This is a genomic window from Novosphingobium sp. PASSN1, assembly GCF_002278815.1.
The window spans coordinates 564,670-605,896 of record NZ_NKIS01000002.1 but is presented as its reverse complement, the minus strand read 5'-3'; the positions used below and the strand labels follow the sequence as shown (position 1 = coordinate 605,896).

Below are 41,227 nucleotides of genomic sequence, written 5' to 3'. Positions count from 1 at the left end.
ATCACTCACGCGGCATTGCTGGATCAGGCTTTCGCCCATTGTCCAATATTCCCCACTGCTGCCTCCCGTAGGAGTCTGGGCCGTGTCTCAGTCCCAGTGTGGCTGATCATCCTCTCAGACCAGCTAAAGATCGTCGCCTTGGTGAGCTTTTACCTCACCAACAAGCTAATCTTACGCGGGCTCATCCTTAGGCGATAAATCTTTGGTCTTTCGACATCATACGGTATTAGCACAAATTTCTCTGAGTTATTCCGTACCTAAGGGCAGATTCCCACGCGTTACGCACCCGTGCGCCACTAGACCCGAAGGTCTCGTTCGACTTGCATGTGTTAAGCATGCCGCCAGCGTTCGTTCTGAGCCAGGATCAAACTCTCAAGTTTGATTCAAAAACCAGACTGGCACGGATAAATCCGCAAACCAGCAAGGCTCGAACTTTCAGGCGTTGTTCCTGCACAAATTACTATACATGGTGTATAGGACATTATGTGCGAACAGCTAATTTTTAACCAAGCACCCGGGGCCTAAAAACCCCCGGACCTGGCGCCGTCGCCCACATGTCCCTTCATCTAAATATCACAATGTCAAAGAGCCGAACCGGTTTTACCCGGTTACCACCGACAAAAAAGCGGACACCTAAGGTTCCCTGATATTTACTACCAGGGGAGTAGGTGACCTATTTGTTGGCGACCGAACCGCGGAAACGCTTGCTTCCCGTCCGGTGAGAGGGCCTCTAAAGCGACTTCGGGATTCGGTCAACAGGCATTTGCAATTTTATTACAAAAAAAATGCACTCCCTGCCCAATACCAAGGATTTGTAAGGTTTTCCGCGTATATGCAGGAGATGGATTTGACTGCTCTGAATAACAACTTGAAACCCGAAGAGTTCCAGACACGCGTGAAATCCGCGGTTTTCTGGCGTTCGGGGACTCAGATTCTCGCGCAGATCATCAGTTGGGCTTCCACGCTCGCAGTAATCCGAATCCTTGAACCAAGCGATTATGGATTGTTTGCCATGACCTCAGTCGTCCTGGTGTTCCTCAATTTCCTCAACGGCTATGGGTTCGTTTCCGCTCTTATACAGTCCGATAAGGTTGAATCGATTAGGATTCGGCAAGCTTTCGGCATGCTGATTCTCTTGAATGCCGGATTGGCAGCGACTCAATTCTTCGTCATCGCGCCGCTGGCAGCCACTTATTATGGCGAGCCCGTCATCAGTGACATGCTGCGTTGGCAGTCGCTTATCTATCTTTCGACGCCGTTTCTGATTCTGCCAGAGGCGATGCTGTCCCGGAATCTCGACTTTAAGAAGCCCGCAATCGTCAATCTCACCTCCGCCTTTATCGGAGCAGTTGTTGCGCTTGGTATGGCGTATGGCGGCTATGGTGTCTGGACATTAGTATCTGCTCCTATCGCTATCTTTTGGACGCGCGCCATCGCGCTGATCGTCGCCACGCGGTTCTGGGTTCGGCCGAGTTTCAATTTCAAAGGCGCTGGCGGGATGTTCGGTTTCGGCACCGCAATGCTGATCGCGCATGGCTTTTGGATCATCCAAAGCCAAGGCGACATATTCATTGCCGGCCGTGCGTTCGATAATCACGATCTCGGTCTATATGCAGAGGCGTTGTTTCTAACGCAGATCTTTGCCGCGAAGTTCGTGCCCCCTCTTAATGAGGTAGCCTTCCCTGCTTATGCGCGGCTGCAAAATGATCGCGTGGCCCTTGCTTCCGGGTTTCTCAAAGCCGTCCGGCTTATCATGCTCGTATCATGCCCGCTCTATTTGGGCATGGCGGTTACGGCGCAGCCTCTGGTTGACGTGGTTATGGGTCCCAAATGGACCGATGCGGCCCCGCTGGTCGCTATATTGGCGCTGGCCATGCCGGTGATGACGTTACACATTCTCTTTGCGCCAGCATTGAGTGCGCTTGGCCTGCCCAACATCGTATTACGTAATGCGATCTTCGGCGCGGTCCTTATGCCGTCCGTCTATCTCTTCGCGGTGCAGTTCGGCGCAGAAGGATTGGCATGGGGCTGGCTGGTCGCGTTTCCCATACTGCTGACCTTCACAATATATCAGGCACGGCCGCACATTGGCTTCACATTGCGCGGGCTGGCCGAATCAATATTGCCCGGGCTCGCAGCAGCCGCTGCCATGGCGGCAGTGGTGTGGTCGATTGACCATATGTTGATCATGCAGCGCTGGCCCGACATGCCATCAGTGCTGCGACTCGCGTTATTGGCGGCCACAGGTGTTTGTTTTTATGTCGCGATGATGTGGCTCCGCGCACGCGCCACATTTATGGAGGTCGTCAATCTGGTCGTCCGGCGCAAACCGCCAGAGCCCGACCAGAACGCGCCCCTTAAGCCTTAAGCAAACCAATCTCGATCAAACGTTCGCGCAAATAATCATCTGCGAGAATCGGGTCGGGATAGCGATTCGGGTTTTCGGCGCTCACGCATTGCGGCAGCGTTGCGATTAGGAAGTCAGACCGCAGATGCAGAAAGAATGGCATCGAATAGCGGCTGAACCGCGAACGATCGCCTGTCGGGTTGACCACACGGTGCGTCGTCGAGGGCAGCATGTGGTTGGTAAGCCGCTGCAACATGTCCCCCACATTGACGGCCAGCCCCCCCTGAGGCGGCGACACGTCCATCCAGCTGCCGTCGGGGCGCAGAATCTGCAGCCCGGCCTCTTCGGCACCCAGCAAAAGCGTTATCAAATTGATATCCTCATGCGCGCCAGCGCGGATGCAGCCTTCGGCGTCCCCCGCTATCGGCGGGTAATGCAATAGCCGCAGGATGGAATTGCCATCATCAATCGTCGGGTCGAACCAGTGCGCAGGCAAATTGAGATAGCGGGCGATCGAGGACAGTATCCGCGCACCGACCTTGTCCATTTCGGCAAAGAGCAACTGGAACGTCTCTTTGAACTCGGGAATATCTGGCCAGATATTCGGCAACATCGAACCCGCCAACGGGCTGTCTGGCGCGACATCGCGTCCGACATGCCAGAATTCCTTCAGATCATGATAGTCAGCGCCCTTGGCGATTTCGGTTTTGAATGGCGTATAGCCGCGCTGACCCGCAATTGCGGTATCGAACCCCTTCATCTTTTCCAGCTCGGACTGTTCGAACAACTGCTTCGTCAGCGCCCAGGCTTTGGCGACCAGATCCGGGTTAAGCCCATGATCTACAACGGTCGCAAAGCCATATGTCCGAAATGAATTGCCAAGCTGTTGGCCAAGTGCGTCGGCATCGCCACCGCTCAATGAAATAACGGGCATATGTGTCATGGACAGCGTGTTACTGCCTGCCTTAAAGGCTTGCCAGCGAAAAGGAGTAGCAAGTGGCAAAACAATTTTGGCTGATGAAGTCCGAACCCGACGTGTATAGTTATGATGATTTGGTGGCGGAAGGCGAAGGCACTTGGGACGGCGTGCGCAATCATAGCGCGGCGATAAACCTGCGGACGATGAAGGTCGGCGACGAAGCCTTTTTCTACCACAGCAATATCGGCCTTGAGATTGTTGCGATTATCACGATCAGCCACGAGCATTTCATCGACCTGACCGATGAAAAGGCGCGCTTTGTTGCGGTCAAGGTCAAGCCGTCACGCAAGCTTGCCCAATCGGTGACGCTGAAGGCTATCAAGGCGAACCCTAAACTGGCCGAAATGGAAATGTTGCGGCAATCGCGCCTGTCGGTAGCGCCGGTGCGTGAATCCGAGTGGAAAGAGATATTAAAAATGGCTGGCGAATGAGCATGCCCAAGATCGCGATCTTAGCCCCTGTCCCAGAATATGAGGAAGACTGGTCGCATATAAAGGCGGATTATGCGCGGCTATTGGGCGACCAAGCGACATTTATCGACTGGACCAAGGCGGACGATTTGAGCGGATTTGATTTGGTCACGCCTTTGTTGGCATGGGGATATCCGCGCGATTGCCCGCGCTGGTTTGCCCTGCTTGACCGATTGGAGGCCGACGGCATCGCCGTTTCCAATCCGGTCAGTATATTGCGGTGGAATAGCGACAAATCTTATCTGGCAGAACTGGATGCGGCAGGTATTCCGTCCGTCCCAACTTTAATGAGTGACGCGCTTGACGCCGATGCGCTTGACCATGCCCGCGCCAATTTTGCTGTCGACACGCTCGTCGTCAAACCACCCATTTCCGGCGGTGCCGACGGGACGTTCCGGCTGACGCTGGGCGAAGGCGTTCCCGATTCGGTCGCCGGGCATCGCATGATGATCCAGCCTTATGTGCCGACGATTGCCGAAGAAGGCGAATATTCGCTCTTCTACTTTGGCGGCGACTTCAGCCACGCCATCATCAAACGTCCAACGGCAGGCGATTTTCGCGTGCAGGAACAATATGGCGGTTATGAAGAGGCGGTGACACCGCCTGCGGCAGCGCAAGATCTGGCACAACGCGCCTTAACCGCCACCGCATCCATCACCGGCACTGGCACGCTGGCTTATGCCCGGGTCGACCTATTGCGCGATGGCGATGGTGTGTTCCGCTTAATGGAGCTGGAATTGATAGAACCATCGCTCTTCCTGCGCTTTGCGTCCGACAATGGCACTGCATTCGCTGAAGCGTTGCTGGCAACAGCCTAACGGGGGCGACGGCCGGAACCAAAAACGCTTGTGTAGATTTTAACTGATGTACTGACCCGCAGTTTCCGCGAGGCCAGATTACGCAGAAAGGATTTGCGCTATGAGCGAATTGACAGACAAGGCCAAAGGCTTAGGCAATGAGATCGCCGGCAACATCAAGCAGGCTGCGGGCAAAATGTCCCATAACCCGCATCTCGAAGCCGAAGGCATTGCCCAAGAACGTAAGGGCGAGGCCCAAAATCTAAAAGGCAAAATCAAGGGTGCTTTAGGCGACAAGGTCTAAGCCAAATTAGACACCCAAGGAAGGTCGCCCCATGCGGGCGGCCTTTTTTATGCCTGACGGTAATCGGCGATTATCTCGCCGCAGGCCTGCAATTCCGCTTCATGGCCAGCCTCGCGCCAGCTTTCGGCCAGTGCAGCTTTCTCCCACGCGCGCATTGCGGAAAGCCCGAGCATATGGTCCACCCATTCTTGCCCGGCATGGCCGACATCAAGGCCATAAGTGCGCACGCGAAACACGACTGGCGCAAAAAATGCGTCGACGGCCGTGAAATGCGGCCCCGCCAGAAACGGGCCGGCAAAACGGTCGAGACCCTGTGCCCAAAGCTCCGATATGCGCGCAACATCGCCTTGCAATGCCGCGGACATTGGCTTGGGCTTCACCCGCACCCCGACATTCATCGTACAATCATTGCGCAGCGCAGAAAAACCACCATGCATTTCGGTGACGGCGCATTGCGCCCATGCCCTTGCGGCAGGATCCTCCGGCCAGACGCCTTCGTGCCGATCAGCCAAATATAAAGTGATACCAAGCGAATCCCAGACAGTCCGTGCGCCATCCAGCAACACAGGCACTTGTCCCGTCGGCGAAAACGCGCGGAAGGCTTCGTAATTGCTATCGGCAGCAAAAGGTTCGATGCGGTCTTCGAACGGGATGCCCAGAATTGTCATCAGCACCCATGGCCGCAGGCTCCAACTGGAGTAATTGCGATTCGCGGTAATCAGCGTGTAGGTCATTGGTAACGGCCTTTCCCGTGAAAATCGGCTATTGGGCGCACCGGCTAGTTGTCCAGTTCCAACCAATGCGAATCTGCGCGCTGATGATAGCTGTCGAAAACGGCAAAAGGAATGCGAAAGGGCGTGCCCCAGTTGCTGTTCCACATGGCAACAACGCCCGTGCGCGTTGCGGGTTCGAAAATCAGCGTTGCGCGATATCCATCAACCGCACCCGAATGGCCGATGAACTGGCGTCCGTCATAGGTGAAGCTGCGCCAGCCAAGGCCGTAATGGGCATCTGAATTCGCCTGCCGCAGCGCACCGCCATATATTGGCGCCGTATTGACGCGCGGAGCCTGCGCCAATCGAAGCGTTGACGCCGGCAACACATCAGGGCGTTCGCCCATAGTCGCCTGCAACCAGCGAGAGAAATCAACGATATTGCTCTCTACCCCAGCCGCAGCTGGCACACGCCAATAGCTTTCCTTTAAGGTGCGGACGTTGCTGCCGCTGTGCGGTCGGGCCCAATCCTTCGCGCCGGTCAGTCCTGCCATGCCGAAATTCGCGCTGGTCATACCCAGTGGCAAAAAGAAACGCTCGCTGACCAAGTCGGGATAGGACCGCTTACCTGCCTTAGCCAATATCTCACTGGCCGCGTCGAACGCCAGGTTCTGATATGTGTGGCAGGTACCGGGCTCGCATTGCAACGGCGCATCCGCCAGACTTGAGCGGATGGCGCGCGGGTCCTGCCCGTCCTCCAGATTTTCATCATATGCGTTTTTGGTGAGACCGGTCTGCTGCGCCAGCAATTGCGCAAAGTTAATTCGTGACTCAGCGCCATCAGGCAAGCGTAACGAACTTTGCCAGCTCGACACCGGCTTTTGCAAATCAAGCGCGCCTTCGCTCGCCATTGATGCGGCCAGCGTGCCGGCAACCGTTTTGGAGACTGAAGCCCATCGGAACACCGTATGTGTAGTCACAGGGGCGTTAGTGGAACGGTCCACAACGCCATAGCCATGGACAAAACGCAGCTCGCCCTCCTCAACTATGGCTACCGCGAGACCAGCCATTTCGGAACGCTGTGTCAGCGCGGCAAATTGCTGGTCGAGTTTGCCATAATCGATTCGACCGCGCCATTCGTCCGGCTGGTCGGGCAAATTCGGGGGTGCCTTTGCAAGTTTGCGCAGCACAACCGCAACTTGGTTCGTCTCCGGCGCCGAGTATAACAAATACCAGCTGGCCAGCCCCAATGCGGAAGCGGCGATCAAGAATATAATGAAGCGCCGCATCGTACCGATTAAATAGCGACCTCATAATGGGCAGTCGTTTTGCCTGCGACTTCATCAACGGTGATCCCCGGTGCAACTTCAATTAGCTTGAACGGGGACGATTTGTCGGGGCGTTGGAACACCGCCAAATCGGTGATGATCATGTCAACGACATTTTTACCCGTCAGCGGCAATGTGCATGCGGGGATGAACTTTGGCGAGCCGTCCTTGGCATTATGCTCCATCACAACGATGATTTTCTTCACACCAGCGACAAGGTCCATTGCCCCGCCCATGCCCTTGATCATTTTGCCGGGGATCATCCAGTTCGCGATGTCGCCATTTTCGGCGACTTCCATTGCACCCAGCACGGTCAGGTCGATATGCCCGCCGCGGATCATGGCGAAGCTGGCGGCGCTATCGAAATACGCGGTCTGCGGCAGTTCGCTGATGGTTTGCTTGCCTGCATTGATAAGGTCGGCATCCTCTTCCCCCGCAAAAGGGAAAGGCCCGATGCCCAACATGCCATTTTCGGACTGAAGCGTTACTTCGACGCCAGCCGGAATATGGTTGGCCACCAGCGTAGGGATGCCAATGCCCAGGTTCACATAATATCCGTCGCGCAATTCCTTTGCAGCGCGGGCTGCCATTTCGTCACGGGTCCAGCTCAATGTATCAATCCATCTTCATCGGTGGTGGGGTGTTCAGTCGGTAAATCGGTTGGGATGGCTCGCTCGGCGTCCACACCCTCCCAAATCCGCGCCAAGGCTTCAGCCTCGGATATTCCAGTGGCGCGGGCCCAGGTTTTGGCGCCGTGGCGAATACAATCGACCAAGGCGATGCCATAGCCCATCGGATCGCCGCCGACGGGAACAGGGTTGATAAAGCAGGTAACTGGCCCGCCCTCCTTCACCCAGACACGCAAAAATTCGCGGCTGTCGCCGAGCATATCGGCATAAGGCACAAGGTCGATGGGCACTGGCTTATCGCTCATGCCGCATCCCTTTCGCGTACGGTACGGAACTCGATCTTTTTGTCATAAGGCGCCCCAACGATCATGCGCTGCACATAGACGCCGGGCAAATGAATGCAGTCGGGGTCAAGGCTGCCAACAGGCACAATTTGCTCTACCTCAACCACGCAGACCTTGCCGCAGGTCGCGGCAGGCAAATTGAAGTTACGCGCGGTCTTGCGGAACACAACGTTCCCGCTTTCGTCTGCCTTCCACGCTTTGATGATCGAGAGATCGGCAAAGATGCCGCGTTCGAGGATATATTCCTCACCCCCAAAATCTTTCACTTCCTTGCCCTCGGCCACCAAAGTGCCGACGCCGGTCTTGGTATAAAAACCGGGAATGCCAGCGCCCCCAGCACGCATCCGTTCGGCCAGCGTCCCTTGCGGGCAGAATTCCACCTCAAGTTCGCCCGCCAGATACTGCCGTTCAAATTCTTTGTTCTCACCCACATAGGACGAGATCATCTTCTTTACCTGCTTGGTGCGCAGAAGCTTGCCGATGCCTTCATTGTCGATACCGGCATTGTTGGACACAAAGGTCAGGCCAGTGACCCCACTGTCGCGAACTGCATCCAGCAACCGTTCGGGCAAGCCGCACAGGCCAAAGCCGCCGCTGGCAATCAATATGTCGTTTTTGAGCAGGCCGTCGAGCGCGGATGCTGCGTCCGGGAACAGTTTTTTCGCCATGAAGTGCTCCAATAGTTGGGAGAGACGGAACGGCTCTCGCCTAGACGTCAACGGGTGTAAAGGTCAACGCCAATAGCGCGCCCAATTCGCGCAATACTTGCGCGCCGCTGGCAACCTTTATCGCAGCCATGCCCATCGCTGCTGCCGGTTTGCAGTTGATGCCAAGGTCATCGAGGTAGATGCATCGCGATGGAGAAACAGCGAGCGCTTCACACATCATATTATAGATGCGCGGGTCAGGTTTGCGGACACCCGCCTTGCTCGATTCAATGATATGGTCGAACCGTTCCATTACCGCCGCCACCGCCGCCGCCTTTGCGTCGCTCACCGCCATGCCTGCGCCTTTGCCCGACGGCACATTGTTTGTGATGCACCCCAGCGCAAAGCCAAGCGATTTGAGTTGATCGAGCGCCGCCACCATGTCTGGGCGGATTTCGCCAGCAAGGCAGGCGATAACCGACGCACCGTCCAATTCATGCCCCAGTGCCTGCGCTTCGGCAGCAAACAGCGCGTCAAATTCGGTTGCGCTACATTCGGCGCGTTCGAATTTGGCCCAGGCATTATTGTCCGGATTCACCGAATTGACCCGGCGCACGAAATCCATGGGCAAGCCGCGCTCCGCCTCCATCCGGTTAAACGCCTCAAACGGCGACGAAGTGATAACCCCACCGAAGTCAAAAATTACCGTATTAAATGTCATGCAATGCCTCAGGCGATTGTTGTGCCGAACAGCGATCCGATCGCTGCAGTTGCCGCCATTGCAATTGCACCCCAAAAGGTCACCCGAAAAATAGCTTTGCCCATCGGCGCCCCGCCCGCTTTCGCACCGACACCGCCCAGAATGGCAAGGAACAAAAGCGCCGCAATCGACACCGTCCAGCTGAGAGCGGCGGCAGGCGACAGGGGCACCATTGCCAGCGGCAGCGCCGCGCCGATTGCGAATGACCCAGCCGAAGCCAAAGCCGCCTGCACCGGGCGCGCCGCTGTATGCGTTGCCATGCCAAGCTCATCGCGCAGATGCGTCGCCAGCGCGTCGTGTGCGGTCAGCTTGTCCGCAACTTGCTCCGCCAGCGCCCGGTCAAGCCCGCGCGCTTCATAAATACCGACCAGTTCCTCGCGTTCCTTTTCAGGGATAGCCGCAAGCTCTTCGGTCTCACGGGCCCGATCGGCATTTTCGGTGTCGGATTGCGAACTGACCGACACATATTCGCCAGCGGCCATAGACATCGCACCCGCCACGAGGCCCGCAATGCCGGTCATCAATATGGTCGCGGGTAACGCTTGCGCCGCCGCCACGCCGACGATCAGGCTGGCGGTCGAAACAATGCCATCGTTCGCGCCAAGGACGGATGCACGCAGCCAGCCGATGCGGTCAATAAGATGCGCTTCCTTGTGCCGTGGCATGTGCGATAATCCGATCTCAATATTGCAGCTTAAGCCCCGGCCGCGCCCAACGGGTTTTAACCAGACGCCCACTGCCCGACAGGCAGATATAAGCATCCATCATATCGTCTCCGCCCCACGCAATGTTGGTGGTGAAGATATCATCGGTCGCGACAAATTCGACCAGCTCGCCCTCCGGAGAAATCACGCTGATCCCGCACTCCCCAATCGTCGCGACGCAGATATTGCCGCTTGCTTCGATGCCAAGGCTGTCGAAGAATTTATACCCGGCTGGACGGTATACGGGGATCCCCGGTCCACCCGGGCCCGCATCCGGCGCAACTTTGCCTGGCGACGTGATGTTGAACTTCATCAACCGGCACGTGTAGGTTTCGGCCGCATATAATATAGTGCCATCGGGCGACAGGCCGACACCATTGGGGTTGTTCGACGGAAAGATGACCTCTTCCAAATGGCTGCCGTCTGCCTTGGCATAAAAGATGCCAACGACATCATGGCTGCGCTTGGCATAATCAATCTTGCCATGGTCGGTGAACCAGAACCCGCCATGCGCATCAAAAACAATGTCGTTCGGGCCACGCAGGCTGCAGCCAAAGTCTCCCGATTTATAAAGTATCTCGACTGCGCCGGTATCGATATCGATACGCTCAATCCGGCCGCCGGAATAATCCTGCGCAATGCCGTGCGGCGCAAGAAAGCCATTGGCTTCCATATATTCAAAGCCGCCATTGTTGCAGCAGTATAATTTGCCGTCGGGACCAAGCGCCAAGCCGTTGGGGCCGCCGCCCGTTTTCGCAACGACGGACTTGCTGCCGTCGGGCCGCACCCGCGTAATCTGCCCCTCGGCAATTTCGACCAAAATGACGCTGCCGTCGGGCATGACGACGGGGCCTTCCGGGAAGCGCAGGCCATCAGCGACCAATTCAAACTCTGCCATAATATTCTCTCCTTCATCTCGGCTCACGCGCTGGCGCGGTCCGGTCTCCTTCTCCAAGCTCGGCCTGCATGTACACGCTATCAAGCCAGCGACCAAATTTCCGACCAACCGATCGCATCCGACCAGCAAAAGTGAATCCCATTTTCGTATGTAGCGCCACCGACGCAGGCTCTCCGCCGCCGATCACGGCAATCATTTGACGGAAACCATATGCGTGCGCTTCATCAAGCAGCCGACGCATCAATGCGACACCGATCCCTTGTCCCACATGTTGCGCGCGAACATAAATCGAGTTTTCGCACGTGAAACCGTACGCGGGACGGTCTCGGAATGCCGTTGCGTAGGCATAGCCCAATATCGCCCCTTCGCGTTCGGCAACAAGGAAAGGCCAGCCATGGGCCAAAATGTCCGCAATCTTCTGTTCGGTTTGATCCAATGTGCGCGGTACGGTGTCGAAACTGGCGGTGCCGTTCACAACATGATGCGCATAAATGTCAGCTATTGCTTTAGCATCGGTGATGCGCGCGTCCCGCACGATCACCTCGTTCTTCGCTTCCCCCGCGTCATCCATCCATCATCGCTGACATAATATAACGGCCTTTGGAAGCATTTTGCGGTGTTTGATATCGATCAAAGACTTTGCGTCGCATCGGCCTACACTCAATCGCATCAATCCGAGTCGGCCTATTCTGGCGTATGAAAAGGAACTGATGATGAAATCTATCATGGTACATGCTGGCGGAGACGCGGCCTTTGAAAGCCGGTTGCAGGCCGGGCTTGATCTTGCACGCCGTTTCAACGGGCATTTGACCTTGGTCTTGCCCCGACCAACGCAGGATTATGTGGCGTTTGACATGTTCGGCGGTGCGCATTTCATTGCCGAAGCCTTTGACGCCGCCGAAACGGAACGCGGAAAGCTGTGTGCACGCACCGACGCGCATCTGAAATCGGAGGATGTGCCTTGGGATTGGCAGATATTTGACGGAACGACATCCGACGCATTGATTAATGCAGCGCGACTGGCGGACATATTGGTCATGTCGCTGGACGAAGCGGGCGCATCCGGCGGCGCGCGCGCGTGGGTCAGCGATGTCGTCACAGCTTCGCGAACGCCCGTACTTGCGGTGCCTGCATCAACAAAGCGCATCGCATGGGACCGCGCGATGGTGGCATATGACGGCGGATTTGAAGCAGCCAACGCCTTGCGCGCAGCATTGCCGTTGCTTCAGGCGGCATTGCATGTGCGGATTGCAGAGGTGGAAACCGTACCCGAAGAATTCCCTGTGACGGACGCTGCGACCTATCTATCGCGCCACGGCGTCAGCGCCGAGATTGCGGTCGCGGCAAAAGGTAATCAAAGCGTCGAGGAACGGTTGCTGACTGAAGTAAATGCGTGGCGACCCGATTTACTCGTCATGGGCGCCTATGGCCATGGGCGGTGGCGCGAAACCTTGTTTGGCGGCGTGACACGGTTCATGCTGGGCGAACTGGGCATCCCTGTGTTGCTGGCGCACTAAACAAAGATTGGCTTTTGACCCTTTTCCGTGCCAGCTAGGCCCCGGAAATAGGGGGAAGTACGTGACGCAGGATACAGCCGAAGCAAGCCGTCCAATGGGTTTTTGGATGGCTCTTGCGCTCGTCATGGGCAGCATGATTGGGTCAGGCGTATTCCTGTTGCCCGCGAGCCTTGCGCCCTTGGGATGGAATTCGGTTATTGGATGGTTGATTACCGTAGCGGGCGCATTGTGCGTGGCGTCGGTGTTTGGCGCGTTAAGCAAGGCCTTGCCAAAGGCCGGCGGACCATATGCTTATACGCGCGCGGCCTTCGGCGACGGCGCGGGCTTCGCGATTGCATGGGCCTATTGGATATCGATGTGGGTCGGAAATGCCGCCATCGCCACCGCTGCGGTAAGTTATTTGAGCCAGTTGTTTCCGGTTGTCGGAACGCATGGCGTATCGTCGGCAGTTACGATTGCGATTATTTGGGCATTTACGCTTGTCAACATTCGCGGCACCAAGCTTGCGGGGCAAGTTCAGATCGTCTGGACGATCGCAAAGCTGCTGCCTCTGGTCGCGGTGATCGGGCTTGCTGCTTATGTCCTTGCGACCCAAGGCACCGCGCTTGTGCGGCCATTTGTTGCGGCTGACATTTCGGCGACCAGCATTTCCACCGCCACCATATTGACCCTATGGGCCATGCTTGGGCTTGAACTGGCGACCGTGCCCGCCGACAAGGTCCAGGACCCCGAACGCACCATCAACCGCGCGACGCTTTTTGGAACCGCCGGCGCTGGCGTCATTTATATCCTCGTCTGCTCCGCCGTGGTCCTAATGCTACCGGTTGCCATCACCAGCGTATCGGCTGCGCCATTTGCCGACTTTGTGAATGTATATGCGGGCACCAATGCCGGCACCGCGATCGCCGCGGTAGGCGCGATCAGCGCGCTTGGCGCGTTGAACGGCTGGATCATGTGTCAGGCCGAGATGCCCGCCGCTTTAGCGCGCGACGGACTGTTCCCGGCATTCCTGGGCAAAGCAGGCGCCAATGGCACGCCGCGCAACGCACATCTGTTTACCTCAACACTTTTGACGCTGGTCATCCTGATGAACAGCAGCCGGTCGATGTCATCGATGTTTGAATTTCTGATCGTGCTGACCACTGCCATTGTTCTGGTGATGTATTTCGGATGCGCCGCCGCTGCGTTCCGTTTGATGACCAAAGGGCAGTTGCCGGTCACAGCGGGTTTCAAAGTCATATTGTTGTTGGCGGCGCTATATTCGTGCTGGACTATCTATGGCGCGGGGGCCGAAGCCTTGATCTGGGGCGTTGTTTTGTTGTTGGCCGGGTTGCCGGTTTTCTGGCTTTTGAAGCTAGCAAGGGGTTCCAAACCCACGAGCTGACGCCTACATGCACAGGACAAGGAATTTGCGGGACATTCGATGAGCTACACTACCGATTTAGGCCTTTATATTGATGGCAGCTGGCGCAAGGGTGAAGGCCGCGATTGTCACACCGTCATCAATCCGGCCACTGGAGAAACGCTCGCTGAGCTGCCTTTGGCGACTGCGGCAGACCTCGATGAAGCGCTTGCTGCTACAGCAACGGGTTTTGCATATTGGCGCGGCGTCGATGTAAATGCCCGCGCCGCAATATTGCATAAGGTTGCCGATCTCATCCGCGAGCGCGCAGAAGGCATCGCCGTTCTGCTCACGACCGAACAAGGCAAACCACTCGCCGAAGCGCGGACCGAGGTTCTGTCCTGCGCCGCGCAGTTTGATTATTTCGCAGAAGAGGCCAAGCGCAGCTATGGCCGCGTCCTTGTGCGGCCAACAGGACAACGCGCGATTGTGCTGAAACAACCCGTCGGACCCGTTGCCGCGTTTTCACCGTGGAATTTCCCGGTCAATTTGATGTGCAAGAAAATGGCTGCGGCGCTGGCTGCGGGCTGCTCGATCATCGCCAAACCACCGGAAGAAACACCAGCAAGCACAAGCGGCATCATGCAGTGCGTCATCGACGGCGGCGTTCCGGGCAATGTTGCGCAGCTGGTCTACGGCGTTCCCGATATGGTGAGCCGCCACCTGATCGCCTCACCGATCATCCGCAAGGTCAGCTTCACGGGGTCTGTTCCCGTGGGCAAACATTTGCTGAAGCTTGCGGCAGACGGCGTTAAGCGCACCACCATGGAATTGGGTGGCCATGCGCCTGTGCTCATTTTCGACGATTGCGACCTTGAAAAGGCGATTACTTTGTCGGCGACCACCAAGTTCCGGAACGCCGGACAAGTGTGCATTTCGCCGACGCGTTTCTATGTGCAGGAAGGCGTCTACGACCGCTTTGTCGCTGGGTTTGCTGCGCATACGAAGAATGTACAGGTCGGCAACGGATTGGATGCTGGCACGGTCATGGGGCCACTGGCCAATGCGCGGCGGCCATCGGCCATCGCCGCCCTCGTTGAAGATGCAACGTCGAAAGGCGCGAAGCTATTGGCGGGTGGCACGCGCGGCGAACAGGGCTATTTCTTTCAGCCGACGGTGCTTGCGGACGTTCCCATGTCGGCAGACGTGATGGACAATGAACCATTTGGCCCCCTTGCATTGATGCGGCCATTCAAGACGTTGGACGAAGCCATTGAACAGGCAAACCGCCTGCCCTTTGGCCTTGCCGCTTATGCCTTCACCGAAAACGCGCGGCAGGCGAACCTTGTCGCTGATGCGTTGGATACTGGCATGGTTGGCCTCAACAGCTTTGTGATTTCCATGCCTGACGCGCCCTTTGGCGGGGTCAAGGAATCCGGCTTTGGCAGCGAAGGCGGCCCCGAAGGTCTCGACAGCTATTATGTGACCAAAGCGGTCCATCAATATTGATAAAGCGGCAGCTCTGGCTGATTGGTGGGCTGTGCGCTCTGGCGCTTGGCACCATTGGTATAGCTCTGCCGTTACTGCCGACCGTACCCTTTATGATATTGGCGGCCTTTTGCTTTGCGCGCAGCAGCCCAGCGCTTGAAGCCCGCTTGATGAACCATCCCGCCTTTGGGCATCATATTGTTGCTTGGCGGGAAAAAGGGGTGGTCAGCAGACGCGGCAAATGGTCGGCAACCGCCGCCTTTGGCATCAGCACAGCCATTGGAATGATCACATTGGCATTGCCGTTGTCGTTGATACCACCGGGCGTTGCGATATTGTGCCTTGGCTGGATTTGGCGACAGCCCGAAGCTTAGGGTCAGGACCAATTAAATCGCCGCGTCGCGGACTATTGCGGTCCCAGCCTCGCGCTGTTTTTTCAGATCCGCCTTCAACTTTGCAGGATCACGCGCAAATACAAAACCAAAGCTGACGCCGCCTTCCTTGCCGATGGTGGCGTGGTGCAATTTATGCGCCTGAACCAGCCGCTTGGCATAACCACTGCGCGGCACATATTTAAAGTAACGTTGATGCACGAGGCCATCATGCACGACGGTGTAGATGATGCCGTAAAATAGCACGCCCAGGCCAATCCACGTCGCAGGCTCCCAAGCTTTCTCGCCGAGCAACAACGGGCTGCCAATCGCAAATAAGGAGATGCTCGTAACCGCGCCGACAATCCCATAAAGATCGTTCTTTTCCAGCGCATTATCATGTGGCTCGTGATGGTCACGGTGCCAGCCCCAGCCCCAGCCGTGCATGATATATTTATGGCTCGACCACGCCACCCATTCCATGACGAAGACGGTGCCGACCACAATGAGGATGATGCTGATAATGCTCATATTGTTCCCATTATACGCAAATGGCGGAATATTGAAGTGCAACGATTGTCACCTCACTTGATTTCGTTGCAATCAGTTCTATGGCATTTTTATTATGTCCACACCGCAAACACTGTACGAAAAAATCTGGAACGCCCATGTCGTCGAACAACGCGACGATGGTACGTGCCTGATCTTCATTGACCGCCACCTTGTGCACGAAGTGACCAGTCCGCAGGCTTTTGAAGGCCTAAGGGCGGCAGGGCGCCGTGTCCGAAGACCCGATTTGACATTGGCTGTGCCTGACCACAACCTGCCCACCACCGCGCGTCTGGATAGCAACGGACAATCAATCCCGATTGCAGACCCGGAAAGCGCCCAGCAATTGGAAGCGCTGGAGCGAAACGCGCCGGAGTTCGGCATCGACTATATAAATGCCTCCGATGCCAAGCAGGGCATCGTCCATGTTGTTGGGCCAGAGCAGGGCTTTTCCCTTCCCGGGACAACGATTGTGTGCGGCGACAGCCACACCGCTTGCCATGGTGGCCTTGGCGCCTTGGCATTCGGCATCGGTACGTCTGAGGTCGAGCATGTTCTGGCTACACAGACGCTTCAACTGACACGTTCAAAGTCCATGGAAGTACGCGTCGAGGGCGAATTGCGCGCAGGCGTGTCCGCCAAGGACGTCGTGCTGCACATCACCGGCGTGCTTGGTGCCGCAGGTGGAAGCGGCCATGTGATCGAATATACCGGATCCGTCATCCGCGCGCTCAGCGTCGAAGGGCGGCTGACCATTTCCAACATGGCCATTGAACATGGCGCGCGCGCGGGCCTTGTGGCACCCGACGATACCACTTTTGCGTATATCAAAGGCCGGCCCATGGCGCCGTCAGGCGCAAATTGGGACGCAGCGGTGGCTTATTGGCGCACGCTCGCGACCGATGCGGGTGCAACATATGACAAGGTCGTGTCGATTGATGCCGCCGATATCGCACCCAGCGTCACATGGGGTACCAGCCCCGAAGATGTGTTGCCGATTACAGGCATCGTGCCCGATCCGTCCAGCTTTGCCGATCCGTCCAAGCAGGAAGCCGCACGCAAATCGTTGGATTATATGGGGCTGACACCCGGCATGCGGATGACCGATATCGAAGTGCAGAATATCTTCATCGGCAGCTGCACCAACAGCCGCATCGAAGATCTGCGCGCCGCCGCTGAAATCTTAAAAGGCCGCAAAAAGGCGGCGAACGTCAAATGGGCGATTGTCGTCCCCGGCAGTGGCCTTGTGAAGCAACAGGCGGAGGACGAGGGTCTAGACCGGATATTTACCGACGCCGGATTCGAATGGCGCGAGCCGGGCTGCTCGGCATGTTTGGGGATGAACCCGGACAAGGTGCCCGCCGGCGAACGTTGCGCATCGACCAGCAACCGGAATTTCGTCGGCCGCCAAGGACCAGGCGCACGCACCCATCTGGTGAGCCCGGCAATGGCGGCAGCAGCAGCTGTTGCTGGCAAGTTAACGGATGTCCGTGCGTTCGCCAATTAAGGGTACCGCATGCGCGGCACCGCTGGCCTATGCGGCGGTGCCATTGAAGCTATTTCCTTTACTTGTCACAAATGCCAAAGCTAAAGCAGTTGGCATCAAGGAACAGGCATATGACCAATAAAAAATCCGATGGCGACGACAAATGGTCGACCACAGCAAAGGTTGGCGCTGCAGTGGGTTCGGCGGCACTTGTCGCAGCACTTTTGTACGCAGGACGCCGCAGCCTGACCCAGAAAAAGGGTAAGCTGGAACCCCTATCGCCAGAGAATGAGGGTGCGCCAATGACGCACAATCAGCCCAAGACAGATACGGACTAAAATTATGAAAGCGATAAGCCGTGTTGAAGGCCGGGCCTATCCCGTCGGTTTGAAAAATATCGACACTGATGTGATCATCCCCGCGGTGTGGCTTAAAACCATTAGCCGCGCTGGACTGGGCAAGGGTGCGTTCGAAAGCTTGCGCGCGGTCCCGGGCAACGTGTTTGACGACCCTGAATATGCCGGTGCGCCGATATTGATCGCTGGCGACAATTTCGGTTGCGGATCGAGCCGCGAACATGCGGCGTGGGCTATGGCCGATTTGGGCATATCCGCGGTGATTGCGCCCAGCTTTTCTGACATATTTTCGGGCAATGCGTTCAAGAACGGCTTGCTCGCCATCGTCCTTCCGCAGGCGGCGATTGACCGTTTGATGGAAGTCGCGCGGACCGATGACATTCACATCGATCTGGAAACGCAAACCGTCACCACGCCGTTTCAGGACCGGTTCGAATTTGAAATCGACCCGTTCCGTAAACATTGCCTGATTAACGGTGTAGACGAAATCGGCCTGACGCTAAAAAGCAGCGACGCGATTTCGGTGTACGAAGCCAAATTATCTGCGGACCGGCCCTGGCTGGCGCCAAACCCCGTTTAGGAGAGAGACATGCGCGCTTTATTATCGACCGCAAGCGGCGGCCCAGAAACACTTGTCATGGGCGAATTGCCTGAACCCCTTGCCGGACCCGGTCAGGTTGTGGTCGCGGTAAAGGCCTGTTCGATTAATTTTCCCGACACCCTGATGATTGTCGACCTCTATCAATTCAAGCCTGAGCGCCCCTTTGCGCCGGGCGGAGAAATTGCGGGCACAGTCGAAGCCATTGGCGAAGGCGTTACCGGTTTTGCCATTGGCGACCGCGTCATTGGCCTGTGCGGCAATGGCGGTCTGACCGAAAAAGTCGCGGTCGCAGCGTTCAATTGCTTCAAAATGCCCGACGCCATGTCCTTTGACGATGGCGCAGCTTTGTTGATGACCTATGGCACGTCCATCCACGCGCTGAAGGATCGCGGCCATATGAAGTCGGGCGACAATGTCCTTGTGCTTGGCGGCGCAGGCGGCATCGGGATTTCGGCCATTGAACTGGCCAAGGCATTTGGCGGCCGTGTCGTCGCCGGTGTCTCCAGCGAGGCAAAGGCAGACATCGCGCGCGAAGCAGGCGCTGACGAAGTTGTCGTGTATCCGCATCAGCCGTTCGACAAGGACCAGTCCAAAGCTGTCGCCGAGCTGTTCAAAACGGCCGCTGGCCGGGACGGATATAATATCATTTATGACACCGTGGGTGGTGACTATAGCGAGCCTGCCGTCCGGTCGATTGCGTGGGAAGGCAAGTTTCTCGTGGTTGGCTTTCCCGCCGGAATCGCGAAATTGCCATTAAACCTCACACTGCTGAAAAGCTGCGACGTATGCGGCGTTTTCTGGGGCGCCTTTGCCGCACGTACGCCGCAGAAAAATCACGCCAACATAGCCGAGCTGTTTGACCTATATGCAGCGGGCAAGATCAAGCCGCGCATTTCGGAAACCTTCGCACTTGCGGACGCGGGAACAGCGATCGCACGCTTGGGGGACCGGGCAGCCGTTGGAAAGCTGGTCGTTCACATTTAACAAGACCAGCCTTGTTGAGTGACCATGCAGGCATTATCTTTAAACAACAGCGAATGGGAACGGCATCATGACGACTTTTGACAACCGCGAAAACGCCTTTGAAAACAAGTTTGCACATGATGCAGACCTGCAATTCAAGATTACCGCCCGCCGCAACAAACTTGTGGGTCAGTGGGCAGCCGAAAAAATGGGCCTGACCCCTGAAGAAACAACGTCTTATGCGACATCGGTCGTGCAGGCGGACTTTGAAGAAGCTGGCGATGAAGACGTTATCCGTAAACTGCTTGGCGACTTAACGTCGGCTGGGGTAGACGTGGATGACGCGATGATCCGCGCTGCGCTTGACGAGAAAATGGTTGAAGCCCGCCGTCAGTTTATCGAGCCAGCATAATGGCAATGCACGCGCACGAAATTGAGGAAATGATTCAGGCCGCGCTTCCCGATGCGCTTGTCGAAATCACTGACCTTGCGGGCGACGGCAACCATTATGCCGCGCGCGTCGTCAGCGAAAGCTTTCGCGGCATGCCGCGCGTAAAACAGCACAAGGCCGTGTATGACGCTTTGGGCGGACGCATGGGCGGTGTCTTGCATGCACTTCAGCTGACAACAGCCATTCCCTGATTATTGGAGTATTGAAATGAGCGTAAACGAACGGATCGATGAGATCGTCAAAGGCAATGCTGTCGTCCTTTTCATGAAAGGTTCGCCACTGTTTCCGCAGTGCGGATTTTCCAGCAAGGCGATCGCCATTCTTGACCATCTGAATGTCGCTTATGAAAGCGTCGATGTATTGCAGGATATGGAAATCCGTGCGGGCATCAAAGATTATAGCGATTGGCCAACAATCCCGCAGTTGTACGTCAAGGGCGAGTTCCTGGGTGGTTCGGACATCATGATGGAAATGTACGAAGCTGGCGAACTGCAAGCTATGGTAGACGCCGAAGGCTTGGCCAAGGCTGACTAATCAGTCGGCGTCATTTACCACAATCAGTCTTGGCTGCATGATGTGAATCCACAGCAACGCCATTAGATAGGCGCTTGCGCAGATTGCGAACATCGGCGTGTAGCCAAGGCCTGCATCGAGCGACCAGCCAGCGAATTCAAGCATAGCCGCGCCGCTCAAATTACCGACCAAAGCCCCAATTGCGATCACGCTGCCGACCTGACGCGCGGGAACAATATCCGCTGTCATACCGAAAATATTGGTCGAAAAACCCTGATGCGCGAAAAGTGCCAGCCCGATGATAAGCGCTGCAACCCATTCATTTGGTGCTTGCAGGGCCAAGGGAATGGGTAAAATCAGCAAGGCGTAAAAGAGCATGGAGCTTTTGCGCGCTACATTTGGTGTCATTCCCTTACCCAATAGGATCGGGAACAATATGCCACTGGTCAACGCGCCAACCGCGGCCAGCGCATATACGATTGCGGTGGGCGCGCCTATTTCGGCCTGCCCCAGTCCAAATTGCCGCGCAAAGAAGTCTGGCGCCCAAAATAATATAAACCACCAAACAAGGTCCGTAAGCAGCTTTGCGCCGGCCACGGCCCATGTCCGCCGTTCCTTCAACAGTTCACGCCATGGTGGGCCCTTGTCTGCTGGATTGGCGATGGTTGGCGCAGCTGTTCCCAATGGCTGAAGCTTGCTTGTCCCAAGCCACCAGAAAACCAGCCAGACAAAGCCAAGCGCGCCAGTGATAATAAACGCCTCGCGCCAGCCATAAGTGATGGCAATCCATGGCACGGTCAGCGGCGCCAGAATTGCGCCTATATTGGACGCGCTGTTAATCACGCCAATACCGATGGATCGTTCACGAATGGGTAAATATGTGGCGGCGGATTTCATCGCCGCGGGCGTATTGACCGACTCTGCCACAGCCAAGGTGACACGCGCTGCGACAAACTGTCCCACCGAACTGGCAAAAGCATGTCCCATGCCCGCCAAGCTCCATATCGCAACGGCCAAACCATAGCCCCAGCGTACGCCGAAGCGGTCAATAAACCACCCGACGCCGAGTAGAGCTACTGCCGTGGCGATCTGAAATGCTGATCCGAAATGACCAAATTCACGGTCGGTCCAACCAAACTCAACCTGCAATGTGGGCTTTAGAAGTGCGAGAACCTGTCGGTCGAGATAATTGAGCGCCGTGCCGAAAAACAAAAGGGCAATGAGTCCGTAGCGGATATACCGTGCGGCATAGCCCGACGTTGCGATCTCGGTGTCGGCCATTGAATCCTCTCCCAAGTCCTGCTTTATGCTGGAACTTCTGATGCATCTGCCTATAGAAGGCCATATGACACCGCAAGACATAAACGCGAATTATATCGCTGACCTGTACGGCGAGACATATCTTGCTGAGGACAATCCGGCACCGCGTAAACGATTGATGATGCGCGCATTGTTCCCGGGTCTTGCTGTCGTTGGTATCGCTTCGGTTGCAGCGACTTGGTTCTCCGAACATTATGGCATGCCCGTCATATTTGCCGGGCTTCTGCTTGGTTTGGCACTCAATTTTGTGTCGGCTGAGCAAAAGGTCCACTCGGGCCTCGATTTCTGCGGCACATCTTGTTTGCGGTGGGGCATCGTTCTGTTGGGGACCCAGGTTACCGCGATGCAAATCGGCGGATTGGGTGCACTGGCGTTTCTGGGGCTGGTTTGTATCATGGCGCTGGTGATGGGTGCGGGCCTATTCGGCGCGCGACTGGCTGGGCAAAGCAATTATGCTGGCTGGCTGGCTGGCGGCGCGACAGCCATCTGTGGCGCGTCAGCTGCTTTGGCTATTTACGCCGTTATTGGCCGCGAGCGGCTGAACCAGAACCAATTTACGCTAACGTTGGTGGGTGTTTCGCTCGCCAGTGCTATCGCCATGTCCTTTTACCCCCTCATCGCGGCGCAGCTTGCGTTCACGGATCGTCAGGCGGGTTTCCTGATGGGCGCTGCGATACATGATGTCGCGCAGTCGCTCGGCGGTGGCTATAGTTTTTCCCAATCCGCTGGTGAAACGGCTACCATCGTAAAGCTGTCGCGCGTGGCCTTGTTGGCCCCCGCAGTGGCGCTTATTGGCCTAGCGATCGGTTCGGGCAGTGGCCAATCGAAAAGCCTTGCTGCGAAGTTGAAACTGCCTTGGTTCATCATCGCGTTCTTCGCGGTGGTTGCCATCAACTCGCTTGTCGACGCGCCGAAATGGGTGGCCGAATATGGCCTGCTGGCATCCAAAGCGATGCTCTTGTTCGCAGTTACCGCAACAGCTATGCGGTCTCGGCTTGATCTGTTACTCGGGCAAGGCTGGAAGGCGATGCTGCCCGTCATGCTCGCCACTTTGACCGCTTTCATCGCTGCGGCGACCTTTGCATGGGGATTTTTATGAGCCAGCCAATTTTTGACCTCGCCGTAATCGGTGGCGGCATAAACGGTGCAGGCATTGCCCGCGACGCAGCCGGACGAGGCGCAAAAGTTGTCTTGCTCGAGCGCGGTGATCTTGCGCGCGGCACATCCTCTGCATCGACAAAACTGATCCATGGCGGCCTGCGTTATCTTGAGCATTATGAATTCGCGCTGGTGCGGGAATCTTTGATTGAGCGCGAGCGGTTGTGGGCCATTGCACCGCACATCATTTGGCCGCTGCGCTTTATCCTTCCGCATCAAAAAGGTATTCGGCCCGCATGGCTCGTCCGCTTGGGCCTGTTTTTATATGACCATATTGGCGGCCGCAAACTGCTCCCCGCGACCCGCACCGTAAAGCTTGCGTCTGAACCGGCTGGTAAGCCGCTGAAGCCCCAATTCACAACTGCATTCGAATATTCCGATTGCTGGGTCGATGACGCCCGATTGGTGATCTTCAACGCCATGGACGCCGCACAACATGGTGCAGACATCCGCACGCATTGCGAAGTGACACACATCGAGCGACGTGACAGCATCTGGCATATCGAAATTGCAGGGCAGCCGCCTATACAGGCGCGCGCCATTGCCAACGCAGCAGGGCCAGCGGTGCTTGAACTGCTTGCGCGCACCACCGGGCGTCAACACAATGCCGCCGAAACCATCCGGCTTGTGCGCGGGTCCCACATCGTTGTGCGCAAAATGTTCGATACGCCGCAGGCCTATTTCTGCCAAAACCCTGATGGCCGGATCTTCTTCGCGATACCGTATGAGGATGATTTCACCCTGATCGGAACGACCGATGCCGATCACAAGGGATCGCTTGATGACATTATCGCGACGCCCGAGGAAATCGATTATATCTGCGAATCAGCTGGGGCATATTTCAAACAAACCATTACTGCGGCAGACGTCATATACAGCTATGCCGGTGTTCGTCCTCTGGTCGATGACGGGTCGGGCAAGCCTGAAACCGCATCGCGCGGTTACCATTTCGAAGTCGACGTTGATGCAGATGGGCAAGCGCCGATCCTGTCTGTCTTCGGCGGAAAGATTACAACATACCGTCACTTGGCAGAAAGCGCCGTCAAAAAGCTCGCTGGATATATGCCTATTCTCGATGGGCGAAGCTGGACCCTCAAACAGCCGCTTCCGGGTGGCGATTTTCCGACCGATGGCGCCGATAACTTGGCGGATGAACTGCAGCGCGCATTCCCGTTTCTGCCTGCGTCCCTCACCCACCGCTGGGTACGCAGCTATGGGACGCTGACGCGATCAATTCTGGCCGATGCCCACACCATCGCAGATCTTGGCACGCATTTTGGCCATGGGCTGTATGCGCACGAAGTCGACTATTTGATCGGCCAGGAATGGGCGCGCTCCGCAAGCGATGTATTGTGGCGGCGCAGCAAGCTGGGCCTGCGTTTTTCTGCTGAAGAAACACAATATTTGGAAAATTACGTCGCCGGCAAATTACCAGAATAAAACCGTTTAACCCAAAACGATATCGTGAACGTTAAGTATTGCGTATAGTATACTATAGTATACGCTTGATATTGAACGGGGAAACAAGAGCGATGTATAGCAGGCGGACGCTTGGACAAAATGTTTCCAACACAGTCCTAGACAATGACGCTGAGCTATCAGCCGATAGCATGAAAGTTACCCAATTTGCTCCCCCGGCTGCGCTCGCGCCCTTTGTCACGCATGTCTATTTTTTCCAGTGTGAAAAAGTACGTCTTACCGACCAAATGCCGGCGGCATTGGGGCAGCTGCTTTTCTTGTTGAAAGGCAGCGCCAATTTGCAGTTTCAGGACGGACATACCGTCCCGGCAAAAGGCGCAACTATTGTAGGGCCAGGCCTTGGTGCTGCGGAATTCACCTTCGAAGGCCCTTTTTATCATCTCGGATTTGCGCTTTCGCCACTCGGTTTTGTTGCGCTCACCGGTCAGCCTGCCAATCAGTACGCAGATCGGGCAGTGCCGGCATCTGAATTATTTGGCCTGGAAATAGAAACCCTCGCCCAAGCTATTACCGCAGGCTTCGCGGAAGGCACGATGCGGCTTTCGCAGATTGTCGATGAAGTCACACATTTCTTACTCCTGCGTCTGCGGCCAATCCCGAATTCCCATATCCAAATGATTCAGACAGTCATTCGTTGGATATCAAGCGATTTTGATCCGGACGTCGAGCAGCTTTACACCAAACTCGACATGTCGCGCAGCACCGCCGCGCGGCTTATCGCGAGATTTTTCGGGTGCGCGCCAAAGCTGTTAATGCGCAAATATCGGGCGCTGCGGGCAGCAACTATCATGATAGACCCAAACGCAACGGCGGAAATGCGGTCGCAAGTCGAATCCACCTTTTACGATCAGCCGCATATGATCCGTGAGATCCGCCAATTCGCGGGACGCACACCGGGCGCATTGGACAGCAGCAATGCAAAAGTGATGCGCTTGTGGCTTAGCAAGGAAAACTACCGAGACATCGAATCCTTTCTGGGTTGATTTCCGCAGACAAAAGGACCATCTCACCCAAATCGGAGTAAATTTATCTGATTAGGGTCAATGTTATGCGTTTGTCGAATATGGCAGATTATGCAGTGGTGGTTATGAGCGCGGCTTCGCGCCATTGCGGCTCTGCGCGCGTATCTGCGACGGACCTTGCGACCGAAACCGGCCTTGCCCTGCCCACGACTCAAAAGCTGGTGAGCGTGTTGACCAAGGCGGGCCTATTGCGTTCGGCACGTGGCACGGGGGGTGGCATCACGCTTGCCCGTCCTGCTGCGGCAATCAATCTGGCGGATATTATTGAGGCCGTCGAAGGCCCAATTGCGATGACCGCGTGCTGCGATACGCATAAACACGCCTTGGGCCAGCATTGTGCGAAAGAAGGCAGCTGCCACGTCCAATCGCATTGGCCCGTCGTCAACAACGCTGTGCGCGGTGCGCTTGCGCAAATCAATTTGGCAGGACTGACGCGATGACCGACGATATCGAAATCAAAGACAAGGCTGCGTGGGACGCCGCCGAAAAGGTCGCTGATTACGAGCATGGCTGGTCGTCGGACATTGAAACCGATTTTGCGCCAAAGGGCCTGAACGAAGATACCGTGCGCTTTATTTCGGCAAAGAAGAATGAGCCCGAATGGATGCTCGAATGGCGGCTTAAGGCCTTTGCGATGTGGAAAAAGACGGAAGCGCCGGATTGGGCTAAGCTCAATGTGCCGCCCATCGATTATCAGGACGCGTATTATTATGCCGCGCCCAAGGCAAAGCCAAAGCTGAATTCATTGGACGAGGTCGATCCCGAAATCCTGCGCGTTTACGAAAAGCTGGGTATTCCGATTGCCGAACAGAAATTGCTCGCCGGTGTCGATGGCGGTGAAGATGGTGGCTTGCCCCAACGCCGCGTCGCGGTTGATGCCGTATTTGACAGCGTTTCGGTTGCCACAACCTTCCGCGCTGAATTGGAGCGGGCTGGCGTTATCTTCCGCAGCATTTCGGAAGCGATTAAGGAATATCCTGACCTTGTCCGCAAATATCTGGGCAAGATTGTGCCGATGCACGACAATTATTTCGCCACGCTCAATTGCGCGGTCTTTTCCGATGGCACGTTCGTCTACATCCCCGAAGGGGTGCGCTGCCCGATGGAGCTTTCGACCTATTTCCGTATCAACGCGGAAAATACCGGGCAGTTCGAACGGACATTGATCGTCGCCGACAAGGGCAGCTATGTCAGCTATCTCGAAGGCTGCACTGCGCCGATGCGCGACGAGAATCAGCTGCACGCCGCTGTGGTCGAACTGGTCGCGCTGGACGATGCCGAAATCAAATATTCGACCGTGCAAAACTGGTATCCCGGCGACGCGGAAGGAAAAGGCGGCATTTATAATTTCGTCACCAAGCGCGCATTGTGTCAGGGACGGAACAGCAAGGTGAGCTGGACCCAGGTGGAAACCGGCAGCGCGGTGACATGGAAATATCCAAGCTGCGTATTGAACGGCGAAAACAGCGTTGGCGAATTTTACTCGGTCGCGGTGACCAACAATCACCAGCAGGCCGATACCGGCACCAAGATGATCCACAATGGCAAGGGTTCGCGCTCGACCATCGTCAGCAAGGGTATAAGCGCCGGACACAGCAACAACACCTATCGCGGCCTGGTGCGCGTTGCGCCCAATGCCGAGGGCGTGCGCAACTTCACCCAATGTGACTCGCTGTTGCTCGGGTCTTTGAGCGGCGCACACACTGTCCCCTATATCGAAGTTCGCAACCCAAGCGCGCAGATTGAACATGAGGCGACGACGAGCAAGATTTCAGACGACCAGATGTTCTACGCAATGGCTCGCGGCCTGAACGCCGAGGAAGCGGTCGCACTGATCGTCAACGGCTTTGCCAAGGAAGTGCTGCAGCAATTGCCGATGGAATTCGCGGTTGAGGCGCAAAAGTTGTTGGGCATTAGCCTTGAGGGGAGCGTGGGGTGAGGCATTGTCGCCTCTCCAACGCAAAACGATTTAACGGAAAAACAGACGTCATATGCTCCAAATAAATAACCTCCACGCCAATGTTGGCGACAAGCCTATTCTCAAAGGCCTCACGCTCTCGCTGAACGCGGGCGAGATCCATGCGATCATGGGTCCGAACGGCGCGGGAAAATCGACGCTGGGTTACGTGCTTTCGGGTCGGCCAGGTTATGAGGTGACCGAAGGTTCGGTGACCTTCAACGGGCAGGATTTGCTCGCCCTCGAACCGCATGAACGCGCCGCCGCCGGTCTGTTCTTGGGCTTTCAATATCCGGTCGAAATTCCCGGCGTATCGAACGTCCAGTTCCTGCGCGAGGCGTTAAATGCGCAGCGCAAATATCGCGGTGCGGCGCCGCTAACCGGTGGAGAATTCCTGAAGGTCGCACGCGAACAGGCAGGAGCGCTTGGCATGGATATGGAGATGCTCAAGCGTCCAGTAAATGTCGGCTTTTCGGGCGGCGAGAAGAAGCGCAACGAGATGGTGCAAATGGGTATCATCGACCCTGTGCTTGCGATCCTCGACGAAACCGACAGCGGCCTCGACATCGACGCGCTGCGCACAGTGGGTGATGGCATCAACCGCATCATGCGCAAACCGGACAAGGCCGTGCTGCTGATCACGCATTATCAGCGGCTGCTTGATTATGTGAAACCCGACTTTGTGCATGTCCTCGACGGTGGTCGCGTCACGCGGACCGGCGGTGCGGAACTAGCGCTTGAGCTGGAGCGTGACGGGTATAAGGAATTGGCGGCTTGAGCATGTCCGCGCCCACCCGCCACAATGAAGCATGGCGCTACAGCGACATTGCCGCCGTCGAAGCGGCTTGGCCATTGCCTGCGCCCGAAAGTATCATCGTATCTGCGGGCGGCACATTTGCGCGGACCATCATTCAGGACAGCGGCACTATCCATCAATTGGACATCGCGATTGGCAAAGGCGCCACCGCCGCGATCCATGTGTTGAATATCGGTGGTGAATATGGGCGGGTAGAGCTTAACGTCACACTGCACGAAAAGGCTGATTTCAAACTTGGCGCGGCGCAAATTGGTGGTGGTGCGCAAACGCTTGAGGTCATTACCACTGTCACCCATGCCGAACCCGGCGCGACGTCATCGCAGATCGTGCGCTCCGTCTTGGCGGGTACAGCGACAGGCACCTATCTTGGCAAAGTAGCCGTGGCACGCGATGCCCAGCAAACCGACAGCGTGCAGTCCGTCAAAGCGATGCTGCTGGACCGCAGCGCGACGGCCAACGCCAAGCCGGAACTCGAAATTTACGCCGACGACGTCAAATGCGCCCATGGCTGCGCGATTGGCGAGTTGGACGCCATGGGACTTTTCTATCTGCAAGCGCGCGGCATTACCCCTGCCGAGGCAAAGAAGCTGATGTTGCAGGCGTTCGTTGCTGGCGTGTTTGAAGGCGCAGCTGATGAAGAGGCGCTGACCGAAGCGGCGCTGAAGAAATTAGGGGAATTGGTGTGACCTCTCCCCTTCGTCATGCTGAACTTGTTTCAGCATCTTACTTGTTAATTGCGGCTGATAAGGTCGCCATTAAGACCCTGAAACAAGTTCAGGGTGACAGAGTATTGCTGTGAACGTGGCTGTCCTCACGCGCCCATCGGAAATCCGCGACCAATTCCCCGGCCTTGCGAACAACTGGCATTATCTTGACACCGCCGCGACGGCGCAAAAACCGCAGGTCGTGCTCGACGCGATGATGCGTGCCGGTGGCGCCGATTATGCCACCGTCCATCGCGGCGTCTATGCCCGCTCGGCCAATATGACCGTCGCGTTTGAGGCAGCGCGCGAGCGCGTGGCGCGGTTCATCGGCGCAGCATCGCCGAACGAAGTCGTGTTCGTGCGCGGCGCGACCGAAGGCATCAATTTGGTCGCACAAAGCTGGGGCCCCGCCAATCTGAACGCTGGCGACCGCATCATGCTCAGCCAGTTGGAGCATCATAGCAATATCGTGCCGTGGCAGATGCTGGCGGAAAAGGTTGGCGCGCATATCGACGTCTGCCCGCTGACCGACGACGGCCTGATTGACCTCGACTGGCTGGAAGCGAACCTTACTGAACAGCATAAGCTCGTCGCGCTCGCGCATGTGTCCAATGTGCTTGGGTCGGTCCTTGGCGTAAAGCGTGCGGCCAAGGCTGCACATGCTGTCGGTGCCAAGCTCATGCTCGATGGCTGTCAGGCCGCGCCGCGCATGCGGTTGAACATGGCCGAGCTTGGCTGCGACTTTTACGTCATGTCCGGCCACAAATTATATGGCCCAACCGGCGTTGGTGTGTTGTGGGCAAAGGCGGAAACGCTGGATTCCATGCCGCCATGGCAAGGCGGCGGTGCGATGATTGATCGCGTGACCTTTGAAAAAACGACCTACGCCCCGGCGCCATCGCGGTTTGAGGCGGGCACCCCGATGATTATCGAGGTGATTGGGCTGCACGCGGCGATCGACTTTATCGACAGTTTTGGTCCCGAAGCGATATTTGCGCATGAAAGCGCGCTCGCCGCGCAAACGCGTGACGCTTTGCGCGGCATCAATTCGGTCACCTTATACGGTCCGGAGAAGTCCGCTGGCATCGTGTCCTTCAGCATGGAGGGCATCCATCCGCACGATATCGGAACGATATTGGACGAAGAAAATGTCGCCATTCGTGCCGGCCATCACTGCGCACAACCGCTGATGGACCATCTGGGCATCCCCGCCACCGCGCGGGCGAGCTTTGGTATTTACAATGACGAAAATGATGTCGCAGCGCTGGTGCGCGGGCTGGAACGGGTGAAAAGGATTTTTGGATGAATTTCCCCGCTTTCGTCATGCTGAACTTGTTTCAGCAAAACAAACCGCAGTCGCGTGTTATCCTGAAACAAGTTCAGGATGACGAGGAGTAATTATGAACGAGAACATCCGGATAGAAGAAGTTGATAGCGTCGAAAAGCCGCCCCGCGCGCGCGTGGAAAACGCGGTCGAAACACCAGGCGAAACATTGGCCCGCAAGAAGGATTATCTGGAAGGCTTTCTCGCGCAGAAACCTGTCGCGCCATCACCGGGCGAACCTGATGGCGATTTATACGAAGCGGTCATTGCAGCGCTTAAGGAAATTTATGACCCGGAAATTCCGGTGAACATTTACGACCTTGGCCTGATTTACAATGTCGAGATCAATGACGGCCATGCGCTCGTGTCGATGACACTGACGACCCCGCATTGCCCAGTGGCGGAATCCATGCCGGGTGAAGTTGAACTGCGCGTTGGCGCAGTACCGGGCATTGGTGACGCTGAAGTAAATTTGGTCTGGGAACCCGCATGGTCGCCAGCCAATATGACTGATGAAGCCCGTCTGGAGCTTGGAATGTTATGACCGATGTAAAGACCCGGGTTCGCCCCGCTGCAGTCATACTGACGCCCGCGTCGGAAGCGCGGATTACCGAGCTTATGTCCAAAGCACCTGAAGGCGCGATTGGCGTAAAGCTATCCACGCCGCGTCGGGGCTGTTCGGGCCTCGCATATTCGGTCGACTATGTGTCCGAGGCCATCGCCTTCGATGAAAAAATCGAAACGCCCGGCGGCGTGCTCTATATCGATGGAGGCTCGGTGCTCTATCTCGTCGGATGCATCATGGATTGGGTCGAAGATGAATTTGCCGCTGGCTTTGTCTTCAATAATCCCAACGCGACCGGCAGTTGCGGCTGCGGCGAAAGCTTTACGGTTTAAAAACCGAACTGCAGCCGGAACGCCACGCCGATGTCATCCGGCGCGCTTTCGAAATGCCCCGGCTCCTGTCGCCAGAACAGGTTTGACGAGAAATAGCCGCCGCTCATTGGCAATATCCAAGCAATCTCGCTCGCGATTTCGCGCCCTTGTGGCGCAAGACTGAAGCGTCTGATGCCGAATGTCGGTGTGAGTGTAGCATAATCATAGGCAACGGGCACACTCAGCGCGAGGCCGCCGCTGGTGACACGCAGCGGTTGGGCAAACCGAAACGCCAGCCGGTCGCCGGGCGTAAATGCGTTGGCCCGTGTGACGTCAAAGGAAAATGCGTTGCTCTTCAGCAGGCTTTGTCCAGTCAGTGTCGACCCCGCATTGGGATAGGTCCACCCTTGCCGCCAACTGGTGCCGATGGACCAGCCCTGTCCCAAAGCTGCTTCCATATTGCCGTCCATGAACAGGCTGCGCGCACCGCCGCGACCTATGAAGTTGCCAAAGCGGGCGCCGAGGATCGTTTCATCCTCCCGCATCCAATTGGCACCCAGCGCCAATCTGGCCGGCCCGATTTTACGATCCAGCGACAACCCTAATGCTGCATAGGGATATTCGCGCGCACTGCGGCGGAGATATTCGTCGCCGGCACCTTCATAAAGACGGGCGTCGCCATGTTCAACGCTGCCCGTCAGCCCAAAAGCACCCAATTGCTGTCGCAGGGCGAAGGAATTGCCTGGTTGGCGTTCAAAGCCGCCCTCCATCCGTGCCTCACCAGCGGTCAAAAACGCGCTGCTGGTCATATCTTGCAAGGCCGCGACCTGATTGGCGGCCGTTTGCCGGATGCCCAAGCTAAAACGTGTATCTTTGGTAATCGCTGCGTTCACTCGGCCCGCCAACAACCGCGCCTGTCGCGCTTGCCCGTCCGAAAGCGCAAGCGGCAATATGCTAGCTGTGCCAACGCCGCTGTCGCTGATCGAAAATGCAATTTGGGTTGTGCCAAGAACCGCGCTGACCGATCGGTCGTGATGAATAAGCGCAGGCGTTAACCGCAACCGGGGCGCAGCGGCATTCAAACCATGCGCAAGGTCGATGTCATATGCACGGCCATAGCTATCCACGATCACCGCGTTCACGGGACGATTGGACATAGCAACATCGCCCATCGGGCCACTTGTCGTGCCACCATCGCCCGAAAGCGGTACTATTATTGTTGTGCCGGCGAGCGAGGTCGTTCCTGCTGGCGCGAAGGCGCGCGCAATATCCAAAATGCCGCGGCCGTAAATTGCGTCGGTGCCGGGGTCGCCCGCATCACGCGCGGACGTCAGCAGCAAATTGACGATTTGGGAACCCGTCAGGTTCGGGAAAGCCTGCGCGAGCAATGCTGCAGCACCGGCAATCTGTGGCGCTGAAAATGAAGTACCGTTGAAAACGCGAATGAACGTCTGACCATTTTGGTTGTAACGGTAAATTGCGTCGTCCCGATATTCGCAGCAGATACCCTGCCCCAGTGCGGACAAAACCGACGCCTGCGAAACGCCAGCCTTGTTGCTGAAGTTTGAAATCACGCCCTGATCATCGACCGACGCAGCGATGATGACGAGACCGTTGCCATTGGCCAACAATGCCTGCGCAAATGGGCTTGGGTTGTTGGGGTCGAACGCAGGCACTGCATCATTACCTTCGTTCCCAGCAGAAGCGACGATGATGATGCCTGCCTGAGTCGCGCGGTTGATCGCCGCACGAAGCGCAGCACTCGCGCCACCTGCCCCGCCCAGAGATATATTTATAACACGCGCGCGATTGTCGATGGCGCGTTCCACGCCTGCTGCAATCGCGGAGTCAAAAAACGAACATTTTGCTGCATCCTCACCGGGTGTGGCGGTGGTGCAGCTTCCAGGTTGGTCTGCCCGCAACACCAAAATTGTCGCGTCAAAAGCAATGCCGTGGACATCGCGGTCATCCTTGGCAGCGGCGAGTACGCGCGTGACTTCAGTCCCATGACCGTCATCGTCGCCAAGCGGTCTGCCCGCGCCGGTGACATCGCCCGACTGCGCATGAATGCGACCGGTGAATTCATGGCTATTGGGATCAATCCCTGAATCGATAACGCCCACGGTGACACCCAATCCCGATGCGCCGGCACGATAGGCCGTTACCGCGTTGTGAAAATCCGGACCATCCGACCGATTAAATTCCGCTGTCGCAAAATTTGTCGGCGGCGGCGGGGTTGGAGAAGGCGGGGATGGTGGAGGGGGCGGTGCCACAACCGGAGGGGACGCGGGCGGTGCCGGTGGTTTCGAATTGACACCTCCACCGCCGCCACCGCAGCCAGAAAGCGACAATGCAAATATAATCGACCCACCGATGACCAGCTTACGATCAAACAAAGCTGAACTCATGACATTGCAAACCTTCTATCCGGGAACACCCCTTTAAACACGATTCGCTTTCGCCAATGTTAATATGTTGATTGAGATATTCCCAACGGGTTGTTACGCGCGGACCATGCAATCATATTTCACCGATATCGACACATGGATCTTTGATCTTGACCTCACCTTATATGGCCCTGAGGCAAATATCATGGCGCAGATCCGGGACCGTATTGCGCTATATGTCGAGGATCATTTCCAAATCGGCTCCGTCGAGGCGCACGAAATCCGGCATCGTTATTGGAAGAAATACGGCACGACTTTGGGCGGACTGATGGCTGAACATGCGGTTGACCCTTACGGCTATCTCGATTTTGTGCATCAGGTTGACCTGAGCCTATTGAAACCCGCGCCGGATTTGCGTGGGCATATTAATGCTTTACCGGGTCGAAAAATTATCTTCACAAACGCCGACGCACCTTATGCCGCACGTGTGTTGACCGCGCGCGGTCTGGACGATGTGTTTGAAGATGTTTTTGACATCCACCGGATGCAACATATGCCAAAGCCATTCGCCGGTAGCTACGACGCGTTGTGCAGCGAACTTACAATCAACGCAACGCGTGCACTTTTTGTGGAAGATTCCGCGCATAATCTGGTTCCCGCCAAAGCGTTGGGTATGCGCACAATTTGGGTGAAACATGAAGGCGAAGCTGATAGCGCAGCCCATCAAGACCATATCGACCATGAAATTACCGATGTGACCCAATGGCTATCGGAAATTCACAGCTTTGAAAGAGCCGCATGACTTTACAACTAACTGCCATCATTGACGCCGCATGGAACGCCCGTGACGGGATCAGCAGTGCCACGCAAGGCGAGGTGCGCGACGCCGTACAAACAGCATTGGCTGGTCTTGATGACGGGTCACTGCGCGTTGCAGAAAAGCTGGACGGCAGTTGGCAGGTCAACCAATGGCTTAAAAAGGCTGTTTTGTTGTCGTTCCGGTTGAATGACAATGTCTTGGTTGACGGCGGCGCAGCTGGCGCCCCTGCCTATGACAAGGTCCCTTCCAAATTTGCAGGATGGGGCGAAAGCCGCTTCCGGGACGCAGGATTCCGCGTTGTGCCCGGCGCCGTCGCGCGGCGCGGCAGCTTCATCGGCAAGAATGTTGTGTTGATGCCCAGCTTTGTAAATATCGGCGCACGCGTTGATGAAGGTACTATGGTCGACACATGGGCAACGGTCGGAAGCTGCGCGCAAATTGGTAAAAATGTCCATCTGTCGGGCGGCGTTGGCATTGGCGGCGTACTTGAGCCGCTGCAGGCTGGCCCCGTCATCATTGAAGACAATTGCTTCATTGGCGCACGGTCAGAAGTTGTTGAAGGCGTCGTTATCGAAGAAGGCGCAGTGCTTTCGATGGGTGTTTTCATCAGCTCCACCAGCAAGATTATTGACCGGACAACGGGCGAAATATTTGTGGGCCGCGTACCGGCATATTCGGTTGTTGTCCCCGGGTCGCTTCCGGGCAAAGCGCTTCCCGACGACAGCCCGGGCCCAAATCTCTCCTGCGCGGTCATCGTGAAACGCGTCGATGCACAGACCCGCGCAAAGACTGCAATCAACGACCTGTTGAGGGATTAATTCGCCGAGCCGAGCGGGGACGATCAAAACGGACTTGCAATTCGGACGGATTTACTCCAGACGAGGTAGGCGGACCGGGCCCCTCTGGCGCTTCGCTTCTTCGGAAGGAACGTGATGTCGGCCGCATCGGATGTTTCCGGTGCATTGGTCAGGCGGTCTTCAAACCCCCGAAATACGCTAGGCTTTGCCCGGAACATCCGATTGAACTTAAACAATGTTCAAGAGGATGTAGTCATGACTTTTTCGTCATTTCGATTGATGCAATATCACCAAAAAATTGATCGCGAACTGCGCGCCGAAATTTCACGACGCTGGCCAGACGTGTTGCGCATCCAGAAACTGAAGCGGTTGAAGCTAGCGATCAAGGATCGTTTGGCGCGCCGCGCGCAAACCTCCTTTGGCCATCGTCTGCGCCTTAAAAGCGCTTAATATTTGAAAGCTGACGCCGCGCGCGTTTAAATCTGCGCGGCGTCAGCACGTACAATACAGGGAATGATTTCATGGAATTTTTGATGATGGACTGGTTGGGCACACCGGCTTGGTTCTGGTTGGCCTTTATAGGCATAGTGATCGCGCTCACCGCGTTCGACCTTGGCATTTTGCACAAGGAAGATAAAGAGATGGGCATCGCCGAAAGCCTGAAGCTGTCGGCGTTTTACATCAGTATTGCGATGCTGTTCGGCCTTTGGGTCTGGTTCCAAAAGGGAGCAGACATGGGCATGAAATATTATACCGGCTTTTTCATCGAGAAAGCGCTGTCGATTGACAACGTCTTTGTCATCAGCCTGATTTTCACCTTCTTCGCAATTCCAAGGAAATACCAATACCGCGCATTGCTATGGGGCATTATCGCTGTCATCATCTTGCGCGGCCTGATGATTGCCGCTGGCGCCGCTATCGTACAGGAATATTATTGGACGCTGTATATCTTCGCGGCTTTCCTTATTGGAACTGGTATCAAGATGCTGTTTTCTGGCGACCAGGAAATGGATGTCGCCAAGAACCCGGTGGTCAAATATATTTCAAAGCATATGCGCGTGACCAAAGAGCTTCATGACGAGAAGTTCTTTGTGAAGGTACCAGATGACAAGACCGGTAAGATGGTGCGCGCTGCGACGCCATTGTTTCTGGCGCTTGTCGTCATCAACCTCGCCGATCTTGTGTTCGCAGTGGACTCGGTACCGGCGATCTTTGCCATCACCACCGACACGTTCATCGTCTACACGTCAAACATCATGGCGATTTTGGGTCTGCGTGCTTTGTATTTCGCACTCGCCGCGATGGTCCATCGTTTCCATTATCTCAAATATGCGCTGGCATTGGTTCTAGTCTTCATTGGTTCGAAAATCTTCGTTTCAGACTTTATGATGGACGGCGACAAGTTCCCGCCCGTCCTAAGCCTTGGCGTCACCTTCGCGCTAATTTTGGGAGGCATATTCTTTTCGCTCTGGAAAACGCGCGGTGAAGAGACATCGGGTCCATCCCATATTGTTTAGCCGCGACTTAAGCGGCACGGCTAAACGCTAACGCCTATCCTTCGTTGGCGCATTAAAGTCGGACGGTTTGTTTGCAATCCATGCCACGAACCGTCCGATTTCTTCATGCGCCAACAACGCATCAACGGTTGCAAAGCGCTTTTCGAGATCGCTGTTGGTGAAATTGGCATGAATGGTCCGATGGCAAATCGGGTGCACCGGCTGCCGTTCCTTGCCACCCCGGCTTTTGGGCACAGGATGATGCCATTCGGTGACCTCGCCCATCGGGCGCGAACACAGCCAGCAGGTTACTTCGGGCGCAATGGACTCTTCGTCAGAGTCATAAAAATCGCGATTTTTTCGCGCCATTGTAGCCGCTCCGTAACCTGCCAGATATTCTCAATCAGTTCTTGCCTGTTCCAAGCAAATCCAACGCGGCGGCTGTCATCGCCTCAATGCCCAGGCGGACCGACGGTTCGGGATCGATCTTGAACAAGGGCGAATGGTGACCGGCAACGGCTGGTCCGCCATTTTTCGCAGCAGCAATCCATTCGGGCTTTGTCCCGCCGACCGCAAAATAATATCCCGGGATGCCATATTGCTGATCCACGAAGAACGCGAAATCCTCAGCGCCCATGTTGCTTTGGCGGAATGGCACAACAACGTCACTACCCAATGCCGTCGCAATCGCGCCATTCAAGCGACGGGCAAGCGCAGCGTCATTGACGGTGACCGGCGTGCTTTCGCTTACCTTGACGATAGGCAATTTATCCGCTGGCAAACCATTGGCCGCGCCAATACCTTTTGCCATACGCTCAATCGAGGCAATCAGCTGATCGCGAACCGCTTGGCTGTTGGCACGCACGGTCACCTGTAAATCGGCGTATTCCGAAATGATGTTATGCTTTGTCCCGGCGTGGAATGCGCCAACGGTAATCACGCCAGCGTCCAAGGGACCCTTTTCCCGACTGATGATCGACTGAAGACCCACAACAATCTGCGACGCGATGTAGACGGGGTCACGGCCAAGATGCGGCGCAGCGCCGTGCGTTGCGATACCGGGAACGCGGATGTCGACGCTGTCAGCGGACGAATATTGGATGCCTTCCGATGCCGCGATTTTGCCGGTTTCCAATTCTGCGGCCACATGGAAAGCAAGCGCATAATCAGGCTTGGGAAAACGGGTATATAGACCGTCCTGTACCATGGCCTTGGCACCGCCAACGCGCTCTTCAGCGGGTTGAACGATGAACAGGATTGTGCCTTTCCACCGGTCTTTCATGCGCGCCATTTGCCGCGCCGTGCCCAGCAAAGAGGTAATGTGCACATCATGGCCGCAGGCATGCATGACGGGCATTTCAAGGCCATCGACGCCAACCTGTCTGACGGTGGAGCTATTGGCGAGGCCCGAACGTTCCTGCACGGGCAACCCGTCCATGTCGGCACGGACAAGCACGACTGGACCATCGCCATTTTTCAGCATGCCGACAACGCCGGTTCCGCCAACCTTTTCAGTCACGATCATGCCAGGCACGGTGCGCAGTTCCTCTGCCATCCGGGCGGCAGTCTTATATTCGCGGAACGACAGTTCAGGATTGCGATGGAAATGGTCCCACAGGCTGGCGAGCGACTTATCATAGTCTGCTTTGACGGCGTCGGCATAATCCGGGCGGGCCGCAGCTGGTTTGGCCATCAGTGCGCTTGTCAAAAGCGCGACCAACAAAGTCTTTTTCATTGTAAACACTGTCCCCCATTGTGTCTGCATTACCATTTGGCGCGCAGCGTATCTGTTATGCGGCGGCTCAAATTTCCCCTATTGGGTCAGGCCGCCTCGGTCTGAATGCTACGCTATCACGGGCACCGTTCAAAGCAATGCCCGACGGGTGAAAATTCATCAACCATCGTCACGTAGCGGTAAAATCCCTTGCCTTCTACGGGGTTAATCCAAAACCCGGCGCGCAGCGAATATGCCTCACCGACATGGCCAAACCATCGATTGCCTGCACTGTCCTCCAACCAATGCACGCCAAGGCCATATGCCGTGAAATAGCCTTTGTCGTCATCGCCATTTGAACCATTGAACGTCCACACTGGTACAGTCATTTCGGCGAAGCTCTTTTTAGACAGTAAGGGTGCCCCCTGCCGCAACAGCAGCTGGCCCACTTTGGCAAGATCGCGTGCGGAAATGCGCAAGCCGCCTTGCGGGCTAAACGCCGAACCATTGCGCCCAAGAACGTACAGCGCATCAACATCACAGCTGCCGTTGGTGGCAGGATACACCGCGCAAGGGTCGGGCCCCTTCATGGCGGCATCACGGGCCAAATCGCCATTTGGACGCAACAAAGTGACTGCTTGTGCGCGCCGTCCCTCGCTGCACCCCGCGCCCCAATTGTAGCAGGCATCAAGCCCAAGCGGCGTCAGCACAAGCCGCGCCATCAACCGATCAAACCGTTCGCCCGTAGCGCTTTCCATCACCGCCGCGATCACGGGCGAATTGATATTGGCATAGGAGAAATAGCTTCCCGCTGGGTGCGCCGCATCCCACGCTTTTGGGTTGGCAATGACGTCTGAAAGCTTGCCATCCAGTGGCACGATATAATCGACAGCGTCGCGCAGCCCGCTTTGGTGGGACAGCAAGGCACGCATGGTCACCGGCGCATCAGGGAAGGCTGGATTGCGGACGGGCCAGCCCAGATAAAGACCGACATCAAGGTCAAGATCAAGCACACCCTGCTCCGCCAGCCGCATCGCCGCGATTGCCACCACCAGTTTCGAGATCGATGCAACGCGCGCAGGATCATCAAGCGTTACGGGACGGCCTGCAACACCAGCGTCCCCGTGGGCGAACACGTGCGTGATGCCGTCAGCGGTAAAATCAACCCGGACCTCCGCCGCCAAAGGAAGCGTACGTTCAGCCGAGGCAGGCATTGTTGCACAGCCGCCAAGCGCCGCCGTACACAAGGACACAGCCGTGATGAGCGACGCGACTCGCGTCCTATTCCACGACGGTCTTATCCTCTGCATCATGCAGCCGGACAGGCGCCTGCATATTTGCCGGTTGCTTTGCCCTGCATCTTCACCTTGCCAATCATCGGCAACCGGACATCGACCTTACTGTCATAATTGAATTCGGTCTCGCCCATGACGCCCGCAAGTTCCATGTCGACACTGCCCATGCCTTCCATCCCGCATGACAGCTTCAACCGGACATTTTGGCCCGAGACGTCAAATGCCTTATAAACGCATTTCTCCGCGCCATTGCCGCCAAAGAAATCTGCACCCGGCTTTTTCGCTTCTGCTTCCGTCAGGCAGCTGCGGCTCGACGCGCTCTTTGCGACCTCGTCCATGATCTGCTGCTTTTCTGCTTTGCCCAACGTCGGCACATCAATGTCGGTGAAGACGAACTTGGTTTCCCACTGCCCCGCCTTCATCGGGATAAATGCATCATAATCCATTTCGGCGGCGCGTTCTTTGCTGTCGATCACGCCATTGTTATCCTTGTCGGCGCTATTGTCTGAACATGATGCGAGAACGCAGAGCGCGAATCCGGCAGCAGCTAATTTTATCCCGGTTGCTGGTTTCATGCTGGGCAATCCCCAACGCGTTTGCCATCGATCTTGCCCGTCATCTTGACTGCGCCCATCGGCGTGCCTTCCGTGCTCTGGTCAATGTTCATCGTGTATGTTTCGGCTTGGAATTTGCCATCCATTTTGCTCTTGATGACCATTGGTCCGCCCGGCTTGCAGGTCATCGCGACCTTCATACCATCCGCCGAACGGCTTAATTCTTCAAAGGTGCAATTTGCTTCAGGCGGCGCGCCGAAGAAATCGGTGCTGGGCTTTTCAACCTGCTCTTTGGTGAGGCAGCTGCGCTGGGTCACGCCCTGGCCCATTTGCGCTTTCATCTTTTCCTGCACATCCGCTGGTGCGCTAGGTGCTTCAACCTTGTTGAAACCGATTTTCACTTCCCACAGACCAGGCTTCATGGCCATTGCGCCACCCTTTGCCATTTCGGTCGTTGCTTCCGCATTGCTGATTTTACCATCTCCGTCAGTGTCCGCGCCTTTGTCGGAACATGCTGAAATCGCTAGCGCCGCAACGCCCAATAGGAAGAACTTGTGCATCGGTTTTCTTTCTCGCTCGGTTTTGGTTTCCGTCTTGTGTCTCTACCTTATCAAAAAGGCAACAGGCGATCAAAACCACTTTTGTGGATTTGGATGGGACCGCGGCGCGCGGGCTAACTTAGAGGACGTTTTTCAGATAAAGCCGCCGCACACTCTTGCCCTTGCACCAGCTACAGCACATATAGCGAACATGGCTGAATTGATTATCCGCCGTGGGCTGGAAGAACCGGACACGGTTGGCAGCTTCACCCCGCACAGGCCGGAACGCCCGTCGAAGCTTGAAGGGGGTCGCCCTTTCAAAATCGTTTCTGATTATGAACCAGCGGGGGACCAGCCAACCGCAATCAAAGAATTGGTGACGACTGCGCTGACCGGCGAAAAGAATCAGGT

Annotated in this window: 48 protein-coding genes and 1 rRNA gene (1 of these 49 cut by a window edge); 30 read left to right on the top strand and 19 right to left on the bottom strand. The window is 56.3% G+C overall.

What is annotated here, in order from left to right:
* Nucleotides 1–380: ribosomal RNA gene (locus CFE35_RS05770) — 16S ribosomal RNA — on the bottom strand; the annotation flags it as partial.
* Nucleotides 381–841: 461 nt separating this feature from the next.
* Here CFE35_RS05770 and CFE35_RS05765 point away from each other — a divergent pair.
* Nucleotides 842–2,368: a lipopolysaccharide biosynthesis protein gene (locus CFE35_RS05765; RefSeq protein WP_292928899.1), complete on the top strand. Its 1,527-nt coding sequence runs from the start codon at nt 842–844 to the stop codon at nt 2,366–2,368.
* Here the strand turns inward: CFE35_RS05765 and CFE35_RS05760 are convergent.
* A complete protein-coding gene (locus tag CFE35_RS05760; protein WP_292928831.1) occupies nt 2,358–3,290 on the bottom strand; it encodes a 2-oxoglutarate and iron-dependent oxygenase domain-containing protein in 933 nt (310 codons plus the stop codon). The two genes, CFE35_RS05765 and CFE35_RS05760, sit on opposite strands and share 11 nt — an antisense overlap.
* A gap of 53 nt (nt 3,291–3,343) precedes the next feature.
* Here CFE35_RS05760 and CFE35_RS05755 point away from each other — a divergent pair, with 53 nt between their 5' ends.
* The 3 genes from CFE35_RS05755 (at nt 3,344) to CFE35_RS05745 (ending at nt 4,897) form a co-directional block, all read left to right on the top strand.
* Nucleotides 3,344–3,757, top strand: coding sequence for an EVE domain-containing protein (locus tag CFE35_RS05755; protein WP_292928829.1), 414 nt, complete (start codon nt 3,344–3,346; stop codon nt 3,755–3,757).
* A gap of 2 nt (nt 3,758–3,759) precedes the next feature.
* Nucleotides 3,760–4,614, top strand: coding sequence for a hypothetical protein (locus tag CFE35_RS05750; protein ID WP_292928827.1), 855 nt, complete (start codon nt 3,760–3,762; stop codon nt 4,612–4,614).
* 100 nt (nt 4,615–4,714) lie between these two features.
* Nucleotides 4,715–4,897, top strand: coding sequence for a CsbD family protein (locus CFE35_RS05745; protein ID WP_292928825.1), 183 nt, complete (start codon nt 4,715–4,717; stop codon nt 4,895–4,897).
* A gap of 47 nt (nt 4,898–4,944) precedes the next feature.
* Here CFE35_RS05745 and CFE35_RS05740 read toward each other — a convergent pair whose 3' ends face one another.
* Genes CFE35_RS05740 through CFE35_RS05700 form a run of 9 tightly spaced genes read right to left on the bottom strand, consistent with a single transcriptional unit; the run spans nt 4,945 to nt 11,491 of the window.
* Nucleotides 4,945–5,631 (bottom strand): glutathione S-transferase family protein, encoded by a 687-nt coding sequence (locus CFE35_RS05740; protein ID WP_292928897.1) that lies wholly within the window; start codon nt 5,629–5,631, stop codon nt 4,945–4,947.
* Nucleotides 5,632–5,675: 44 nt separating this feature from the next.
* The gene (locus CFE35_RS05735; protein ID WP_292928823.1) at nt 5,676–6,899 is read right to left on the bottom strand and encodes a serine hydrolase domain-containing protein; all 1,224 of its coding nucleotides are present in this window, start codon (nt 6,897–6,899) and stop codon (nt 5,676–5,678) included.
* Between the two features lie 8 nt (nt 6,900–6,907).
* Nucleotides 6,908–7,549, bottom strand: a complete 642-nt coding sequence (locus tag CFE35_RS05730) for a CoA transferase subunit B (RefSeq protein ID WP_292928821.1) — start codon at nt 7,547–7,549, stop codon at nt 6,908–6,910.
* A complete protein-coding gene (locus CFE35_RS05725) occupies nt 7,546–7,872 on the bottom strand; it encodes a DUF5076 domain-containing protein (RefSeq protein ID WP_292928819.1) in 327 nt (108 codons plus the stop codon). The genes CFE35_RS05730 and CFE35_RS05725 overlap by 4 nt, the downstream gene beginning before the upstream one ends.
* Nucleotides 7,869–8,579, bottom strand: coding sequence for a CoA transferase subunit A (locus tag CFE35_RS05720; protein WP_292928817.1), 711 nt, complete (start codon nt 8,577–8,579; stop codon nt 7,869–7,871). The genes CFE35_RS05725 and CFE35_RS05720 overlap by 4 nt, the downstream gene beginning before the upstream one ends.
* Before the next feature lie 40 nt (nt 8,580–8,619).
* The gene (locus CFE35_RS05715) at nt 8,620–9,279 is read right to left on the bottom strand and encodes an HAD-IA family hydrolase (RefSeq protein ID WP_292928815.1); all 660 of its coding nucleotides are present in this window, start codon (nt 9,277–9,279) and stop codon (nt 8,620–8,622) included.
* A gap of 8 nt (nt 9,280–9,287) precedes the next feature.
* Complete coding sequence (locus CFE35_RS05710) at nt 9,288–9,983, bottom strand: VIT family protein (protein WP_292928895.1); 696 nt, start codon at nt 9,981–9,983, stop codon at nt 9,288–9,290.
* Between the two features lie 16 nt (nt 9,984–9,999).
* The gene (locus CFE35_RS05705; protein ID WP_292928813.1) at nt 10,000–10,920 is read right to left on the bottom strand and encodes an SMP-30/gluconolactonase/LRE family protein; all 921 of its coding nucleotides are present in this window, start codon (nt 10,918–10,920) and stop codon (nt 10,000–10,002) included.
* Between the two features lie 13 nt (nt 10,921–10,933).
* A complete protein-coding gene (locus CFE35_RS05700; RefSeq protein WP_292928811.1) occupies nt 10,934–11,491 on the bottom strand; it encodes a GNAT family N-acetyltransferase in 558 nt (185 codons plus the stop codon).
* 142 nt (nt 11,492–11,633) lie between these two features.
* On the opposite strand from CFE35_RS05700, the gene CFE35_RS05695 reads away from it, so the two are divergent.
* The 4 genes from CFE35_RS05695 to CFE35_RS05680 all read left to right on the top strand — a co-directional run bounded on the left by CFE35_RS05695 (nt 11,634) and on the right by CFE35_RS05680 (nt 15,641).
* Nucleotides 11,634–12,437 (top strand): universal stress protein, encoded by an 804-nt coding sequence (locus CFE35_RS05695; RefSeq protein ID WP_292928809.1) that lies wholly within the window; start codon nt 11,634–11,636, stop codon nt 12,435–12,437.
* A 61-nt stretch (nt 12,438–12,498) separates the two neighbouring features.
* Nucleotides 12,499–13,821 carry an amino acid permease gene (locus CFE35_RS05690; RefSeq protein ID WP_292928807.1) on the top strand — a complete coding sequence of 441 codons (1,323 nt, stop codon included), beginning with the start codon at nt 12,499–12,501 and terminating at the stop codon, nt 13,819–13,821.
* A 39-nt stretch (nt 13,822–13,860) separates the two neighbouring features.
* Nucleotides 13,861–15,288, top strand: coding sequence for an NAD-dependent succinate-semialdehyde dehydrogenase (locus CFE35_RS05685; protein WP_292928806.1), 1,428 nt, complete (start codon nt 13,861–13,863; stop codon nt 15,286–15,288).
* A complete protein-coding gene (locus CFE35_RS05680) occupies nt 15,288–15,641 on the top strand; it encodes a YbaN family protein (RefSeq protein ID WP_292928893.1) in 354 nt (117 codons plus the stop codon). The genes CFE35_RS05685 and CFE35_RS05680 overlap by 1 nt, the downstream gene beginning before the upstream one ends.
* Before the next feature lie 12 nt (nt 15,642–15,653).
* Here CFE35_RS05680 and CFE35_RS05675 read toward each other — a convergent pair whose 3' ends face one another.
* Entirely contained in the window at nt 15,654–16,169 is a 516-nt protein-coding gene (locus tag CFE35_RS05675; RefSeq protein WP_292928804.1) for a sterol desaturase family protein, read from the bottom strand.
* 94 nt (nt 16,170–16,263) lie between these two features.
* On the opposite strand from CFE35_RS05675, the gene leuC reads away from it, so the two are divergent.
* From leuC to grxD, 7 genes are all read left to right on the top strand, one after another.
* The gene (gene leuC / locus CFE35_RS05670) at nt 16,264–17,694 is read left to right on the top strand and encodes a 3-isopropylmalate dehydratase large subunit (RefSeq protein ID WP_292928802.1); all 1,431 of its coding nucleotides are present in this window, start codon (nt 16,264–16,266) and stop codon (nt 17,692–17,694) included.
* Between the two features lie 110 nt (nt 17,695–17,804).
* The gene (locus tag CFE35_RS05665; RefSeq protein WP_292928800.1) at nt 17,805–18,011 is read left to right on the top strand and encodes a hypothetical protein; all 207 of its coding nucleotides are present in this window, start codon (nt 17,805–17,807) and stop codon (nt 18,009–18,011) included.
* Between the two features lie 4 nt (nt 18,012–18,015).
* Nucleotides 18,016–18,609, top strand: coding sequence for a 3-isopropylmalate dehydratase small subunit (gene leuD, locus CFE35_RS05660; RefSeq protein WP_292928798.1), 594 nt, complete (start codon nt 18,016–18,018; stop codon nt 18,607–18,609).
* Between the two features lie 9 nt (nt 18,610–18,618).
* The gene (locus CFE35_RS05655; RefSeq protein WP_292928796.1) at nt 18,619–19,614 is read left to right on the top strand and encodes an NADPH:quinone oxidoreductase family protein; all 996 of its coding nucleotides are present in this window, start codon (nt 18,619–18,621) and stop codon (nt 19,612–19,614) included.
* A gap of 67 nt (nt 19,615–19,681) precedes the next feature.
* The gene (locus tag CFE35_RS05650) at nt 19,682–20,005 is read left to right on the top strand and encodes a DUF1476 domain-containing protein (RefSeq protein WP_292928794.1); all 324 of its coding nucleotides are present in this window, start codon (nt 19,682–19,684) and stop codon (nt 20,003–20,005) included.
* Nucleotides 20,005–20,235 (top strand): BolA family transcriptional regulator, encoded by a 231-nt coding sequence (locus CFE35_RS05645; protein WP_292928792.1) that lies wholly within the window; start codon nt 20,005–20,007, stop codon nt 20,233–20,235. Before CFE35_RS05650 ends, CFE35_RS05645 begins: the two co-directional genes overlap by 1 nt.
* Before the next feature lie 16 nt (nt 20,236–20,251).
* Nucleotides 20,252–20,578 (top strand): Grx4 family monothiol glutaredoxin, encoded by a 327-nt coding sequence (grxD, locus tag CFE35_RS05640; RefSeq protein ID WP_292928789.1) that lies wholly within the window; start codon nt 20,252–20,254, stop codon nt 20,576–20,578.
* Here the strand turns inward: grxD and CFE35_RS05635 are convergent, their stop codons facing one another.
* Entirely contained in the window at nt 20,579–21,838 is a 1,260-nt protein-coding gene (locus CFE35_RS05635) for an MFS transporter (RefSeq protein ID WP_292928787.1), read from the bottom strand.
* 25 nt (nt 21,839–21,863) lie between these two features.
* On the opposite strand from CFE35_RS05635, the gene CFE35_RS05630 reads away from it, so the two are divergent.
* The 10 genes from CFE35_RS05630 to CFE35_RS05585 all read left to right on the top strand — a co-directional run bounded on the left by CFE35_RS05630 (nt 21,864) and on the right by CFE35_RS05585 (nt 31,235).
* Nucleotides 21,864–22,976, top strand: a complete 1,113-nt coding sequence (locus CFE35_RS05630; RefSeq protein WP_292928785.1) for a putative sulfate exporter family transporter — start codon at nt 21,864–21,866, stop codon at nt 22,974–22,976.
* Nucleotides 22,973–24,475: a glycerol-3-phosphate dehydrogenase gene (locus tag CFE35_RS05625; RefSeq protein WP_292928783.1), complete on the top strand. Its 1,503-nt coding sequence runs from the start codon at nt 22,973–22,975 to the stop codon at nt 24,473–24,475. Before CFE35_RS05630 ends, CFE35_RS05625 begins: the two co-directional genes overlap by 4 nt.
* A gap of 170 nt (nt 24,476–24,645) precedes the next feature.
* Nucleotides 24,646–25,497, top strand: a complete 852-nt coding sequence (locus tag CFE35_RS05620; protein WP_292928775.1) for a DUF6597 domain-containing transcriptional factor — start codon at nt 24,646–24,648, stop codon at nt 25,495–25,497.
* Between the two features lie 65 nt (nt 25,498–25,562).
* Nucleotides 25,563–25,976, top strand: a complete 414-nt coding sequence (locus tag CFE35_RS05615; protein ID WP_292928773.1) for an SUF system Fe-S cluster assembly regulator — start codon at nt 25,563–25,565, stop codon at nt 25,974–25,976.
* On the top strand, nt 25,973–27,475 hold the full coding sequence (sufB, locus tag CFE35_RS05610; protein ID WP_292928771.1) for a Fe-S cluster assembly protein SufB: 1,503 nt from the start codon (nt 25,973–25,975) through the stop codon (nt 27,473–27,475). Before CFE35_RS05615 ends, sufB begins: the two co-directional genes overlap by 4 nt.
* A gap of 52 nt (nt 27,476–27,527) precedes the next feature.
* Nucleotides 27,528–28,271 (top strand): Fe-S cluster assembly ATPase SufC, encoded by a 744-nt coding sequence (gene sufC, locus CFE35_RS05605; RefSeq protein ID WP_292928769.1) that lies wholly within the window; start codon nt 27,528–27,530, stop codon nt 28,269–28,271.
* Nucleotides 28,272–28,273: 2 nt separating this feature from the next.
* Complete coding sequence (locus CFE35_RS05600) at nt 28,274–28,996, top strand: SufD family Fe-S cluster assembly protein (RefSeq protein WP_292928767.1); 723 nt, start codon at nt 28,274–28,276, stop codon at nt 28,994–28,996.
* A 115-nt stretch (nt 28,997–29,111) separates the two neighbouring features.
* A complete protein-coding gene (locus CFE35_RS05595) occupies nt 29,112–30,320 on the top strand; it encodes a cysteine desulfurase (protein WP_292928765.1) in 1,209 nt (402 codons plus the stop codon).
* Between the two features lie 94 nt (nt 30,321–30,414).
* Nucleotides 30,415–30,882, top strand: a complete 468-nt coding sequence (locus tag CFE35_RS05590) for an SUF system Fe-S cluster assembly protein (RefSeq protein WP_292928763.1) — start codon at nt 30,415–30,417, stop codon at nt 30,880–30,882.
* Entirely contained in the window at nt 30,879–31,235 is a 357-nt protein-coding gene (locus tag CFE35_RS05585) for an iron-sulfur cluster assembly accessory protein (RefSeq protein ID WP_292928761.1), read from the top strand. Before CFE35_RS05590 ends, CFE35_RS05585 begins: the two co-directional genes overlap by 4 nt.
* Here CFE35_RS05585 and CFE35_RS05580 read toward each other — a convergent pair.
* Nucleotides 31,232–33,337 carry a S8 family peptidase gene (locus CFE35_RS05580; RefSeq protein WP_292928759.1) on the bottom strand — a complete coding sequence of 702 codons (2,106 nt, stop codon included), beginning with the start codon at nt 33,335–33,337 and terminating at the stop codon, nt 31,232–31,234. The genes CFE35_RS05585 and CFE35_RS05580 overlap by 4 nt on opposite strands.
* A 391-nt stretch (nt 33,338–33,728) precedes the next feature.
* Here CFE35_RS05580 and CFE35_RS05575 point away from each other — a divergent pair, with 391 nt between their 5' ends.
* The 4 genes from CFE35_RS05575 to CFE35_RS05560 all read left to right on the top strand — a co-directional run bounded on the left by CFE35_RS05575 (nt 33,729) and on the right by CFE35_RS05560 (nt 36,735).
* Entirely contained in the window at nt 33,729–34,403 is a 675-nt protein-coding gene (locus CFE35_RS05575) for a pyrimidine 5'-nucleotidase (protein WP_292928757.1), read from the top strand.
* Nucleotides 34,400–35,239, top strand: a complete 840-nt coding sequence (gene dapD, locus CFE35_RS05570; protein WP_292928755.1) for a 2,3,4,5-tetrahydropyridine-2,6-dicarboxylate N-succinyltransferase — start codon at nt 34,400–34,402, stop codon at nt 35,237–35,239. Before CFE35_RS05575 ends, dapD begins: the two co-directional genes overlap by 4 nt.
* A 114-nt stretch (nt 35,240–35,353) precedes the next feature.
* Nucleotides 35,354–35,668: a DUF465 domain-containing protein gene (locus CFE35_RS05565; RefSeq protein ID WP_292928753.1), complete on the top strand. Its 315-nt coding sequence runs from the start codon at nt 35,354–35,356 to the stop codon at nt 35,666–35,668.
* A 71-nt stretch (nt 35,669–35,739) separates the two neighbouring features.
* Nucleotides 35,740–36,735, top strand: coding sequence for a TerC family protein (locus CFE35_RS05560; protein ID WP_292928751.1), 996 nt, complete (start codon nt 35,740–35,742; stop codon nt 36,733–36,735).
* A 27-nt stretch (nt 36,736–36,762) separates the two neighbouring features.
* On the opposite strand, the gene CFE35_RS05555 is transcribed toward CFE35_RS05560, so the two are convergent.
* The 5 genes from CFE35_RS05555 to CFE35_RS05535 form a co-directional block, all read right to left on the bottom strand.
* The gene (locus CFE35_RS05555) at nt 36,763–37,083 is read right to left on the bottom strand and encodes an HNH endonuclease (protein ID WP_183939038.1); all 321 of its coding nucleotides are present in this window, start codon (nt 37,081–37,083) and stop codon (nt 36,763–36,765) included.
* Nucleotides 37,084–37,117: 34 nt separating this feature from the next.
* Nucleotides 37,118–38,449: an amidohydrolase gene (locus CFE35_RS05550; protein ID WP_292928748.1), complete on the bottom strand. Its 1,332-nt coding sequence runs from the start codon at nt 38,447–38,449 to the stop codon at nt 37,118–37,120.
* A gap of 116 nt (nt 38,450–38,565) precedes the next feature.
* Entirely contained in the window at nt 38,566–39,642 is a 1,077-nt protein-coding gene (locus tag CFE35_RS05545; protein WP_292928746.1) for a serine hydrolase, read from the bottom strand.
* Nucleotides 39,643–39,737: 95 nt separating this feature from the next.
* Nucleotides 39,738–40,298, bottom strand: coding sequence for a DUF3617 domain-containing protein (locus CFE35_RS05540; RefSeq protein WP_292928744.1), 561 nt, complete (start codon nt 40,296–40,298; stop codon nt 39,738–39,740).
* A complete protein-coding gene (locus CFE35_RS05535) occupies nt 40,295–40,837 on the bottom strand; it encodes a DUF3617 domain-containing protein (protein ID WP_292928742.1) in 543 nt (180 codons plus the stop codon). Before CFE35_RS05535 ends, CFE35_RS05540 begins: the two co-directional genes overlap by 4 nt.
* A gap of 190 nt (nt 40,838–41,027) precedes the next feature.
* Between CFE35_RS05535 and uvrB the strand changes: the two genes are divergently transcribed.
* A protein-coding gene (uvrB, locus tag CFE35_RS05530) for an excinuclease ABC subunit UvrB (RefSeq protein WP_292928740.1) crosses the window boundary here: on the top strand, nt 41,028–41,227 show its 5' end (the start). It continues 1,987 nt past the right edge of the window; the window shows 200 of its 2,187 coding nt (coding positions 1–200); the start codon lies at nt 41,028–41,030; its stop codon lies off the right edge, out of view.

Bases quoted from the DNA above. Each gene is read 5' to 3' on its own strand.
- CFE35_RS05765 (WP_292928899.1), top strand. From the start codon at position 842: ATGGATTTGACTGCTCTGAATAACAACTTGAAACCCGAAGAGTTCCAG.
- CFE35_RS05760 (WP_292928831.1), bottom strand. From the start codon at position 3,290: ATGACACATATGCCCGTTATTTCATTGAGCGGTGGCGATGCCGACGCA.
- CFE35_RS05750 (WP_292928827.1), top strand. From the start codon at position 3,760: ATGCCCAAGATCGCGATCTTAGCCCCTGTCCCAGAATATGAGGAAGAC.
- CFE35_RS05745 (WP_292928825.1), top strand. From the start codon at position 4,715: ATGAGCGAATTGACAGACAAGGCCAAAGGCTTAGGCAATGAGATCGCC.
- CFE35_RS05740 (WP_292928897.1), bottom strand. From the start codon at position 5,631: ATGACCTACACGCTGATTACCGCGAATCGCAATTACTCCAGTTGGAGC.
- CFE35_RS05735 (WP_292928823.1), bottom strand. From the start codon at position 6,899: ATGCGGCGCTTCATTATATTCTTGATCGCCGCTTCCGCATTGGGGCTG.
- CFE35_RS05725 (WP_292928819.1), bottom strand. From the start codon at position 7,872: ATGAGCGATAAGCCAGTGCCCATCGACCTTGTGCCTTATGCCGATATG.
- CFE35_RS05720 (WP_292928817.1), bottom strand. From the start codon at position 8,579: ATGGCGAAAAAACTGTTCCCGGACGCAGCATCCGCGCTCGACGGCCTG.
- CFE35_RS05715 (WP_292928815.1), bottom strand. From the start codon at position 9,279: ATGACATTTAATACGGTAATTTTTGACTTCGGTGGGGTTATCACTTCG.
- CFE35_RS05710 (WP_292928895.1), bottom strand. From the start codon at position 9,983: ATGCCACGGCACAAGGAAGCGCATCTTATTGACCGCATCGGCTGGCTG.
- CFE35_RS05705 (WP_292928813.1), bottom strand. From the start codon at position 10,920: ATGGCAGAGTTTGAATTGGTCGCTGATGGCCTGCGCTTCCCGGAAGGC.
- CFE35_RS05700 (WP_292928811.1), bottom strand. From the start codon at position 11,491: ATGGATGACGCGGGGGAAGCGAAGAACGAGGTGATCGTGCGGGACGCG.
- CFE35_RS05695 (WP_292928809.1), top strand. From the start codon at position 11,634: ATGAAATCTATCATGGTACATGCTGGCGGAGACGCGGCCTTTGAAAGC.
- CFE35_RS05685 (WP_292928806.1), top strand. From the start codon at position 13,861: ATGAGCTACACTACCGATTTAGGCCTTTATATTGATGGCAGCTGGCGC.
- CFE35_RS05675 (WP_292928804.1), bottom strand. From the start codon at position 16,169: ATGAGCATTATCAGCATCATCCTCATTGTGGTCGGCACCGTCTTCGTC.
- leuC (WP_292928802.1), top strand. From the start codon at position 16,264: ATGTCCACACCGCAAACACTGTACGAAAAAATCTGGAACGCCCATGTC.
- CFE35_RS05665 (WP_292928800.1), top strand. From the start codon at position 17,805: ATGACCAATAAAAAATCCGATGGCGACGACAAATGGTCGACCACAGCA.
- leuD (WP_292928798.1), top strand. From the start codon at position 18,016: ATGAAAGCGATAAGCCGTGTTGAAGGCCGGGCCTATCCCGTCGGTTTG.
- CFE35_RS05655 (WP_292928796.1), top strand. From the start codon at position 18,619: ATGCGCGCTTTATTATCGACCGCAAGCGGCGGCCCAGAAACACTTGTC.
- CFE35_RS05650 (WP_292928794.1), top strand. From the start codon at position 19,682: ATGACGACTTTTGACAACCGCGAAAACGCCTTTGAAAACAAGTTTGCA.
- CFE35_RS05645 (WP_292928792.1), top strand. From the start codon at position 20,005: ATGGCAATGCACGCGCACGAAATTGAGGAAATGATTCAGGCCGCGCTT.
- grxD (WP_292928789.1), top strand. From the start codon at position 20,252: ATGAGCGTAAACGAACGGATCGATGAGATCGTCAAAGGCAATGCTGTC.
- CFE35_RS05635 (WP_292928787.1), bottom strand. From the start codon at position 21,838: ATGGCCGACACCGAGATCGCAACGTCGGGCTATGCCGCACGGTATATC.
- CFE35_RS05630 (WP_292928785.1), top strand. From the start codon at position 21,864: ATGCTGGAACTTCTGATGCATCTGCCTATAGAAGGCCATATGACACCG.
- CFE35_RS05625 (WP_292928783.1), top strand. From the start codon at position 22,973: ATGAGCCAGCCAATTTTTGACCTCGCCGTAATCGGTGGCGGCATAAAC.
- CFE35_RS05620 (WP_292928775.1), top strand. From the start codon at position 24,646: ATGAAAGTTACCCAATTTGCTCCCCCGGCTGCGCTCGCGCCCTTTGTC.
- CFE35_RS05615 (WP_292928773.1), top strand. From the start codon at position 25,563: ATGCGTTTGTCGAATATGGCAGATTATGCAGTGGTGGTTATGAGCGCG.
- sufB (WP_292928771.1), top strand. From the start codon at position 25,973: ATGACCGACGATATCGAAATCAAAGACAAGGCTGCGTGGGACGCCGCC.
- sufC (WP_292928769.1), top strand. From the start codon at position 27,528: ATGCTCCAAATAAATAACCTCCACGCCAATGTTGGCGACAAGCCTATT.
- CFE35_RS05600 (WP_292928767.1), top strand. From the start codon at position 28,274: ATGTCCGCGCCCACCCGCCACAATGAAGCATGGCGCTACAGCGACATT.
- CFE35_RS05590 (WP_292928763.1), top strand. From the start codon at position 30,415: ATGAACGAGAACATCCGGATAGAAGAAGTTGATAGCGTCGAAAAGCCG.
- CFE35_RS05585 (WP_292928761.1), top strand. From the start codon at position 30,879: ATGACCGATGTAAAGACCCGGGTTCGCCCCGCTGCAGTCATACTGACG.
- CFE35_RS05575 (WP_292928757.1), top strand. From the start codon at position 33,729: ATGCAATCATATTTCACCGATATCGACACATGGATCTTTGATCTTGAC.
- dapD (WP_292928755.1), top strand. From the start codon at position 34,400: ATGACTTTACAACTAACTGCCATCATTGACGCCGCATGGAACGCCCGT.
- CFE35_RS05565 (WP_292928753.1), top strand. From the start codon at position 35,354: ATGTCGGCCGCATCGGATGTTTCCGGTGCATTGGTCAGGCGGTCTTCA.
- CFE35_RS05560 (WP_292928751.1), top strand. From the start codon at position 35,740: ATGGAATTTTTGATGATGGACTGGTTGGGCACACCGGCTTGGTTCTGG.
- CFE35_RS05555 (WP_183939038.1), bottom strand. From the start codon at position 37,083: ATGGCGCGAAAAAATCGCGATTTTTATGACTCTGACGAAGAGTCCATT.
- CFE35_RS05550 (WP_292928748.1), bottom strand. From the start codon at position 38,449: ATGAAAAAGACTTTGTTGGTCGCGCTTTTGACAAGCGCACTGATGGCC.
- CFE35_RS05545 (WP_292928746.1), bottom strand. From the start codon at position 39,642: ATGCCTGCCTCGGCTGAACGTACGCTTCCTTTGGCGGCGGAGGTCCGG.
- CFE35_RS05540 (WP_292928744.1), bottom strand. From the start codon at position 40,298: ATGAAACCAGCAACCGGGATAAAATTAGCTGCTGCCGGATTCGCGCTC.
- CFE35_RS05535 (WP_292928742.1), bottom strand. From the start codon at position 40,837: ATGCACAAGTTCTTCCTATTGGGCGTTGCGGCGCTAGCGATTTCAGCA.